The sequence below is a fragment of the Pseudomonadota bacterium genome (assembly GCA_026388255.1).
GTDB lineage: Bacteria > Desulfobacterota > Syntrophorhabdia > Syntrophorhabdales > Syntrophorhabdaceae > JAPLKB01.
Map to the genome: position 1 here is coordinate 1 of JAPLKC010000037.1, position 43,377 is coordinate 43,377.

The 43,377-nt window shown below is 43.2% G+C and carries 50 protein-coding genes, 1 tRNA gene and 1 pseudogene; 38 read left to right on the top strand and 14 right to left on the bottom strand.

Features of this window, described 5'->3' with window-relative positions:
* Window positions 1-126 precede the first annotated feature (126 nt).
* The 9 genes from NT178_04450 (at window position 127) to NT178_04490 (ending at window position 10,103) form a co-directional block, all read left to right on the top strand.
* Window positions 127-1,083, top strand: coding sequence for an NAD(P)-dependent oxidoreductase (locus NT178_04450; GenBank protein ID MCX5811779.1), 957 nt, complete (start codon window positions 127-129; stop codon window positions 1,081-1,083).
* A 305-nt stretch (window positions 1,084-1,388) separates the two neighbouring features.
* Window positions 1,389-1,955, top strand: coding sequence for a sugar transferase (locus NT178_04455; protein MCX5811780.1), 567 nt, complete (start codon window positions 1,389-1,391; stop codon window positions 1,953-1,955).
* Window position 1,956: 1 nt separating this feature from the next.
* Window positions 1,957-3,939: a nucleoside-diphosphate sugar epimerase/dehydratase gene (locus NT178_04460; protein ID MCX5811781.1), complete on the top strand. Its 1,983-nt coding sequence runs from the start codon at window positions 1,957-1,959 to the stop codon at window positions 3,937-3,939.
* 84 nt (window positions 3,940-4,023) lie between these two features.
* Complete coding sequence (locus NT178_04465; GenBank protein MCX5811782.1) at window positions 4,024-4,551, top strand: hypothetical protein; 528 nt, start codon at window positions 4,024-4,026, stop codon at window positions 4,549-4,551.
* A gap of 269 nt (window positions 4,552-4,820) precedes the next feature.
* Window positions 4,821-5,828 carry a serine hydrolase gene (locus NT178_04470; protein MCX5811783.1) on the top strand — a complete coding sequence of 336 codons (1,008 nt, stop codon included), beginning with the start codon at window positions 4,821-4,823 and terminating at the stop codon, window positions 5,826-5,828.
* The gene (locus NT178_04475; protein ID MCX5811784.1) at window positions 5,828-7,138 is read left to right on the top strand and encodes a M48 family metalloprotease; all 1,311 of its coding nucleotides are present in this window, start codon (window positions 5,828-5,830) and stop codon (window positions 7,136-7,138) included. The genes NT178_04470 and NT178_04475 overlap by 1 nt, the downstream gene beginning before the upstream one ends.
* A gap of 174 nt (window positions 7,139-7,312) precedes the next feature.
* Window positions 7,313-8,344 carry a DctP family TRAP transporter solute-binding subunit gene (locus NT178_04480; protein ID MCX5811785.1) on the top strand — a complete coding sequence of 344 codons (1,032 nt, stop codon included), beginning with the start codon at window positions 7,313-7,315 and terminating at the stop codon, window positions 8,342-8,344.
* Between the two features lie 3 nt (window positions 8,345-8,347).
* On the top strand, window positions 8,348-8,818 hold the full coding sequence (locus NT178_04485) for a TRAP transporter small permease (protein MCX5811786.1): 471 nt from the start codon (window positions 8,348-8,350) through the stop codon (window positions 8,816-8,818).
* A gap of 1 nt (window position 8,819) precedes the next feature.
* The gene (locus NT178_04490; GenBank protein ID MCX5811787.1) at window positions 8,820-10,103 is read left to right on the top strand and encodes a TRAP transporter large permease; all 1,284 of its coding nucleotides are present in this window, start codon (window positions 8,820-8,822) and stop codon (window positions 10,101-10,103) included.
* 37 nt (window positions 10,104-10,140) lie between these two features.
* On the opposite strand, the gene NT178_04495 is transcribed toward NT178_04490, so the two are convergent.
* Both NT178_04495 and NT178_04500 read right to left on the bottom strand, forming a co-directional pair.
* Window positions 10,141-11,409 carry a CBS domain-containing protein gene (locus NT178_04495; protein MCX5811788.1) on the bottom strand — a complete coding sequence of 423 codons (1,269 nt, stop codon included), beginning with the start codon at window positions 11,407-11,409 and terminating at the stop codon, window positions 10,141-10,143.
* Between the two features lie 107 nt (window positions 11,410-11,516).
* Entirely contained in the window at window positions 11,517-12,404 is an 888-nt protein-coding gene (locus NT178_04500; protein MCX5811789.1) for a hypothetical protein, read from the bottom strand.
* 232 nt (window positions 12,405-12,636) lie between these two features.
* On the opposite strand from NT178_04500, the gene NT178_04505 reads away from it, so the two are divergent.
* From NT178_04505 to NT178_04555, 11 genes are all read left to right on the top strand, one after another.
* Window positions 12,637-12,712, top strand: a tRNA-Pro gene (locus NT178_04505).
* 22 nt (window positions 12,713-12,734) lie between these two features.
* On the top strand, window positions 12,735-13,502 hold the full coding sequence (surE, locus tag NT178_04510) for a 5'/3'-nucleotidase SurE (protein ID MCX5811790.1): 768 nt from the start codon (window positions 12,735-12,737) through the stop codon (window positions 13,500-13,502).
* Between the two features lie 45 nt (window positions 13,503-13,547).
* Window positions 13,548-14,879, top strand: coding sequence for a tRNA (N6-isopentenyl adenosine(37)-C2)-methylthiotransferase MiaB (gene miaB, locus NT178_04515; protein ID MCX5811791.1), 1,332 nt, complete (start codon window positions 13,548-13,550; stop codon window positions 14,877-14,879).
* Between the two features lie 28 nt (window positions 14,880-14,907).
* On the top strand, window positions 14,908-15,405 hold the full coding sequence (locus NT178_04520; protein ID MCX5811792.1) for a bifunctional nuclease family protein: 498 nt from the start codon (window positions 14,908-14,910) through the stop codon (window positions 15,403-15,405).
* Between the two features lie 63 nt (window positions 15,406-15,468).
* Window positions 15,469-16,122: a histidinol phosphate phosphatase domain-containing protein gene (locus tag NT178_04525; protein MCX5811793.1), complete on the top strand. Its 654-nt coding sequence runs from the start codon at window positions 15,469-15,471 to the stop codon at window positions 16,120-16,122.
* Window positions 16,123-16,167: 45 nt separating this feature from the next.
* Window positions 16,168-17,232: a histidinol-phosphate transaminase gene (hisC, locus tag NT178_04530; protein ID MCX5811794.1), complete on the top strand. Its 1,065-nt coding sequence runs from the start codon at window positions 16,168-16,170 to the stop codon at window positions 17,230-17,232.
* Between the two features lie 136 nt (window positions 17,233-17,368).
* Window positions 17,369-18,049, top strand: a complete 681-nt coding sequence (gene cmk / locus NT178_04535; GenBank protein ID MCX5811795.1) for a (d)CMP kinase — start codon at window positions 17,369-17,371, stop codon at window positions 18,047-18,049.
* Window positions 18,049-18,870 carry a 4-hydroxy-3-methylbut-2-enyl diphosphate reductase gene (ispH, locus tag NT178_04540; GenBank protein ID MCX5811796.1) on the top strand — a complete coding sequence of 274 codons (822 nt, stop codon included), beginning with the start codon at window positions 18,049-18,051 and terminating at the stop codon, window positions 18,868-18,870. Before cmk ends, ispH begins: the two co-directional genes overlap by 1 nt.
* A gap of 8 nt (window positions 18,871-18,878) precedes the next feature.
* A complete protein-coding gene (locus NT178_04545) occupies window positions 18,879-20,591 on the top strand; it encodes a 30S ribosomal protein S1 (GenBank protein ID MCX5811797.1) in 1,713 nt (570 codons plus the stop codon).
* A 17-nt stretch (window positions 20,592-20,608) separates the two neighbouring features.
* The gene (locus tag NT178_04550) at window positions 20,609-20,782 is read left to right on the top strand and encodes a Trm112 family protein (GenBank protein ID MCX5811798.1); all 174 of its coding nucleotides are present in this window, start codon (window positions 20,609-20,611) and stop codon (window positions 20,780-20,782) included.
* Between the two features lie 10 nt (window positions 20,783-20,792).
* Window positions 20,793-21,677 carry a lysophospholipid acyltransferase family protein gene (locus tag NT178_04555; protein MCX5811799.1) on the top strand — a complete coding sequence of 295 codons (885 nt, stop codon included), beginning with the start codon at window positions 20,793-20,795 and terminating at the stop codon, window positions 21,675-21,677.
* Between the two features lie 12 nt (window positions 21,678-21,689).
* Here the strand turns inward: NT178_04555 and NT178_04560 are convergent, their stop codons facing one another.
* From NT178_04560 to NT178_04575, 4 genes are all read right to left on the bottom strand, one after another.
* A complete protein-coding gene (locus NT178_04560) occupies window positions 21,690-22,541 on the bottom strand; it encodes a hypothetical protein (GenBank protein ID MCX5811800.1) in 852 nt (283 codons plus the stop codon).
* Between the two features lie 70 nt (window positions 22,542-22,611).
* Window positions 22,612-23,517, bottom strand: coding sequence for a ParB/RepB/Spo0J family partition protein (locus NT178_04565; protein MCX5811801.1), 906 nt, complete (start codon window positions 23,515-23,517; stop codon window positions 22,612-22,614).
* A 221-nt stretch (window positions 23,518-23,738) separates the two neighbouring features.
* Window positions 23,739-24,002 carry a hypothetical protein gene (locus NT178_04570; protein MCX5811802.1) on the bottom strand — a complete coding sequence of 88 codons (264 nt, stop codon included), beginning with the start codon at window positions 24,000-24,002 and terminating at the stop codon, window positions 23,739-23,741.
* Complete coding sequence (locus NT178_04575) at window positions 23,999-24,211, bottom strand: ribbon-helix-helix domain-containing protein (GenBank protein ID MCX5811803.1); 213 nt, start codon at window positions 24,209-24,211, stop codon at window positions 23,999-24,001. The genes NT178_04570 and NT178_04575 overlap by 4 nt, the downstream gene beginning before the upstream one ends.
* A gap of 308 nt (window positions 24,212-24,519) precedes the next feature.
* Here NT178_04575 and NT178_04580 point away from each other — a divergent pair, with 308 nt between their 5' ends.
* From NT178_04580 to NT178_04655, 16 genes and pseudogenes are all read left to right on the top strand, one after another.
* The gene (locus tag NT178_04580; protein MCX5811804.1) at window positions 24,520-24,729 is read left to right on the top strand and encodes a type II toxin-antitoxin system HicB family antitoxin; all 210 of its coding nucleotides are present in this window, start codon (window positions 24,520-24,522) and stop codon (window positions 24,727-24,729) included.
* On the top strand, window positions 24,726-24,899 hold the full coding sequence (locus tag NT178_04585) for a type II toxin-antitoxin system HicA family toxin (protein ID MCX5811805.1): 174 nt from the start codon (window positions 24,726-24,728) through the stop codon (window positions 24,897-24,899). Before NT178_04580 ends, NT178_04585 begins: the two co-directional genes overlap by 4 nt.
* A 181-nt stretch (window positions 24,900-25,080) precedes the next feature.
* Window positions 25,081-25,365: a HigA family addiction module antitoxin gene (locus NT178_04590; GenBank protein ID MCX5811806.1), complete on the top strand. Its 285-nt coding sequence runs from the start codon at window positions 25,081-25,083 to the stop codon at window positions 25,363-25,365.
* A 108-nt stretch (window positions 25,366-25,473) separates the two neighbouring features.
* Entirely contained in the window at window positions 25,474-26,481 is a 1,008-nt protein-coding gene (locus NT178_04595) for an MBL fold metallo-hydrolase (GenBank protein ID MCX5811807.1), read from the top strand.
* Between the two features lie 117 nt (window positions 26,482-26,598).
* Window positions 26,599-26,952 (top strand): hypothetical protein, encoded by a 354-nt coding sequence (locus NT178_04600; GenBank protein ID MCX5811808.1) that lies wholly within the window; start codon window positions 26,599-26,601, stop codon window positions 26,950-26,952.
* A 558-nt stretch (window positions 26,953-27,510) separates the two neighbouring features.
* Entirely contained in the window at window positions 27,511-27,792 is a 282-nt protein-coding gene (locus tag NT178_04605; protein MCX5811809.1) for a type II toxin-antitoxin system Phd/YefM family antitoxin, read from the top strand.
* On the top strand, window positions 27,789-28,091 hold the full coding sequence (locus NT178_04610; protein MCX5811810.1) for a type II toxin-antitoxin system RelE/ParE family toxin: 303 nt from the start codon (window positions 27,789-27,791) through the stop codon (window positions 28,089-28,091). The genes NT178_04605 and NT178_04610 overlap by 4 nt, the downstream gene beginning before the upstream one ends.
* Before the next feature lie 160 nt (window positions 28,092-28,251).
* Entirely contained in the window at window positions 28,252-28,644 is a 393-nt protein-coding gene (locus tag NT178_04615) for a cupin domain-containing protein (GenBank protein ID MCX5811811.1), read from the top strand.
* A 30-nt stretch (window positions 28,645-28,674) separates the two neighbouring features.
* Window positions 28,675-29,547, top strand: a complete 873-nt coding sequence (locus NT178_04620; GenBank protein MCX5811812.1) for an AraC family transcriptional regulator — start codon at window positions 28,675-28,677, stop codon at window positions 29,545-29,547.
* Between the two features lie 118 nt (window positions 29,548-29,665).
* Window positions 29,666-29,920 (top strand): cytoplasmic protein, encoded by a 255-nt coding sequence (locus NT178_04625; GenBank protein MCX5811813.1) that lies wholly within the window; start codon window positions 29,666-29,668, stop codon window positions 29,918-29,920.
* Window positions 29,921-29,996: 76 nt separating this feature from the next.
* On the top strand, window positions 29,997-30,959 hold the full coding sequence (locus NT178_04630; GenBank protein ID MCX5811814.1) for a dienelactone hydrolase: 963 nt from the start codon (window positions 29,997-29,999) through the stop codon (window positions 30,957-30,959).
* Between the two features lie 42 nt (window positions 30,960-31,001).
* Complete coding sequence (locus NT178_04635) at window positions 31,002-31,802, top strand: methyltransferase domain-containing protein (GenBank protein ID MCX5811815.1); 801 nt, start codon at window positions 31,002-31,004, stop codon at window positions 31,800-31,802.
* A gap of 130 nt (window positions 31,803-31,932) precedes the next feature.
* The gene (locus NT178_04640) at window positions 31,933-32,628 is read left to right on the top strand and encodes an amino acid racemase (GenBank protein ID MCX5811816.1); all 696 of its coding nucleotides are present in this window, start codon (window positions 31,933-31,935) and stop codon (window positions 32,626-32,628) included.
* Between the two features lie 66 nt (window positions 32,629-32,694).
* Window positions 32,695-33,921: a Tm-1-like ATP-binding domain-containing protein gene (locus NT178_04645; GenBank protein ID MCX5811817.1), complete on the top strand. Its 1,227-nt coding sequence runs from the start codon at window positions 32,695-32,697 to the stop codon at window positions 33,919-33,921.
* Window positions 33,922-34,184: 263 nt separating this feature from the next.
* A pseudogene (locus tag NT178_04650) lies at window positions 34,185-34,367 on the top strand (Rdx family protein).
* A gap of 233 nt (window positions 34,368-34,600) precedes the next feature.
* On the top strand, window positions 34,601-35,563 hold the full coding sequence (locus tag NT178_04655) for an alcohol dehydrogenase catalytic domain-containing protein (protein MCX5811818.1): 963 nt from the start codon (window positions 34,601-34,603) through the stop codon (window positions 35,561-35,563).
* A gap of 9 nt (window positions 35,564-35,572) precedes the next feature.
* On the opposite strand, the gene NT178_04660 is transcribed toward NT178_04655, so the two are convergent.
* Entirely contained in the window at window positions 35,573-36,178 is a 606-nt protein-coding gene (locus NT178_04660) for a hypothetical protein (protein ID MCX5811819.1), read from the bottom strand.
* Between the two features lie 132 nt (window positions 36,179-36,310).
* Between NT178_04660 and NT178_04665 the strand changes: the two genes are divergently transcribed.
* Together NT178_04665 and ftcD are read left to right on the top strand one after the other, a co-directional pair.
* Window positions 36,311-37,009 (top strand): MBL fold metallo-hydrolase, encoded by a 699-nt coding sequence (locus NT178_04665; protein MCX5811820.1) that lies wholly within the window; start codon window positions 36,311-36,313, stop codon window positions 37,007-37,009.
* Window positions 37,010-37,060: 51 nt separating this feature from the next.
* Entirely contained in the window at window positions 37,061-37,957 is an 897-nt protein-coding gene (gene ftcD, locus NT178_04670; protein MCX5811821.1) for a glutamate formimidoyltransferase, read from the top strand.
* 78 nt (window positions 37,958-38,035) lie between these two features.
* On the opposite strand, the gene NT178_04675 is transcribed toward ftcD, so the two are convergent.
* From NT178_04675 to NT178_04705, 7 genes are all read right to left on the bottom strand, one after another.
* Window positions 38,036-38,539 carry a DUF6125 family protein gene (locus tag NT178_04675; GenBank protein ID MCX5811822.1) on the bottom strand — a complete coding sequence of 168 codons (504 nt, stop codon included), beginning with the start codon at window positions 38,537-38,539 and terminating at the stop codon, window positions 38,036-38,038.
* 16 nt (window positions 38,540-38,555) lie between these two features.
* Window positions 38,556-39,230 carry a flavodoxin family protein gene (locus NT178_04680; protein ID MCX5811823.1) on the bottom strand — a complete coding sequence of 225 codons (675 nt, stop codon included), beginning with the start codon at window positions 39,228-39,230 and terminating at the stop codon, window positions 38,556-38,558.
* A gap of 228 nt (window positions 39,231-39,458) precedes the next feature.
* The gene (locus NT178_04685; GenBank protein MCX5811824.1) at window positions 39,459-40,196 is read right to left on the bottom strand and encodes an ABC transporter ATP-binding protein; all 738 of its coding nucleotides are present in this window, start codon (window positions 40,194-40,196) and stop codon (window positions 39,459-39,461) included.
* On the bottom strand, window positions 40,193-41,386 hold the full coding sequence (locus NT178_04690) for an ABC transporter permease (protein ID MCX5811825.1): 1,194 nt from the start codon (window positions 41,384-41,386) through the stop codon (window positions 40,193-40,195). Before NT178_04690 ends, NT178_04685 begins: the two co-directional genes overlap by 4 nt.
* On the bottom strand, window positions 41,387-42,058 hold the full coding sequence (locus NT178_04695; protein MCX5811826.1) for a hypothetical protein: 672 nt from the start codon (window positions 42,056-42,058) through the stop codon (window positions 41,387-41,389). It lies immediately after the preceding gene.
* The gene (locus NT178_04700; GenBank protein MCX5811827.1) at window positions 42,055-43,086 is read right to left on the bottom strand and encodes a hypothetical protein; all 1,032 of its coding nucleotides are present in this window, start codon (window positions 43,084-43,086) and stop codon (window positions 42,055-42,057) included. Before NT178_04700 ends, NT178_04695 begins: the two co-directional genes overlap by 4 nt.
* Window positions 43,043-43,377: hypothetical protein (locus NT178_04705; GenBank protein MCX5811828.1), on the bottom strand; the 335-nt coding region annotated here is incomplete at its 5' end. The genes NT178_04705 and NT178_04700, both read right to left, overlap by 44 nt.

A 43,377-nucleotide genomic window follows, 5' to 3' on the forward strand; every position in this document is an offset into this window, starting at 1 on the left:
TTCTCTCGTTACGTATTGCGTGTTGCCCGATGATGCATTGATGTAGGTCATGTTTCTCTCCTTTTTTTCTTACAGAAAAAACAAAGAGATAATGACCCTCTGATGGTCTAAGAATCAAGTATCATTTTGTTACGTATAGCAGGTGTTAATGGATACATTGGAGCGAAAATTGCCTTAGATTTTTTACAAAAAGGCAACAAGATAATCGGACTTGATTCGCGTTACGAGAATGTCTCCTCCTTAGCTAATAATCCCCATTTCCAATTTTTTAAAACCGATATTACTAACGCCACAACATTGCCCGATGAAGTCAGAGAGGCTGATATTCTGGTTCACTGTGCCGCACTTGTGCATAAGCAATCATCTGATTTATCGAGGGAAAATTATTTCAGGGTTAATTGTGAAGGAACAAAGAATATACTGAACTTTCTCGATAAAGGCAGGCTTAAACAGATTATTTTTCTCAGCACGGTGTCGGTATATGGAGATATATCAAACAATGTGGCTCCGGATGAAAATACGCCGACTAATCCGGAAGACTTCTATGGTGAAAGTAAATTGGCGGCGGAAAATGCAATCAGGGGGTTTTCTGAGAAATACCATATACCTTATACAATCTTCAGGTTGGTTCCCGTTTATGGGGACCTTTTTTTACTGAATATCAATAAAAGGATATATTTGCCGGGGAAGATAGCTTTTTATAAAATAGGGGCTGGGCGGCAATGTCTGTCGCTTGTTTCTGTTAATAATGTTGTTGATATTGTTGCTGCGTGCATAAATAATCCATTGTTTTTTAATGAAACTTTTATTGTGAAAGATGTGGAGGATTATTCGATTAACGGGATAATAGCAACTTTCAAAGATATGTATTCGCAAAGAGGCAAACCTGTTGTGCGGATACCATTGTGCATTCCTGAGACAGCTTTTAAGTTACTGGGTCTTGTTATGCCCGAAAAGGCTAAGTTTTATGAATATCAATTGAAGAAGATCGCCAAAGATGCTGTGTATTCAGGGGGGAAGCTTCGTTCGAGAGTTCAATTGAAATGGAACATAAAAAACACGCTGAAACAGTTGAGTAGGTGAGTAGAAAGATAAAAAAGGCAAGGCTTTTTTCACCACAGATGTAAATCTGATGAACACAGATGGATACGATATAATGATTGAGTTTGTGGACTGTATTGTGATAAACCGTCAATACAATCCACACTTCCTGCCTTTGCAGGGCAGAATAACTGACCTCTGTATACAGTAAGCCGTTCAACAATAGCACCGAAGGCGCTGATTGTTTTACCTGATTTGCCGCTCTATCCCAAATCAGGTAAAGAAAATATTCATCTGTGTTAATTTGCGAACATCTGTGGCTAAAAAAAAGAAAGGCAATGTAAGGAGTGAATAATAAGCGTATTTTCGATATTGTTGCGGCCACAATTTTATCAAGTATTCTTTGCATACCGATGCTGGTAGTGACGGTTATGGTGAAGCTAAGCTCCAGGGGGCTGGTGTTGCACTGGTCGGATAGGATAGGGATAGACAATAAAATATTTAAAATGCCAAAATTTAGAACAATGCGCATAGATACTCCTGATGTTGCTACGCACCTTTTAGAAAATCCTGATACTTACTTAACCCCTATAGGTCCTTTCCTGCGAAAGTTCAGTCTGGATGAATTTCCACAATTATGGAGTGTTTTAAAAGGCGATATGAGTTTTGTGGGGCCTCGCCCTGCTCTATATAATCAGGATGACCTTATTAAACAGAGAACAAAAAAAGGAATACATAAGATTATTCCCGGCATAACAGGATGGGCGCAGGTGAATGGCAGGGACAAACTGCCTATCCCAGTGAAAGTAGAATATGACGAATACTATTTGAAAAACAGATCGTTTTTATTTGATCTCAAGATATTATGGCTAACTTTCTATAAAGTTGTCAAAACAGAAGGGGTTAAACACTAAAATGAATTTAATGTCCCCCTCCCATGCCAAACGATTTTTATTTTTTATTTTTTTTGATATTGTATTAATTGCGTTTTCCCTCCTTTTTTCCTTCTTTTTTCATTTTGATTTTGATCTGAATGTTCCCTATCTAACCCTTATGCCGGGGGTGTTGCCTTATTTTATAGTGATTAAGCTGCTTTCCTTCGGAATATTCAGGGTATACCGGATGACTTGGAGATATGTAGGTATATTTGACCTTGTAAATATTGTCATTGCTCTTGTTGTTTCGGCAATGGTATTAATAATCCTGAGTCTGCCTATATCATCATTCTTGCACCTTAACTTATCTATTACAGGTTTCCCTAAAAGGATTATCCTTGAGGATAGTATCATTTCTGTATTTCTTATCTCAATTTTAAGAATATCGAAAAGGCTATACCTGGAAGTAATAAGGAAGAAAAGACCAACCAAAATGAGCAAAAGAACAATTATTATCGGGGCTGGAAATACTGGCGAGATGCTTATCAGGGATATGGCACGTAACAATTTTAACGAGTTTTATCCTATTGGATTTCTTGATAATGATAAGACTAAGGTAGGAACATATATACATGGAGTAAAGGTGCTCGATACAACAGATAGATTAAAAGATATTATTTCAATACATAGCGCCAATGCTTTAATAATAGCCATACCTTCTCTGAACCATACAATTCTTAAGGATATATACGATTCAGCTAAAAAATTAAACGTAGGTACCGTAAAGATTGTCCCCCGCATTTACAATTTTGATAAACCGGATATGAACCTTAAAGGGCTTGAAGATATAAGTATTGAAGACCTTATTGGGCGTCAGTCTGTTAAAATTGATTACAAAGAAATTAGGAACTTTTTAAATTACAAATCGGTCCTCATTACAGGCGCAGGGGGTTCGATAGGTGCTGAAATTGTTAGCCAGGTGTGTGCCTTTAATCCTGCCATGGTAATTCTTTTCGATATTGATGAGACAGAATTGCATAACCTCGGTCTTAAACTCAATAGACTATTTCCTCACATGTCCGGACAGGTACATTACATAACCGGCGATGTAAGGGATGAAATGAGGTTGAAAGAAGTTTTTGAGGGCTACCGGCCGCAGATTGTATTCCATGCCGCTGCATACAAACATGTGCCTATGATGGAATATAACCCGAAGGAGGCTGTGAAAGTAAATATTTTTGGCACATATAATCTTGCAAAGACGGCAGTGGAGTGTGGTGTTGAAAGATTTATCATGATTTCTACCGATAAAGCGGTGAGACCGACAAGTATCATGGGCGCGACAAAAAGAATGGCAGAGCATGTTTGTAAAGCGATGAATAATTTCGAATTTCGAATTTCTAATTTCAAATTGAAGAGCGAAACAAGAATTGAAACAAATACCGATTCACTCAACCCCTCAACCCCTCAACCCCTCAACCCCTCAACTAAATTCATATCCGTCCGGTTCGGTAATGTGCTGGGGAGCAGAGGTAGTGTGTTGCCGCTTTTTCTTGACCAGTTGAAACATGGCGGACCTCTTACGGTAACACATAAAGATATGAAAAGATATTTTATGACCATTCCAGAAGCAGTGTCTCTTGTGTTGCAGGCGTCTGGAATGGGCGAAGGAGGTGAGGTCTTTGTTCTTGATATGGGTGAACCGGTAAATATCATCGATGTAGCAGAAGAACTGATAAGGATACACGGTCTGGAACCATACAAGGATATTGATATAGAATTCACAGGCTTACGACCTGGGGAAAAGCTTTTTGAAGAGATCCTTACTGCCGAAGAAGGCACTGTTGCAAGCAAGCACGAGAAGGTTTTTATCGCAAAAAACAGTGAAAAATATTCCCTGGAGAACATCGAAGAAATCCTGAAGGAGTTCAGGGAGCTTATAGCGGAACCTTCGATCGGCAACAACGGTAAAGTAAAAGAAATACTTAAAAAATATGTGAAACATTATGAAGAACCGGAATAGTGTCCTTAAAATTCTTGGTTGGAGATATATCATAAAAAAATATCAGCCAAGACTATTTTCATATTCAATAAGGGAGGAGAAAGTATGAAAAAGAGATCAATAGTTGTTTTAATAAGCATTTTTTTCACGTTAACACTGTTTTTATCTGCTTATGCTATTGATACCGAGATTACCCGAAAGACAATGAACGGTCTCCAGGGTGTATGCGTAACGGTGGAAAATATTCAGCCGAATATCCAGAAATATGCTCAAAAAGCAGGCGTTACAAGGGAACAGATGCAGAAGGATATTGAAACAAAATTAAAATCAGCAGGCATTAAAGCACTTAACAGGGAAGAATGGCTTACCGCTCCGGGAAAGCCTATGCTTTATGTAAATGTGAATACTCACGAATATGAAAAATACTGGTATGCCTATGATATTAAGGTGGAATTACAACAGGTTGTTTCTCTTGAAATGAATCCGTCCATTAAAACTATGGCAGATACTTGGTCAACAAACATGACAGGTATAGCGAACATCGGCACCCTCAATTTAATAAGAAATAATGTGGGAGTATTATCTGAAAGGTTCATAAATGCATATAAGTCAGTAAATGGGAAAAAACAGTAAAAAACAACTTACAGTCTGGTTTCAAACTCGCAGCTTAATGAAATGGCTTTTTGAAAATGTAATGTGCAAAATGTATCAAACTTAATATAAAATCAATATAATAGCTCATAGTTTTTAATAATGTTAATATAACAGTTGTAAACACGAACAATGGGCTAATCAATACCCCCCCCGTTTTTAATCAACCACCCCAGTTTTTTCCGGCAGTAGAATCCCCTATAGTTTAATAAATCAGTTGTCAAATGCGATTACATGTTATATAAATTAACATGATCTATCTATTGCTTGCTGTTTTTTTGCTTCTCCCGCAATCTCTGACAGCAAACAATGAAATCACCGCTGCTTCTTATCTGCTTGTTGAAAAAGACACTTTTCAGGTCATATCCGGCATGGATTATCATGCAAAAATGGCGCCTGCAAGCACGACAAAAGTAATGACGGCTATCATGGCTATTGAGAAGCTTTCAGGGGAAGAGATGGTAGTGCCTGACAGTAACATGCACACAATTCCTGCGTCAAAGCTGAATCTTGTCCCGGATAGAAAATACAGAGCAATGGATCTGGTAAAAGGCGCATTGGTTAAATCTGCAAACGATGCTGCCTATGCGCTTGCCGTGCATATAGGCGGTACAGAGAGCAACTTCGCCCGCATGATGACCGAAAAAGCAGAGGAAATCGGCGCACACAACACACAGTTTAGAAATGCCTCGGGTCTTTTTGCTGATGGCCAGTATACAACCTGCTACGACCTTGCATTGATTTTCCGTTATGCTTTGTCAAATGAAACGTTCAAGGAAACATCTGCAACAAAATATTTTTTTTTCAACAAGGGCAGCCAAAATATAAAATACAAGAATCACAACAGACTTTTATTTTGTTTTGAGCCTACTATTGCCGGAAAGACAGGTTTTACAAAACTCTCAAGGCATTGTTATGTCGGTGCATTTGAGAAGGACGGGAAAGTGTATATTCTGTCCATGCTTGGCAGCAATAACCTCTGGGGTGATGTGATCCTGATATTGAAAAACCTTTTCAATGAATTGCCTTCCGATAAAGAAATAAAACTGGCAAAGGCAAGTCCGATTCTCCTTGCCTCTTATAGAGAAAACGGGGGAAACAAACAAATAAAACTAACAGCAAAGAAAAAAACGGCAGCAAAAAGTCCTGTTACCCTTACCTCTTACAAATCACAGAAAGATACGAAACCAACAGCAAAAAGAAAATTAAAAAACCACAAAAACCAGAAAAAACATAAGAATACAGCCAAAAAAGTTTAATGAAATTTAAGTATCCTGTAATAATATTCCTCATATTATTCCTTCCAATACAAATATATGCTCTGACCCTTGAGGAAGAAAGGAAATACGGACAGGAAATATATCGTGAAATAGCCAATTCCGTAACTATTAATAACGATCCCTATATCTCCATATATTTAGGCAACATAAAAGACAGTCTTGAAAACGCAACAAATTTACCGTTTCCCATAGTGCTTACCATTATAGAGTCGAATACGGTTGATGCCTTTGCCACAATCGGCGGTTATGTGTACTTGACAACCGGGCTTATCGGGATGTGCGATAAGGAAGCAGAGGTGGCCGGAGTGCTTGCACACGAGATTGCCCATATTGCAAAAAGGCATGTCGCCAAGCGTTTGGAGAAGGAAAAATATATCAATATCGGTATGTTGGCTACTCTTTTGGCAGGGATATTGATTCCTGACCCGAAAGCAAAGGAGACCATACTTGCTACCGGTAGCGCCTCTGCCATGACAATGTCACTTAAGTATTCCCGGGAAGACGAAGAAGAAGCCGACAGAGTTGGCGCTTACATTGCAGATAAAGCAGGATATGGCGCCCTTGGCACGGCTGATTTTTTAAGAAAATTGAGGTCAGGAGGGAGCGATAAAACCTTACCGCAATATCTTCTGACTCACCCCTATCATGAAGATCGGATCGTCAAAATTGAAAGCGCTTGGGCAGGAAGCAAAGTGCGGATAGACGGTGCCTTTTTCCCTTATCTGCTGGTAAGAATCAAGGTGCTTCACGGTCCTCTTACGGAAGGAATGAGGGATACATGGGTAAAGAAATACGCAAAAGATATTAACAACCCTTTAGCAATATATGGAATATCTCTTATGTACTCGCATATAGGTAATACAAATGACTCTGTCCATATTGCAAAAAGTATAAATTCGTCTTATAGAAGTCTGCTTCTCGGGGAAATCCTGGTGAATGCTCGTCAATACGAGGATGCCATTGGCGTGTTAAGGGACGAAACTTCCCCGATATCCCGTTTTTTTCTCGCAAAGGCTTATGAAGGCTATGGCGACAGGGGGATGGCGCTGAGCCTTTTTGGCGAATTATTGCAGTACGGGAGAATCTATCCGGAAATATATCACCGGTACGGTATGCTGCTGGGAAGAAGCGGCAGCCAGGCAAAGGGGTACGAATATCTTGGCCGGTATTATCTGGAGATAGGCAAACAGCAACTTGCAAGAAGCAACCTTGAAAAAGCCATAACAAAGTATGGAATTAATTCGCAAGAAGCGAAGGATATATTAAAACTCCTTGGCACGATAAAATAATAACCCTGTAAACTTAATATATTACAGGATTGTCAGCATCATTTAATCAATTGATTCCTCGCAGCCCTGCTGCGGGGAGGTTCATTTTAATTTATTGACACTTTTTAAAATTCTTTCTTATAATGACAAATCGTTTCTATGATATGATGAACATTGTTTTGCAGGAAGGATAATATGGCGAAGAAGCATTTCGGATTAATGGCGGTTTTTGTGTTTGTTTTAGGTTTTTACTGTTTAGGATTTACTGCAAACTACAAACCGGAGTATAAGATGAGCATAATTGTTGGCCCGACAGGTCCCTGGGGGGAATCTGCCGCACGGTTTGCAGATGGAGTAAAAAAAGCTACGGACGGAAGGATTAACATAAAGCCTTACTATAATGGACAACTTTTTGCCGGAAAACAGACCAATGAATTTCTTTTGATGAAACAAGGAGTTATAGACTTCGCCCTTGGCTCTACCATAAACTGGTCCCCAACTGTAAAAGAGTTGAACATCTTTTCACTCCCCTTCTTTTTCCCTGGTTACAAGGCCCTTGATACCGTTGAAAACGGAGAGGTTGGCAAACAACTTTTTAAGCTCATCGAAGAAAAAGGTGTAATTGGGCTTGGATGGTGTGAAAATGGTTTCAGAGATCTTACGAACAACAAAAGAAACATAAAAAAACCTGAGGACATTAAAGGTCTTAAGGTAAGGGTGGTAAGCTCGCCCATATTTATTGACACATTCAAAGCAATAGGGGCAAACCCTGTATCTATGAACTGGGGGGAGGCACTGAGCGCATTTCAGCAGGGAACAGTTGACGGACAGGAAAATCCTGTGGTTTCAGTTACTATTCCGAATAAGTTGTGGCAGGTTCATAAATATATAACTGTATGGAATTATGCTATCGATCCTATTATCCTTGGTGCAAGCAAACAGGCCTGGGATAGCTTTGATCAAAAGGACAGGGATGCGATTAAAACAGTTGCGGCAGAGGTGGCAAGATGGCAGAAAAAAGGTGCAAGAGAGGGGCTGGAACATAATGCAGTTTCACTTGATATTTTAAGAAAAAACGGAATGGAAGTAACGATACTCACACCCGCACAGATAAAAACTTTTAAAGATATGACTAAGCCGGTATATGAAAAATGGGAAAGGGAGATAGGCATAGAACTGGTAAAAGCTGCCGAAAAGGACATTCAGAAGGCAGCAAGGATTAGATAAAAAATGTTCAGGAAGATATATGAAAACCTGGAAGAGGCAGCAGGTGTCTTACTCCTCGGTATTATGGCAGTATTTGCCTTTTTAAATGTAATCACCCGCTATTTTATCCATTACTCTTTTGCTTCAACAGAAGAGATTGAAGTTGCCTGTCTTGTCTGGCTAACCTTACTGGGAACTGCTGCCGGATTCAGGAGGGGGATTCATCTGGGGTTCAATTTGCTCGAACTCCGTTTTCCGAGTCTGGGAAAGAAGATTCTCTTCCCTCTTGCCTCTATAATGACGATTATTACCGTTTGCATCCTGATATGGGTCAGCCTGCTTCAGATCAGAGATGAAATAGCGCTTGGAATAAGCACGGAAGCACTTGGCATCCCACAGTGGTGGTATACGCTTGCCATGCCGGTAGGCGGGATTTTAATGCTGTTTCGCATATCAGAAGCGCTGTGTAGGAACTTTAAAAAAGAGCGCCTCTGATATGGAACAGGTGGTCATATTTTTTCTAATATTTTTAATTCTTCTTGTTCTTGGCATACCTATCGCGATCTCCCTCGGCTTTACTTCTGTCCTTCTCATATGGAAATATAATCTGGGGATAGAGATCATTGCCCCTGCTTTTTATGCCAGTGCGGCAAAATTTCAACTTCTGGCACTTCCCTTCTTCATTCTTGCCGGTCTTATTTTGGAACGGTGCGGGATTTCAAAGAGGCTTATCCGCTTAGTAAGTTTGCTTGTCGGCCCGATACCCGGTGGGCTTGCAATTGTAACCATCATTGTCGGAGTAATCTTTGCAGGAATTTCCGGATCAGGTCCTGCGGATACGGCAGCCCTTGGGGTTGTATTATTCCCTGCCATGGTTGCAATGGGTTATGATAAGGGCTACGCGTCAGCGCTTATCGCAAGCACAGGTTCTCTTGCCATTGTTATACCGCCAAGTATTGCCTTTATTATCTATGGAGTCATAACAGCTACCTCTGTCCCTGCCCTCTTTGCGGCAGGGGTGATTCCAGGTGTTATTACTGCACTTTTTCTTATCGTACCATCGTATTTTATCGCCCGGAAACATGGATGGAAAGGCGAAAGGTGGGGCACATTGAAAGAAATACGGCAGGCTTTTAAGGAGGCTATATGGGGGCTATTCGCCCCTGTTTTTATCTTAAGCGGAATATACGGCGGTATTTTTACTGCAACCGAAGCAGCGGTAATGGCAATTTTTTACGGGCTCTTTGTGGGATTTGTCATATACCGGAGCCTTAACGTTAAAATTCTTTACGGTATATTCAGGGATGCCTTGCTTTCTTCGGCAGTTGTTATGTTTATTGTGGCTTTTGCAGGACTCTTTTCGTGGACCGGCTCTACACTGGGCGTGATGGACAAAACCGCTATGTCTCTCCTTTCACTTTCTTCCGACCCTTTTATCATACTCCTTCTTGTAAATATCATGCTTTTCATTGCCGGAATGCTCATGGACGCAGTCTCTATTTATTACATATTCCTGCCAATTCTCATACCGATAATGTATCATTTCAACTGGGACCCTATCTGGTTCGGGGTTGTTATGACCCTGAATCTTGCCATCGGTCAGATAACACCTCCGGTGGCCGTAAACCTGTATGTTATTGCTAATATAGCAGATCTCAGCCTTGATAAGGTTTCCAGGTCGGTTGTTCCCTTTGTTGCTACCATGCTTGTGGCACTGCTTGTAACGATATTTTTTCCATCTTTGTCAACGTACCTGCCGACTTTATTAGGACTGAAATAAGAGTGTGGGAGTAATTGAACCGTCTTCTGACAGTTCTTTACCGGAATGCTCTCCTCTTCTTTTTTCTTATGGGGTTCGGGACAAGGAGGTCAATAATATCATCCACCGTGATGACCCCTTTTATCTTCTCATCTTCGCCAATAACGGGGATTGCAATGAAGTCATATTTTGATATGATTTCTGCTATATCTTGCCGTTCAGCCTCGCTATGCACGAATTTTACATTCTGCGTCATGATATCTTCCAATTTTGCATACAGCGGGCTTGTAAGAAGTTTTTTTAACGTCAGAACGCCAAGCAGGTGGTCGTTATCGTCTACTACATAGATATAATATATAAATTCAACATCAGGTGCAAGCAGTCTGATGTTGGCCAATACCTCATCGATTGTCATATCCGGAGGAAAATCAAGAAATTCGCTTGTCATCAGGCCGCCCGCCGTATCTTCCTCGTAGCTCAACAGGTCTTTCACCTCTGTTGCTTCTTCACTTTCCATTAGCGAGAGAAGTTCTTCGGATGCCTCTTCGGGCATATCCCCCAATATATCCGCAGCTTCATCCGGGGGCATCTCTTCAAGGATGTCAGAGATCATCTCCTTATCCATCTCTTTGAAAATCTTTTCTCTTACTTCTGTTGAGACTTCGTGGAGCGCTTCTCCTGCCAGTTCTTCATCAACAGATGACAGCAATAATGTTCCTTCTTCCGGCAGAATCTCGCTCAGGATCTGTGCCAGATCTGACGGATGCATTTCACCGAGCTGTTTTCTTGCAACATTTAAGGTTAAATTCCTTAAATGAGGGTCAATAGTCTGGAGAAAATTCCAGTCGATAATATGTTCTTTAATAGGTTTTTTAAAAAGCACAAGGGCCTTCTGAATCGTCTGTCCACCGTCTATTCTCCGAAGAATCCCGTTGAGCCCCACATCAATGCCCACTATACAGACAATGCCGTCACTCTCGCCAAGTTTTAAATCGTTCACTCTTACAACCTTTGCACCGTTTACATCGAGTATTTGTTTATCGAGGATATGCCTCTTTATCAGTATATCGCCTTCCTGATACCTGTAATTTGCCAGAGGCTTTTCTGACAGGTTAAGTGTAATGACAAATCTGTTAAAGAGATGGACGTCTGTAACGGAAACCTCGAATAGCTGTTTCCTGTTCTTCAGTACCAGTTTAATCACTCCAGGAAATCTGGCTCCGGGAACAATCACAAGGTCCCAGAGCGCCCCTACCCTTTTCCCGTGCTGGTCAATAACAACCTTTTTCAGCACCTCGCTCAGATAAACATCTGTTATATAAGTCATGTTTCATTTTATCACCAAGCATTGTATATGACAACGATTTATTGAGTGATAAAGTCTGCCTCTCAAATATAAATTTCTGCAAGAACCATAAAATTTGACAGGGCAGGCTATAAATCCTGAGCCAACAGTTCAATGATCTTTGTTTCAATTACGGATATATCTATCATATCCATATCCTGTCTGAACGTCAGGAAGCGCCCCCTTGGATGCCATATAAGCGGGTTGAAATCAATAAAAATCGTAATAGAAAAAAGACCGCACATGCCTGCAAGATGAGCCATGCCGGAATCATTAGAAACGAATATACCGCCATCCTGAAAGAATTCCTTGATATCAGAGAGTTCCTGAAAAGATATTTTGTCCTTAATATCTATGTTTATGCCCAGTGATTCAAGAATACACACGTTAATATCTTTTGACTTCAATGAGTTGTAAAGCCCTATAAAGTTATCAAGAGGCCATTTTTTCTTTTGAAAGCCTCTTTCAGGGTAGAGGATCGTCCGGTATAAGGGTTTTGACTTTATTTCTTTTTTAATTGCCTCAATCCCATATTGTGCAAGTTGCGCCAGTTGGTAATCTTCAACATGAACATTGTTGGCAACATGGTTATTATTGGTTTCACCTGTGAGCTGTGAATTGTGAACAATTAACCGGTCTTCCGGATACATCTCTATAAATATAAGAGGCTCCCTCGAAAAACCCTGCCATCTTTGCCTTAAGTTTCCTTCCCTGTCTTTTCCTATAAATATGATCTGTTTATAAATGATGTCCGGACAATGACTTGAAAAAAGGTGAAGCCATTTTATCGATTCAATCCTGTGAATTTTTGCAAAATATTCGTCAAATAGTTTTAGAAATCTTGTGTATCCCAATGCTTCGATATTTCCTTCAAAATGTTTTGATAAAGAAAGGAATGTTGACTCGGAAAGGCACATATCCCCAAGTCCGCCGAGATGAATGAGGAAGGTTTTGTCGCTGTTCCCGTTTGCATCCATGTTTAAATAGTATTTTATAAACCGATATATTGTCAATACTTCCCTGGTATTGTCCGGACCAAGCTCCTTCCAACTGTTTAAGTAACGACTGCTAACTAAATTATTCAGAACGTAAAGGCTTAAAATATCGGGAGGTTTACCACAAGTAACGGGTTTTGAATTCCCCATGGATGACTGCCCGGTGTTCTTTTAAGTGGACTTTTTAAGTAATATCTCGTAATATTTAACACATCGGGGCGTAGCGCAGCATGGTTTAGCGCACCTGCTTGGGGTGCAGGAGGCCGCAGGTTCAAATCCCGTCGCCCCGATTCTATTTCTTTAAGGTGTCCCTTGCAAATTCTTTTAACAAACGATGACGGTATTCACTCGGAGGGGCTTGCATTGCTGAGGGAATGTCTGTTGAAGCAACACGATGTGTATGTTATGGCGCCTGAGAAGGAAAGAACATGCGTCGGACATGCGATCACTCTCCATAAGCCTTTACGTGTGAAGGATTTAGGGGACAGGGTGTTTGCTTCAAATGGAACGCCTGTTGATTGCGTCCTGCTTGGACTAAAGACGCTGTTCTCTCAACCACCTGATTTTATTATATCCGGAATCAACAAGGGCCCCAATATGGGTCAGGATATTAATTATTCCGGAACTGTTGCAGCAGCGAGAGAAGGAGCTTTTCTGGGCATACCTTCTATGGCTGTTTCAATTAATGCAAGAAAAGATTATCGCTTTGCCGATGCAGCTAAAATTACCGAAGATATTATCGGCATGATGAAGGGTAGTACCTGCCTTGCCCGGACATTTTTAAATATTAATATCCCCAATATATCCTATGAAAATATAAAAGATTTTATGGTGACAAGGCTCGGGAAAAGGGTTTATAATGATGCTATAGTTGAAAGAATTGACCCGAGGGGCGGGAGATATTACTGGATAGGCGGGAATAGCCACAGCTTTGATTTGATTGAAGGCACCGATTTTTATGCAGTAGAAAACGGTTATGCATCGATTACACCAATAGATGTGGATACAATAAGTGACGGCTCAATAAATATATTAAAACAATATTTAGACAGTAAAAGCTTGGAGCGATGTTCAAAGTAAGAACTAAGAGTTATTGCAAAATTCACGAATGAACTGAGTTTGGCTATGAAATTTTATATTGAAACATTAGGTTGTCAGATGAATGAGCATGATTCGGAGAAAATGGCACATCTTCTCCGAATTGCCGGTTACGAGCATATTGATAACGCTCAAGAGGCGGATATTGTTATCGTTAATACATGTTGTGTCCGGGAAAAAGCCGAGCAGAAGTTCTATAGTCTTATGGGCAGGCTGAAGAGGATTAAAGCTATGAAGGGGACAATTCTGGGGGTGACCGGCTGCATTGCTCAGATGGAAAAAGAATCTATCTCCGACAGACTCCCTTTTATAGATTTTTCTCTGGGCACTTCCAGCATTCATAAAGTTCAGGAAGCCATTGAACATGCCTCAAAAAAAACCAGATTCCTTGAATTTTCCGAAAACGGGTGCGGCAATACCATGTTTGCAGGGCCGGAAAATGTAAATGGAGGGATTAAAAAATTTATTACTATTATGAAAGGATGCAACAACTTTTGCAGCTACTGTATCGTACCATATGTAAGGGGCAGGGAGGCAAGCAGGGACAGTACGGGTATCCTGAAAGAAATCTATGAGCTGGCAAAAAAAGGTATTAGGGATGTGACACTTCTCGGCCAGAACGTTAACTCTTACAACATTGGAACGGATGGAATCTCCTTTCCTGAACTGCTGCAAGCTATAAACAGGATAGAGGGAATTGAGAGGATCAGGTTTGTTACTTCTCACCCGAAAGATTTGTCTGACAAACTTATTGACTGCTTCGGAAGTATCGAGAAATTATGTGAGCAGATTCACCTGCCCTTTCAGTCAGGCTCCGACAAGGTCTTAAAGCTGATGAACAGAGGTTACACGGTCGATGAATACAAAGAAAAGATACGTCGGCTGAGAAACAGGTATCATGATATCGCCATTACAGGGGATTGCATCGTTGGCTTCCCAGGGGAGGGTGAGAAGGCCTTCGAGGAGACCATGCAAATGATAAAAGATATTGAATTTGACAGTATATTCTCTTTTGCTTATTCTCCGAGAAAATATACTTCCGCCTCAACCCTGCCGGATGAGGTGCCCAGAGATATAGCACAAAAAAGACTGAAGCACTTGCAGGAAGCCCAGAAGGCAATAACATTAAAAAAGAACAGGACAATCGAGGGCAGCATTTTAGAGGTTTTGGTCGAAGGCTTGAGCAAGAATTCAAATGAAGACCTTATGGGAAGGACAAGAACAAACAAGATTGTCAATTTTGCAGGCAATGAAGATATGATTGGGAAGTTGGTGCATGTGAAAATAGTAAAAGGTTATGCAAATTCTCTGAAAGGGGAACTTGAAAAAGCAGGTGACAGGAAATATAGTGCCATATAACCCTGGCGACTGTATTGCGGAGGTATGAATGTTAAAAGAAATGAAGGTTGCAGGCATTACTGTAGACCCCTTTACCAACACTCCGATTGTGCTTCTTAAAGACGTGGATGAAAAGGATGTTCTTCCTATCTGGATCGGCCTGCTTGAGGCTTCGAGCATTGCTACGGCGCTGGAAAACATAAATACGCCAAGGCCTATGACTCATGACCTTTTAAAGAATATACTCGACCATCTGGGTGTTAGGGTTATCAGGATCGAGGTGAATGACCTTAAGGATAACACGTATTATGCATTATTGTATCTCGATGTAGATAATAAAAGACTTGTTGTTGATTCAAGACCGAGTGATGCCATAGCAATCGCCTTAAGAACCGGGGCGCCGATATTTGTTGAAGAGACTGTTATAAAAAAATCGGCTAAAATTGACCTCTCCGGAAAGGGCGACAAGGTGGTTACCGATGTAAACGAGTGGGAAGAGATACTCGAAAACCTCTCACCCGATGATTTTGGTAAATACAAGATGTAATTATGGTTATCCGGTTTCTTTTGCCTGCCCTGCAAAAGAAAAAAAGGAATGGAGAGAAGATAAATGATAGATTTACATACTCACTCATTATTAAGCGATGGTGAACTGCTCCCCGCAGAACTTGCGAGAAGGGCAAAAGTCATAGGTTACAAAACCATAGGAATATCCGATCATGTTGATCATACCAATATAGAGACTGTTATCCGCTCCATACTGAAGCTGAGCGAGAAAATTACCTATCATGAAGGCATAACAATTCTTCCCGGAGTAGAGATTACCCATGTTCCCAAAGGACTTATTAAGGAATTGATTGGGTTTGCCCGGAAACTGGGTATATTCTATGTGGTTGTTCACGGAGAAACCATCGCAGAGCCGGTAGAAGAAGGGACAAACAGGGCGGCAATCGAAGGCGGGGCCGATATAATAGCGCACCCGGGTCTTATTAAAGAGGCAGATGCTGCATTTGCACAGGAAAAAGGAGTTCTCCTTGAAATCACCAGCAGAAAAGGACATTCCCTTGCAAACGGTCATGTGGCATTAATGGCAAAGAAAGCAGGCGCAAAGCTGGTATTTAATACGGATTCCCACAGCCCCTCTGATCTGGCAACCGAATATGGGGCTAAAAGGATAATCATGGGCGCAGGGCTTTTTGAGGAAGATTTTTATATAATGCAAAAGAATGCTGAAGAACTTGTAAGAAAGGTCCTTAAGCAATAAAGAATTAATGAAAGCAGAAAATGGAAAAATGAACTGTGAGCAAAAATGAAACTCTCAATTGATAAAAATATACAGGAAATACCTTTTTATCCGAAGGCCATGAAATACGGTCTTGACGATGAATGGATAAAATTGGCATCCAACGAAAACCCCTTTCCGCCATCACAAAAGGCGCTTTCTGTTATGATCGAAGCAATGACATCCGTAAACAGATATCCCGGCAGTGAATTTGAATTAAAAACAGCAATTTCGGACAAATACAATGTAAAGCCGGAGCAGGTTGTGCTTGGAGACGGTTCTGACGAGCTTATAGAGCTGGTATTAAAGGCAATGAAGTATGAAGTGAAAAACAAGGTCATTATTTCAGAGCCCTCATTTGCATTTTATGCCATTGCGTCAAAGATATATGGATACGAAACATGCAAGGTTCCCGTTACAAATATGACAGTCAACCTCGACCATATAAAAGAAGCCATCGATGACAGAACACGGGTAATATTCTTAAACAACCCCCTGAACCCAACCGGTACGATTTTCGAGGATGATGCGTTTAAAGCCTTTTTACAGGAACTGCCGCCGGATGTACTTATCGTTGTTGATGAAGCCTATGCAGAGTTTTCGGAAAGCAGGACTTTTCCTGATACTTTTCAATATATTAACGATTATCCGGTTTTGATTTTAAGGACATTCTCAAAGGCGTATGCCCTTGCAGGTCTAAGGGTCGGTTATGGAATCGGTGAAGCATCCCTGGTATCCTTTCTTGAAAGAACACGGCAGCCCTTCAGCGTTAATACAATAGCTCTTGCAGGTGCGAAAGCGGCCATAGAGGATGTAGCTTATCTGGAGAAGGTGCTGGAGAACAACAGGGAAGGAAAGGAGTTTTTCTATAATGCCTTTAAAGAGTTATCTATAGAGTATGTCCTGACAGAGTCGAATTTTATCCTCTTCAAGTGTAGGAAGGATGCTGAAGCATTAATAAAAAGGCTCTTTGAAGAAAAAATCCTGGCAAGATGGATGGGGGCCTATGGGCTGCCTGATTATATCAGGGTATCAATCGGAAAAATGGAGGAAAATATAAGGTTTATAGAAACACTTGAAAGGATGTTGTAGCACATAGCAAATGCAGCTTATGACTCGTAGTTCATGGCAAATGTTTTTCTATGAACTATTCACCGGGTTGAACAAGGGCTTGCAAAAAATCATATTCGTAAAACACTTTTACAGGAAGAAGGGAATATCTTAGCAAATGAAGAAAAACCTGATTATTACAATTGACGGCCCCAGCGGCGCCGGCAAAAGTACGGTTGCCAGAATGGTCGCACATGCACTCGGGTATAGGTACATTGATACCGGGGCTATGTACCGGGGAGTGGCCTATGCCTTTAAAGCACTGCGTGCTATGCACAATGTGCAGGGTGATTATACCGGCATGGAACAGTTCCTCAAAAACCTTGATATAAGATTTGAGTTCGGAGATAAAGCAACTGTTTTTCTGGACGGGGAAGATATTTCCGAAAAAATCCGTGATCCTGAAATATCTCTTCTCGCATCAAAGCTTTCTCAAAACAGAAGTGTAAGGGAATATCTTACTGTCAGACAGAGGGAAACAGGTAAAAACGGCGGGGTTGTACTTGAAGGTAGAGATACGGGCAGCGTTGTGTTTCCTGATGCCCATTTAAAGTTCTACCTTGATGCCAACCAGGACGAAAGGGCAAAGAGAAGGCACCTTGAATTATCTTTAAAGGGTATATTGTCCGGGCGATCTGTCGTTAAAGAGGAGATGCAAAAGAGGGACAGGGACGATTCTGAAAGGGATATTGCCCCGCTTATTATACCGGAACATGCCGTATATATTGATACAAGCGAACTGGATGTGCAAGGGGTTGTTGACGGCATGCTGAATGTTATCTTTGAGTCGGAGGTCTGATGGAGGTCTTGAAGACAGAGCACCCGGGTTTCTGTTTCGGGGTACGCCGGGCAATAAATATTGTTTTACAGGAAAGGGAAAAAACTAAAGGCAGGATATTTACGATAGGCCCGATCATTCATAACCCGCAGATGGTCGAAGCACTGAGGCATAGAGGAATTATCCCTGTGGACAACGCCTCCGAGATAGAGGACGGAACTGTTATATTCCGTACGCACGGGATCAAAGAAGAAGAAGAAGAAGATATCAAGCTGAAAGGACTGAAATGCATAGACGCAACCTGTCCTTTTGTAAAGAGGGTAAGAAAAAAGGCTATTTTCCTCCAAAAAAACGGTTATAAAGTAGTAATTGCAGGAGATGAAAACCACCCTGAAGTTAAAAGTGTATTGAGTTATTTACATAATGATGGTATTGTATTGCAAAAACCAGCCCTTATAATGTCAAAAAAGGTTGGTGTGGTAAGTCAGACAACGCTGGATAAAGACACCTTTTTTAATATAGTTTGCGGGCTTATTGATGGAGTTGAAGAATTGAGGGTCTATAACACAATTTGCGAGAGCACCGGTATCAGACAGAGGGAGGTTGCTATGCTTTCATCAATGGTAGATGCCATGCTGATTGTGGGTGGAAAGAATAGTTCAAATACAACAAAACTTTACAACATCGCAAAAAATATACAGCCCAATACATATCACATAGAAACAGAAACGGATATTAAACCTGAATGGCTTTCAGGTCTGAACAAAATCGGGGTAACAGGGGGTGCATCTACCCCCGATAACATATTAGATAGTGTGGAGAGGTATGTAAAAAAACTTTAGGGGGCATCATGGTAGATACAGGTGATACCGCAGCACAAAAAGAAAAGACACCAGAAGAAATGAGGGAACTTTATGAAAACTCAATGAAAAGCCTGCAGGATGGTAATATCCTTAAAGGCAGGGTCATTAACATAAACGGTGATTCGGTGATTGTTGACGTTGGCTTGAAATCCGAAGGAAAACTCTCTATTGATGAATTTATTGACAGATCGGGAGCGCATAATGTCAATATTGAAGACGAGGTTGAGGTAATGATAGTAGGCAGGGAAATGGGATTTGGCCTGCTTCTGCTTTCAAAACAAAGAGCAGATATTATCAGAACATGGGAAAGGGTAAACAGGGCAGCTGAAGATGGTACTCCCATGGAAGGAGACATTGCATCAGAAGTTAAGGGTGGTTTTTTAGTGGATATCGGGGTGAATGCCTTTCTCCCGATATCTCAAGTGGATATTAAGCCTGTAAAGAACCCTGCTTCCTTTGTGGGGAGGCATTTAAAATTCAAGGTCATCAAGTTAAACCAGCGTAAAGGAAATGTAATAGTTTCAAGAAGAATGTTTATGGAAGAAGAGAGGGACAGGAAAAAGAAAGAGTTCTGGAAAAATGTAAAAATAGAGCAGGTTATTTATGGTATTGTCAGGAATATAACCGATTACGGTGCTTTTATAGATTTGGGCGGTGTTGACGGCCTCCTTTATCTGAACGAGATAACATGGGGGAGGATAACCCATCCCAAGGAGTACTTAAGGGTTGGAGACGAGATTAAGGTAAAAGTGATAGATATAGATACTGAGAAAGAGAGGGTTTCTGTCAGCATAAAACAACTTAAGCAGGATCCGTGGCTAAATATTGATGAAAAGTATGGCGTAGGAATAAAGGTAAGAGGCAAGGTCGCCGGGATCGTTGATTACGGCGTTTTTGTTGAGCTCGAGCAGGGTATTGAAGGACTCCTTCATATCAGCGAGATGAGTTGGGACAAGCGACTTAAAAACCCGAACAAGATTGTAAAGAAAGGCGACTGGCTCGACCTTGTAGTACTTGATGTGGACAAAGAAAAAAACAGGGTTTCTCTTGGCTTAAAGCAGTTGTTGCCGGATCCCTGGGAGGAACTTCTTGCCCAGTATCCCCCGGGTGCTGTAGTAAAGGGGAGGATCAAGAATATCACAGATTTTGGCATGTTTGTGGGCATAGGCAACGGGATTGACGGATTGGTCCACATGTCTGAGGTATCATGGTCAAGAAGAAAAAAAATTGTTTCGGAGATATTTAAAAAGGGGGCAATGGTCGAAGCCCTTGTAATTAATGTCGATAAAGCACAGAAAAAGTTTTCCCTGAGTCTGAAACAAATGAAAGAAAATCCATGGAAAGGGCTCGTATCACGATATCAAGTTGGAGAAATAGTCGAGGGCTATGTGACAAGCATAACAGACTTCGGCGTTTTTGTGGAAATCGAGGAAGGTATTGAGGGACTCATACATTTGTCTGAGATGGATGAAGCGAAGGGGAAACATCCATCCGAAATCTTTAATATTGATGATAAAGTAAAGGCAATGATTTTGAATATTGACGGAAAGGATAAAAGAATCGGGCTGAGTATCAAGGCAATCAAGAAAATTGAAGAAATCAAGCCAACAGAAACTCTCAAAAAGGACGATAACTTTTTTTCAACTCTTGGCGATATACTTGAGCCTGTGATAAATAAGGAAAATAGCGAAATTTCCTAAAACTGACCGGAGGTATAATGCCTGTTAATAAAGATCTCCTTGAAATACTCTGCTGCCCGAAGTGCAAGGGGGATATAAGATTAAACGAGCCGGAAGACGGTCTCATATGCGATGCATGCAAGCTTATGTATCCTATTAAGGACGACATCCCGATAATGCTCATCGACGAAGCCATAAATATCAGCCCTTAAGCAGAGTCATGTGTTTATAGATTTCTTTCTTATATCTATTGTTAAAACCCTCCAACAGATTATCCGTATCCTCCCGGAGCATTTACAGCGCGCGACAGGTGTGTTTTTCGGGAAATTGGCATTTTTCATCTTAAAAGGCAGAAGGAATATCGCCATATCAAATATAAGAAGGGCTTTCGGCAGTCTGAACCATGAAGAAATCAAAGGTATTGCAAAGAGGTGTTTTGAAAAACTGGGGGTTAATTTTGTAGAGATGCTTACAATACCGTATATTCCAAGGAGTGAATATGGCAGCAGGTTTACAACGGAAAACCGGCATCATATTGACGATGCCTTAAAGCAGAATAAAGGGGTAATAGTCCTTATTTTTCATTTTACAAACTGGGAAATTATGGGCGTTGCGTCAGCCTCACTTTCAAGCGATATCGTTGTCCTTGCACGTCCCTTAAAAAAGCATATTTATATCAATAAGTTCCTGAATAGCCTGAGAAGTTCAACAGGCTTAAAAGTTATTTCAAATGCGGATACAGCAAAAGATGTGATGAGGTATCTCAAGTCGAATAGTATTGTTGCTATTCTCGCTGACCAGAGAGAAAAGAGATCCCGAGGGGTCTTTGTTGAACTTTTTGGTGTAAAGGTTCCCACATCAAAGGGCATTGCAGCCATAGGAATGAAAACGGGCGCGCCTGTCATCCCTATGTATTTCGTGAGGGAAGGTTTCTTGAGATACAGGGTTGTCTGGAACGAGCCCATTGAAATGGAAAGAAAAGGCGATATAGATGAGTTGATTTACCTGAACACAAGAAAAATAAATGCATTTTTGGAGACAATAATCCTGAAGCATCCTGACGAATGGTTCTGGGTGCATAGGAGATGGGGCGGAAAGCGCAAATAAAAACGGAGGTTTTTATTTGCGCAATTTCGAATTTAGAATTTCGAATTTAGAATTTATTGACTCCTGATTCCCATACAAAAGTGATTCAAAAAACCAGCCTATCCGCGAAAAAATCCTTTTTAAACCAATCTTTTTCACCATTGCCTCGGCCATATCAAATCTTGAGCATTTCCGGTATGTTCTGAGGAATAGCATCTTTTCCTTTATATCAACCTTAAGCTTACCTTGCCTCTCCATCTTTTCCACATATCTGTTGAGCCTCCAGAACATCCATTCCATATCTGTCTTGGCGATAGATTTTCTCTGTGCCCTGTCAAAATCGAGGAATGTCAATGCGCCTTCGGCAGTCACGAGCACATTGTTCAGGTGCAAATCGGGATGGTATACGCCAAGCGTCTCCATACGCCACATAAGTTGCGCAAGCATTTTTATAATTCTGAACCTTTTTTTCCGGGTTGAAGCATTCAAGACCTCCAGAAGATCGGCTGCATTTTCCTCAAATACAGTAAGAATGCACAGTGATTTTGTGACAAAGTTCTTTCTGACGATAAGACCGTATGGCTGCACTACCGGAAATCCTCTTTCCTTCAGGTATAGCAGAATCTCCAGTTCCTCGTTTACCCTCTTTGCGCTGAAAAAGATATCTCCTGTTATAGCCCGTAGCAATCCGCCGTGAATATACTTCCGGCAGGCTATATGTCTGCCATTTATATCGAACAATTTAATGCCGCCCCTGCCTTTTTTTGCTAAAGGAGAGGCGCCGCGGAACCGGGCAATTAGAGTGGAAGGGTCAGCGATTGATAATGCCGCGTCTTCAATGGTATAGATTTTGTACCGGTTATATGTCGTTTTCTTCAAATTCATAGGTTTTCCCGCTTCATTGTCTTTCCCACTTCACAAGTCCGCTTATCTTTTTCGCTATTCACTGCCTTTCTCACACCTGTGGCGGCCTTTTCTTGCCGTATGGGATTTTAGGCACCTGTTGTTGTACATAATCACAGAAAACCTGAAGTTCATAGAGATATTTTTCAACATCTTCCCGTATATAGGTTCCAAGCCCTTTATCAAAATCTGTCTTTATGGATATCAGGCCTTTAACCTGTTTCTTAACGGATTTGGGTTTCGTATCAACAGTGTCAGGTTTGACCTTCTTGTACGCGGTTAGTCTGCTCTCTAACGATTTATAGGTCACCGGTGTTTCTAAAATTTCGGTAAATATCTTCATAAGATCAGGGCAATCAAGGTTTGCGGCAAAGAGATACCCCTGGGAAACGGGGAGATTTCCTGCCCGTATTGCGGCCTGAAACTCATCGGAAAGTTTTAAAAGTGAAAGCCCGTTAAACAGCGTCCTTATTGTCTTTCCTGAGATTTCTACTGTTTCTGAAAATGTTTCAGAAACTTCCTTCGACAGATAGTCGGGGGCTCGCTCGAAATTTACCAAATCACTCATTACCCCATCCACATCATACCCTTTATTGGGATGTCTTGCTTGAATAAATGACAAAATCCCTTTGGCCTGGTCTATGGGGTTGAGATCTTCCCTCTGAAGGTTTTCTGTCAGTTGATAGGCCAGTATCTCATCTTTCTGGGTGATTGTATTGACGATAAGCGCCGGGATGGATGCCAGTTCCAGCTCCTGTGCAGCCTGATAACGCCTTTCCCCGCAGAGAAGGAGATATTTGCCGTCTTTAGAAGTTACAAGGACAGGCTCAAGGACCCCCCGGTCATTGATAGATTCCATGAGCGCCTTAAGGGACTCGCTTTCCGTATCTATCCCTGAGCGAATCTGTTCTTCCACGATAATACTTTCCAGAGGCAGGTACATAAATTCATTCCTCATCCCCCTTTATTTGAATTTCGTGAAGCGTTCATCGTGAAGCGTGAAGCGTTAAAGGTCGCATTCTGTAATCAATAAAATTGCCTTGTGCGAAATCCGTCCCCATCCGTGTGGCTTGTGGCTTGTGGCCTTATGTCTTCTCGCAATGTCCTGTCTTCGGCAGGATTAAGGCTTACGAAATTAGTTTTACCCCTGTCCCTTGTCAGTGCCTGACTACTATGGTTTTACACGAGAATAATAGCTTCAGCTTCACCCATATCAAGCAATCCCGAAAGAAAAATTGATTCTGCCTGTCTTGCCTCATCGGGCAACAATGGCTCGACTTTTATCCACCCCGGTTTATCTGTTTTCCACAATAAAGGTTGTGATGCCATTTCAATGTCTACCCTCTGCGGGATATAAACCTTGCCTGCCTTTTTGATTAGTTCCAGCAAACCGGCTTCATGTAAATGAAGAATTGGGCCGGTATCACAGACAATAAGTCTCACTTTTTATCTCCAAGACCATCTTTTACTTTTATAGCCCATTCAATATCTTCCTTCATAAACTGTTCGGCCAATTTGAGACGGTTGTGCATGATAAATTCCTGCAGGGCAGTCCGTAAAACCTCTGCTTCGTTTGTAAACCAACCATTTTGAATATAGTTATTAACTTCTGCCCTCATCCTCTCCGGTAGGGTAACGCTAATTGCCTTCATCTAAATACCTCCTGTATTTATTGCCATATTATATCATAAAACAGAAAAAAACCTTTTATTGTTGTTTAAACTTATAAAAGCATCGTGCCCCGCTGTCTCTTTGTCTGTTAAATTTGCAATTTAGACTTCTCAATGTCCTGCCTTCGGCAGGATTAAGACTTACGAAATTAGCTTTGCTCCTGTATCTTGTCAGTGCCTGACCTCCCTGGTTTCCCTGAAAACAGCCCTCTGGCTGACGCTGGTTTTCGCTTTGAATAGAAGATGAAAGATTTTTTTCTATGTTATTATAAGGAATGAAGGATATTAAAATGCATAGAGAATTTAGTGTAGTTATTGAAAAGGATGAAGATGGATATTTTGTAGCCTCGGTGCCCACGTTGCGAGGGTGTCACACACAGGCAAAATCACTTGATATACTAATGAAAAGAATCAAAGAAGCAATTGAACTTTGTCTGGAAGTAGAAGACCCTGCAAATACTGAGTTTATTGGTGTACAGCGTGTGGCGGTCACTGCGTGAGCTATTTTCCTGCCATAACCGGTAAACATCTTATTAAAGCCCTAAAGAAGATAGGTTTTGAGGTAGTTCGAAGCAAGGACAGCCACAACTTCCTCCAACACTCTGATGGCAGGTGCACGGTGGTGCCTGTACATCCAGGTGAAACAATCGGACGCGGACTTTTAGCTTAAATTATACGTGACTGTGAAATAACCTCAGAAGACTTGAAGAACATATTATGAGCGAACAAGCCGCTGAAGCCAATCGGCAGGAAAAGGCGCCTGCCTCTGGCTCGGCTTGTCTTTATGCGAGAGATAAAGATAACTAGTAACGCTTTACATTATTATCGTATAGCGCTACTATTATTTTATTATGTTAAAGGCCTTTCGTTGTAAACACACCGAGAAGGTATTTCTAAGGGAACAGGTTTCCAAATTCTCACAAGACATTTGTGTCCCCGCTCGTCGTATTAATGAAATAGTACATGGAAAACGTGCAATTACTGCTAATACAGCGCTCCGCCTTTCCCGCTATTTCAGGTTATCGGAACGTTTCTGGCTCAATCTCCAAACTCGATATGATCTCGAAACAGAGAAAAACAGGCTCAAGGGGCATCTTGAAGAAGAGGTAAAGGTGCTTGAAAGGAAAACCGCATAACCCGCAGGTGCATCGGACGTGGCAGAATAGCGTGCCACACCGGTAACCACTATGTTATCCATGGACGACAAAGATGCAGACATTATTCATTCAAACAGGAGGAATTAAATGATAACGTTCAGAAACTTCTTTAAAGGAACTTCCGGAAGAATTAGATCTTTGACGATAATAGGCCTGTTATGTCTCTCCCTTTCCCTTTCCGCTCCAGCACTGTCAGCGGATGATTTTTCAGTCACCCTGCTTGGCACCGGGATGCCGGTACCCTCTCCCGACCGCTTCGGGAACAGTACCTTAGTTGAAGCAGGGGGGCAGCGGCTCGTCTTTGATATGGGGCGAGGCGTTACTATCCGTCTGTGGCAGAAGCAGATTCCTCTTGGCAGCATCGATGCACATTTCCTTACACATCTGCACTCAGATCACATTAATGGCCTTTCTGACCTCTGGCTAAGTGGATGGATACAAACCCCCTTCGGTGGTCGGAAAAAACCTTTTTTGATCTATGGTCCTCCAGGAACAGAGAAAATGATGGCTAATCTATGGGAAGCATTCTCTGAAGACCGCCGCATTCGTCTCGAGGATGAGAAGAACCCTTTGGTAGGTATACAAGTGGATGCGCACGATTTTAAGCCGGGTGTTGTATATGAAAAGAATGGTGTTGTTGTGACCACCTTTGAGGTAGATCATGGCGACCTCGTTAAACCTTGCTACGGTTTCAAAATCACCTACAAAAACCACTCAGTGGTAATTTCGGGCGATACCCGATATAGCGTAAACCTTGAGAAAGCGGCTCGTGGCACTGACCTGCTCATCTGCGAAGTTGCTATGATTCCCGAAAAGCTCTTTGCCAAGTTCCCTGCCTATAAGGCAATATATGAACACCACATTTCACCGGAATTAGCAGGAAAGTTGTTCACTGCTAGTCGGCCAAAACTGGCTGTTTACACACATTTAGTATTGTCAGGCCTTCCTAAGGAAGGTATTCCATTCCCTACACCTGAAGAACTGTTGGCTGCGACACGTAAGACATACGATGGGCCAGTTGTGGTTGGTGCGGACCTTATAGGCTTCAAGATAGACGACAGCGGCGTCTCGATTATTGAGTCTCCTCGAAAGTAGGGGAAAAACACTGTGAACAACATTATGACTCAAACTTTTGCTGAAATCCTACTTCTTGTCCCTACGGCCCTCTGTGCCGGTTTTGTTATATTTGTTGCGGGGGTAATACAGGGGGTTATGAATGATTTGGACGAAGCCATGTTCAAACGTTTTTTGACCATGTTGAAGACACGTGCGTTGAGGTCACCTTATGCTATCGGTATATCCAGCATTACGTTTGTCGGCATGGTGCCTTATTTTATCTACTACGGTTTCAGCAATAGGTGGTTCACGGCTGGACTTGTCCTGTGGGTGATAACCTCGATTGTCTCAAAGGCCACCACTCTTCCGATTTATGCGAGAGTTGATGCCATAGAAAGCAGCGATGTGTCTCGACTAAGGGAGGAACGCCGGAAACTGCAAATCGCAAATATTTTGCGCGCAACGCTAAGCGTTGCATCCGTCGTTCTGATGGTGATTGGTTTTGTTTAGAAGTTTCAGCTCGATACCAGATGCACTGAAAAGGGGACGTGGGAACATCCTTCAATATTTCAATTAAACGGATGGCTGGAAGTAAAAGTAACAGTCATAAATCTTCAATAATGAGACTTTTCAGACACTGTGTCTGTAGCATTTGCTCTAACATTTAGAGCAAAGAGAGAAAACTCTGTAAAGGCAATACAGGCTTTGGTTTGGGCAATTAAGTATATTTTACATTCAATTTGAATGTAAGTATGGAAACTTTTTGAAAAATGTCTTTTTTGGAGTACATGAAAGCAGAATAAGAAGGTTCTTGAAAATGGTGGGTTTTCATCTTATTGAAAGTTGAGAAAAGAATAACGACAAAAAAAGAAATAGAAGATATAATAAAAAAAACATGGAAAAACCGATAAAAGCAAAAAAATAGTTCCAACGAATCGCTGGAGCCAATCGGCAGGAAAAGGCATCTGCCTCTGGCTGACGTTGGTGTTACCCGTAAATTATGAAACAGATTCTTGACGAAAACATCTTTTAGTAGTACTATTAATACTATTATAGGAGGTACTACTAATGACAAACGCTCCCAAAATTATACCAATTTCCGATCTTAGACAAAACGCAAGTAATGTTGTCAAAAGCATCTCATCTTCGAGAGAACCTGTTTTTATTACCCAACGCGGGAGAGCGGCGGCAGTCATGGTCAGTATGGAAGTCTATGAGAACTCACAACACGAAATGGATGTTTTGCACTTATTGGCCAGAGGCGAGAAAGAAATAGAGGCAGGCATCGGCTACGAACTTGAAGATGTCCTGAAAGAGGCCGACCGCTTTCTTGAGAGTTCAAAGCCTTGAAAGTTCTTTTCACTCCTACAGGTCGCCGCCAGTTTCTTGAAGCAATTGCTTATATTTACCGGGATAACCCTTCGGCGGCAGTAGATTTTCGCAAAAAGGCTGAGGAGGCTCTCTCTCGCTTGAAGAAGTTCTCAGAATCAGGGAGACTCATTCCCGAGTTTTCAGATCTCCCTTTTCGTGAATTGATTGTGAGGCCTTATCGTTTTTTCTATAGGATCAAAGATAGCACCACCGTGTGGATCATTGCTGTATGGCATAGCGCTCAGCTGCCTGATGGACCCGAAAATGACATCGGGTAACAAGTGCATGCAGCGAACCGGCCTGAAAGCAGGCTTCTCGCTGACTGCTATATAAGCCGAAAAATGGCAACATTATACAATACAGGTATTATTTCATGGGTTATGCTTCTTTCATAAAGGCACGGCGGTCTAAATACATTTAACGATGAAGGGAGATTATATGGAAACAAGAGAGATTGTGGCATGTATGGCGAATGGGTCCGCAACATATATGGACAGGGAAGAAATGATGGGAGAAATTCCATGGAATCAGCATCCTGTATTCAAAGGCGTCTTTTTAAAACATATCGTCAAAGGCACTGATACTGAAGGTATGCTAAGTTGCCATATGGTAAGGATCGATCCCAACGCTATTTTGGAAGAACATGCTCACGAGAACCAGTGGGAGCTTCATGAAGTCATAGAGGGTAATGGCAAGTTCGTTTTGGAGTCAAAAGAGACACCGTACCATCCAGGACGAATGGGGATAATTCCAAAGGGTACGAAACATAAAGTAATGGCGGGGGAAAACGGCCTGATTCTGCTTGCAAAGTTCTTCCCTGCATTAGTGTAAAGACTATAAACAAAGAGAGGTAGGCAGCAAATGAGGAGAAGAAACCAACAAATCATTCGTTTCTTCAATCCACGAGGTTTGCAGTACGTACAAGCTGTTCATGGCGTTAACGTGGCCAATGAATTCCGTCGTCATGTGCACAACAGATTCTGTATTGGCATTATACAGAAAGGGGCACGGGTCATATGCCAGAGAGGTACGTCGATCGTTGTTCCGGAAAACAGTCTGTTTGTTATCAATCCGGGGATATCCCACGCGTGTAAATCCCAGTATGAAGAACACAGTTACTTCGTTATCTGCGTTGAAGCGGAAAGCATGAAGGCTATTGCCTCACAAATATCCGGGAAGACGCACGATGTCCCGTATTTCAAAAGTATTCTCATACACAATAGAGAGCTGGGTTCAAAATTTCGCCTCTTCTTTTCACTTGTTGAGAATACAAGTTCAGCTCTGGAGAAGGAATCGGTCTTGGTTTCATTACTTTCAGCACTTATTATGCAATACGGGAATAAACCACCCATTCCTTTTCAAGCGGGTTCACATGGTGATGCAATTAATAGGGCCTGCGAATTCATCAGGATGCATTACGCACAAGATTTGTCGTTGAAACAAATATCAAGAGTGGCCTGCTTAAGCCCGTTTTATTTTCAACGCTTGTTTCTTGAAAAGACAGGCGTTTCCCCTCACGACTATCTTGTTCAGACAAGAATCAGGAAGGCACTTGAGCTTCTTTCGGAAGGGCATAATATAGCCGATGTCTCTCTTGACACGGGGTTTGTCGATCAAAGTCATTTTACCCGTTTTTTCAAGCGAGTAACAGGAATCACTCCTGGAGGTTATCTCCACAATGTGAGAAAAGATTGCAGGCAAACATCGGTCGGGGGTCATAGCTTACAGGGGTGACAGAATCGGAATAATCTCTATGAGACAATCCCGCAAAAAGGAGATTGATATATGAAAGCTGAGGAATTCGATAAGAAGTTTTATGAATTTAAAAATGAATAGAGAATAGGAGATCGTTATGACAAAGCACTCCCATAGTTTTGTAGAAACTTTTGAAGGTTTTGCGGGATATGGTCTGGACAGGCAATCCGACGAGAACACTGTTCAACTGTACCTGCAGAAATTTTCGGATGACGATTTGATGAAAACAATTCTGAAACGGATGACCGATGACGATTTAACTGATGTATTTGAGATTACAGGTAAAATGCTGAAAAAATATCTGACTGAGCCTGAATACCATCAATTGTTTCTCAAAGATGAGGAAAGATGAATATCAATCCCACATCGCGGGTGAGAGGGGACGGACGGGCACCCGCTTGCGGGTGTCACGGTAATTAAGAGGAGGAATGATGAACCGATTGATTGTGCAAATGGCCTGGGGACTATTAGCCCTGAGCCTTATTGCGGGGAGTTGTTACACAGCACAGGGCGGCGAATCGGTGCCCACTAAGAAAGAAAATATACAAACAACAGGGTCAATGGTCCCGGGAGTTGATTTTGATGGGGAATTCTACCCTCCTCAGGGGTGTCCGAAGAAGCTGGCGGTTCTCGTCCTGGGCGGATCCGATGGTGGCATTCCAGGCCGTCGCGCCAAATATATTGCAGAGAAAGGTTTCCCGGCGCTGGCTCTGGCATACTTCAAAACCAGGCGCACACCGGAATACCTGGACATGATCCCCCTTGAATACTTCGACCAGCCAATTGAGTGGCTGAAAAAAAGCGAATATACTCAAGGAAGTAGAATTGTCGTCATCGGGGAGTCCAAGGGCGCCGAGCTTGCCTTGCTGCTTGCTTCAAGAAAATCGGAGATCTCAGGCCTTGTCGCCTTTGTTCCCAGCGCAGTCGTATTCCAGGGGATTCCAAAGGACTACTGGCCTCCCGGATCAAGCTGGAAGTACATGGGTGAGCAGATTCCTTTTGTCCCGTATGATCTCAGCAATCTCTCTGATCCAAAGAATGTTCTTAGTATTTATCGTAATTCTCTGAAACAACAGGAAGCCGTTAGAAGAGCTTTGATTCCGGTGACCAGGATCAAAGGGCCGATCCTGCTTTTCTCCGCGAGGGATGACCACATGTGGCCTTCCGTTGAAATGAGCGATATGATTATACGCACCTTGAGAGATCAAAGGTTCAGCTACATGTACGAACATATAACATACGATAATGCAGGGCATACGATGACGGAATATTACATGATGGGCGGCACCGAGGAAGGCAACCGAAAAGCAAGGATTGATTCTAATGAAAAAATGTTGTCTTTTCTGAATAGACTATCTGCCGAAGAACCGGGTGCAGCCAATTGCCGGTAAATCCGGCTTCCGGTGAACTGTTATATTAGGGGAAAGAGATCGATGGGGCTGGTGAAGCACAACTGGAATGCCGATGATTATGCAAATAACTCCTCTGTTCAGCTACAATGGGCTGATGAGCTTATTGCAAAACTCGACTTGAAGGGTTCCGAATATCTGCTCGATATCGGGTGCGGGGACGGGAAGATCAGCGCCCAACTTGCACATGTTGTCAAAAATGGACATGTTCTTGGCATAGATTCATCGGAAAGCATGATTAATCGTGCCTCAGAGCGGTTTCCACCAACAACAAACCCCAACCTGTCCTTCCTCCAAATGGACGCAACAGAGATTCACCTTTCCCAAAGATTCGATGTCGCATTTTCAAACGCTGCTCTTCATTGGGTGGAAAACCATATCGCTGTTCTTCGTGGCGTGCATTCATGTCTCAAACCCGGCGGTAAAATCCTGTTTCAAATGGGCGGTCGCGGCAACGCAGCCGAAGTCTTCAGTGCCATTCGAGAGATCATACAGCGCCCCCAATGGAAGCTATATTTTGAGGTCTTCGCGGCGCCCTACCACTTCTACGGACCTGAAGATTATGAAGATTGGCTCTTGGAGAGCGGTTTTAGTTCCGCACGTGTTGAACTGATATTGAAAGATATGCAACACAACGGAGCAAAGGGCCTTATGGGTTGGCTGCGCACAACCTGGTTCCCCTATACAGACTGCTTACCTGTCGAACTGCGCGATGCTTTTCTTGGGGAACTGATTGAGGCTTATGCTGCAACACATCCGGCTGATGCTCACGGCAATACACATGTTAAAATGGTCCGTCTGGAGGTCGAGGCATATGCCCTCTAATTAACGGCTTGCAGCAAATCACATATTGTCCCAAAATAATGGATACTCTCGACTAATGAAATAAGAAAGTGTAAAATGGCTACAGGGAAATAATATAAAAACTGAACACTACTCGAAGAGGATGTAAAACATGAAGACAGTCGGAATTATCGGGGGGATTGGACCGGAGTCAACCGTTGAGTACTATCGATTGATAATCCAATTGTATCGCCAACAAGAACTCGATGGCACCTACCCCCAAATCGTTATCAACAGTATTGACATGAAAAAGATGCTGGATCTGATAGAGGTGAACAATTTGGCGGACGTCACTACCTATCTCCTGGCAGAAATCAGGAATTTGGCCTTTGCTGGAGCCGATTTTGGCCTCCTGGCCTCCAACACGCCACATGTTGTATTTGATGCGCTTCTTCCACAATCGCCGATACCCTTGATCAGTATTGTCGAAGTAACCTGCCGGGCCGCTAAGAAGCAGGGGCTAAAGCGTGTAGGACTTTTCGGCACCCGTTTCACGATGCAGGGGCGATTCTATTCTGATGTACTTGACAGAGCAGGGATAACCTTGGTCCTGCCGGGTACTGAAGAGCAAGCTTACATTCATGACAAATATATGAGTGAATTGGTGAACGGGATTCTGCTGTCTGAGACGCGAGAGGGCTTATTATCGATAGCCCGTCGATTGAGGGTCGAGGAAAAGATAGATGGCTTGATACTGGGTGGTACGGAATTACCACTGATCATGCGAGGTACTGAAGACCAGGGCATCCCTTTTCTGGACACGACAAAGCTTCATGTTGAATCTGTGGTTTCAAGGCTATTGCAATAGTGACCGACATGGCCTCAAGGTGCATCACAGAAGAGAGTGCCTTTGAGAAAGAAGAAAGGAGAGAAAATGAAAACGATATGTTTGATCGGGGCCTTTGACACCAAAGGTGCGGAGTATGCCTTCGTTCGCAAGCAAATACTTGCCAGAGGACATAAGGTACTCACAGTCAACACAGGCACAATGGGTTCAACCGACCTTTTCCCTGTGGACGTACAGGCCTATGATGTCGCACAGGCCGGCGGCGGCAGTCTTGAACAACTTAGAGAGCGGAAAGACCGTGGCGAGGCAATGAAGGTTATGTGTGCGGGTGCACCAGCAATAGTTAAATCGCTTTATGATAAGCAGATGTTTGACGGTATCATCGGTATGGGTGGCACCGGAGGAACAGCAGTTGTGACTTCAGCCATGCGTGTCCTTCCGGTTGGCGTACCCAAGGTCTGTGTCTCTACAACTGCATCAGGCGATGTCGGAGTTTACGTGGGAACAAAGGATATCACGATGATCCCCTCCATCGTCGACGTGGCCGGTATTAATCGCATCTCCCGCATCGTTTTCTCACGCGCCGCCGGTGCGATTTGCGGCATGGTGGAAACCGATATCCCCGAAAGCTCAGAAGACAAGCCGGTCATCGCCGCATCTATGTTCGGCAACACGACTCCCTGTGTAAACGCCTGCATGGCAAATCTTTCGAACGAGGGATACGAGGTCCTTGTCTTCCACGCAACCGGAACCGGCGGGAAGACGATGGAAAGCCTCGTGAGGGAAGGTTTGGTTGACGCTGTTCTGGATATCACAACAACGGAATGGGCAGACACTGTTTGCGGCGGGGTATTCGATGCCGGCTCCGAACGACTCGATGCTGCCGGACAAATGGGAATACCGCACCTCATCGTACCGGGATGCGTGGACATGGCCAATTTCGGTGGAATGGACACAGTGCCCGAAAAATACAAGAAGGGAAACCGCACATTCTACGAATGGACTCCATCAGTTACCCTGATGCGTACCGACAAAGAAGAGAATGAGAAAATGGGAAAAGTATTCGCGGAAAAGGCGAACGTTGCCAAGGGGCCGGTTGCATTTCTCATCCCTCTCAACGGGGTATCCATGCTCGATAGCGACAATCAGCCGTTCTGCGACCGCGATGCCGATAAGGCAATGTTCGACGCCATCAAGGCAAACCTCAGGGAAGGTATTGAAGTAGTCGAGATGGACAACAATATCAACGATCCGGAGTTCGCAACCAGGGCGGTTGAAATGATGCTGGCCCTTATTAAACAAGCCAGTGCCTGACCCGGAGGACTCTTTCTCCCTCGTAGCAGTCCAGAAGGACGTAGTTGGCTAACGTGACAAAGCCGGCTCCATAGGGGGGGGGGTGACAGGTGACTAAGGTAAGGAATGATTGCGCAGAAGACAGATGACTGAACATGGAGATAGGTATCAAATTATTCCGTGTTGATGGATAACACTTTTTGTATGATTCATAGACAAAAGGAGGCGTTATGAACATTTTTATTGAATATTGTGCTGCTTGAAACTTTCTTCCTCAAGCTTCCAGGGTGGAAGCGGAATTGAAGTCAAAATATCCTGATTCAATTATTAAATTGATCGAAGGCGGCGGCGGCATCTTCGATGTAAAGTTTAACGGCAAGTTGATCTACTCTAAACAAAATATTAAGGGACAGCGATTCCCTGACAAGGGAGAAATCTCCAGGTTGATCGACCAGGAGATAGGCTGACTTTTAACAGGAAGCCGTAAGTAAAGTCGAGGTGTAGAAGGAAAGAAGGGCAAATAATAGTGTATAAAAAGCCCTCTTTATTTCTGTGAAACGATGTGGTATATGAGAAGTCTCTCTTAACTCGCACAGCATACGAGAAGGGGAGGTCGGGGTATTCGCTTGCGGGTCCCTTTATGCTCGTGAAGAACTCAACCTGTTTATTGACGGGCCGGTTAAGTCACTTTGATAAAAAGATGAAAACAATAATTTATGACGGAAAGCTGAAGTATGTTAAGAACTACCCCGCCCCCATACCAGAGGAGGGAGAGGCCCTGATACGGGTAACATTGGCAGGTATCTGCAATACCGACCTTGAAATCATGCAGGGCTATCTGGGATTTCAGGGTGTTATGGGGCACGAATTTGTTGGGGTTGTTGAAAATGTGAATAGCAAAAGCTGCCATTTAGTCGGAAAAAGGGTGGTCGGAGAAATTAATTGCGACTGCGGTGTCTGCGATTACTGCATGAAGGGTCTTCAAAAGCACTGCCCTGACCGGAAGACAATGGGGATTTCAGGTAAAAACGGGGCCTTTGCCGAGTACATAACGCTGCCGGCAGACAATCTGTTGGAAGTGCCGGACAACCTTTCCGATGAAGAAGCTGTATTTGCCGAGCCTTTGGCGGCTGCCTTTGAGATATTGGAACAGCTTCATATAAAACCAACAGATAGGATTATTATCCTCGGAGATGGAAAACTGGGAATACTCGTCTCCCTTGCCCTCAATCTTACCCAGGCCGATGTAACACTTGCCGGAAGGCATGAAAAAAAATTGCAGGTCGCACGGGAACAGCACGTAAAGACTATTCATCTCAAGGACTTAAACATCAGAAAGGAATACGATGTTGTTGTGGAGGCAACAGGCTCTGCAGACGGTTTTGATTTTGCCCTTAAACTGGTGAAACCAAGGGGGACAATCGTTCTGAAAACCACCGTTGCATATGGAAAAGAGATGAACCTTGCACCTGTTGTGATTGATGAAATACAGGTTATCGGCTCACGTTGCGGACCCTTTGAACCGGCGCTCCGGGCAATGGCAAAAAAGCTTATAAACGTAAAGCCTCTTATAAGTGCGACTTACAAACCGGACATGGTATTGGCAGCCTTTAAAAAGGCAAGATCAAGAGAAGCGCTTAAAGTACTTCTGGACTTCAGTTAAGCAATCAGGCTATTTTTTTATAATTACCCATAATCCCCCTTCGGTAACAAGTTCAGCATGTCCGGGTATCTTGCCGGTGCCTATGTCTTCAAGCAATCTGTCTGCCGTTATCTCAGTTTTACCGATCATTAAATTGAGTTCGCGTGACCTTTCCCCAATTACATTAATCACTTCTTTGGGGGTATATTTTCCGAAACCGCCGCCTACCATTGCAATCCCGTTTTTTCTTAAAACCCTGTATATTGCTGAAAAATCAACCTTGAAGAGAGACGGAAAGAATAATGCGCCCCGAAATATTACCAGATCAATCGAATGCCCTGCGATCCCCATTAGCGAGGCATTGCTCTCAACAACCCGTATCTCATTGTCAATTTTATGCTTTTCCGCCTTTTTACGGAAGAAGTCCCCCATGTCCGGCGGAAATGCTGCAATCGAAAAGGAGTCGCCGATCCCGTGAGTATGCATAGAAAATACAACCCCGCAGAAAGGACCCATTTCAAGGATATCCCCGGGCCTGCGGCCATAGATTTCTTCTATATGCCTCATTAAATAAGGATAAACAGGATTCCACAGGTCATAAAGTTCTTTAATAGGGTCAAGGTCGACTGTGTTCATAGGTTTTTCACAGACTTTATAATAACAGATACGTTGGGGATCATAAACAGAATTTCTTGTTGAACGCCCGATGCGGAAATATGAGTTGTTCAACAGCAGGTTTTATGATAAGTACAAAAAGGGATTTTTCTATTGGAACCGAAAAAAATAACAAAAGAGATATACCGGATAGGCGGGGCTGATCTTACATCTGCGAAAGATTGTGCCGTATATCTTCTGGACCTTGGTGAACTTGTTTTGATAGATATCGGTTCAGGTGAGGGTTTTGACAAATTGATTGACAATATTGAAAAGGCAGGTTTCAGGCCTCAAGATATCTCCACCATGATAATGACTCATTGTCATGTTGACCATATCGGAGGCGCCGGCGCCTTTCGTGAACACTTCGGTACACGTCTTATCATGCACGCCCTGGATTCAGAGATCGTTGAAAGAGCAGATATGAGACTAACGGCAGCTCTTTGCTTTAATATTAATTTTCAGCCTCTCGCTGTTGACACAAAGCTCATGGGCGAAAAAGGCATAATTACAATCGGCAGGCACCAAATATCCTGGCTCCGCACACCGGGTCATACACCGGGCTCTATATCTGTTTATGTGAATATTGACGGTAAGAGGATTCTTTTTCCGCAGGATATTGCAGCACCGCTTCTCAAGGAATTCGACTGTGATCCTGCTGCATGGATGGAGTCTATCAATAAATTACTTGCCCTTGATGCAGACATCCTTTGTGACGGACACTCGGGCGCCTACGGACCGAAAAATGTTGTAAAGGATTACCTGGAATATTGTATAGATTCCCAGCGTCAGATGGGGTATATAACCCTATAATAATCATGATAATTAACCGATTTTTCTGTATAATTACAGGAGAGATAAAGGATGAATAAAATTATCGAATGCGTACCGAATTTCAGTGAAGGCAGAGACACAGATAAAATAAAAAAGATCACAGGTGCATTTCAAGGAATTGACGGTGTAAAATTTCTCGATTATCATAAAGACGCAGACCATAACCGGCTTGTTGTCACTGTAGTCGGCGAACCGCAGCCCCTTATGCTTGCAGTCGTTGCCGCTGTCGGCGTTGCTGTAGAAATTATAGATATGCGGACACACCGGGGTCAACATCCAAGGATGGGCGCTGTCGATGTAATTCCCTTTATCCCTATAAAGCATGTCACCATGGAAGAGGCTGTCCTGCTTTCAAAAGAGGCGGCAAAGGCAGTCTGGGAAGCTTACCGGCTTCCTGTCTTTTTGTACGAAGCCTCTGCTGCAAACCAGGAAAGAAAAAATCTGGCCGACATACGCAAAGGACAGTTTGAGGGGATGGCGGAAAAGATAAAGATGCCCGAATGGAAACCTGACTACGGAGATGCCCGGATACACCCTACAGCAGGGGTGGTTGCCATCGGCGCCCGTAAGCCCCTTATTGCCTTCAATGTAAACCTCGATACGGATAACATTGAGATAGCAAATGCTATAGCAAGGTCAGTTAGGCATATAAGCGGGGGACTCAAGCATTGCAAGGCCATCGGTATTGCGCTGAAGGAAAGGGGTATTACCCAGGTTTCCATGAATATGACGGATTTTACAAAAACACCGCTTTACCGGGTGGTTGAACTTATCAGGATCGAGGCAAAACGATATGGCGTCAATGTCGCAGGAAGCGAGATTGTAGGCCTTGCCCCGATGGAAGCATTGGTTGACGCTGCTTCTTATTACATGGGGCTGGAGAATTTCACGATAGAACAGGTGCTCGAAGCAAGGATCACGGAGTAAGAGGGCACAGGATCATCCTCGCCGTCGCCGTCATAGTTTATTTTTATACAAACACAGGCTGTGCAGACGGCCCCATCCCTATATGCTGAATCTCCATTTACAGAAGCAGTCAGCAGGGTGATCAGGCGGCGCAAAAATACACTCTACTTTGATGCCCTTATCAACTGCATGGGCAAAGGATTCAAATTCTCTCTGATGCATATCGCGGCAGTAGAATTCAGGCAAACCGCGTTTTACCCGCGCAACCTGTGTAACGCATCGGGGCGCGGAAACAATAACCTCGTCCTCTTTTTCTTCAACAAGATAACCTACAATCATTGTCCAGGGACAAAACTGCATTGCCTTCGCAAACCCTTTCAGCCCTTTTTCCTTGATGTGAAACCGGCTTACGATATCCTTTGCCGACATACCGGCAATTTTTCCCCAGACTGCCTCATCAAGATATTCCGCTGCTGCCCGGTCATATTTTTCTTCCACACAGAGAAACCAGAAGCCATCGACTACCCTATAGTGCCAAAGCAGAAATTTAAGATAGCCTTTAAGCTCCTCCTTCTCCAGATTTTCAAGTATTCCCAAGTCCATAAAATATACCCCTTGTTTACATATAGTTCTTTTTTTTCCAGCATTCTATAACATAATCATATTGTTCGGGATTTTTATTAAATATAAATTTACGCATGACCATCCTGTCCACTGCAAAAAATATCCGTTCAAAAATGCCCCTCGAACAACGGTTTTTAATACGATAAATCAGTTTTTCCGTCGCCTTTTCCAATCTCGATTCAATATCAGGAGCCCTGACCTTGTTCGGAATCCCGACCTTGCAAAAAATAAAGTCGGATAATCTTGTGTGGCAAACATCCTGAAGAGCGACCAGTTTTTTATTTACCGTCTTTCCGCCCATAAACCCCACGCTGGAGATGGCGAGGGTATGTTTATCTTCAAGTGCAAGGGTAAAGCCGAGCAAATAGGTTATACGTTCATAAAAACGCTTGTAGCAAGCCGTGGTAAGCCCGTTACGTACAGGCGACCCGATTACAAAACCGTCCGCTTCCAGCATTGCCTGCCTGATTTTATCCATATCATCAGTCAGCGCACACTTGCCGGTTTTCAAACATTGAAAACATCCTATACACTCTTTGATATCAGCGTCTGCCAGACGGAGATTTTGAACCTCGACATCTTTTGCTTTAAGGTAAGATGAAACAATTGCGAGTGCTTCGGCTGTAAAACCTCCCTGTTTTGCGTTTCCATTGATGACAAGTATTTTCATTTGTTTTGCCCCCTGAGAGATTATTTAGCTTTTCGGGCAATACTATCTTCAGGTCATCTCCTTGTATATACAAATTTCTAAAAATTATCAAGATTAATGCTTTACCGGGGTTTTCATAGACAATGCTGAAGCGCTATTTTATTTAACGCGGCATATAAGTGATTGCAATAAAATAAGGCGCCATATTTGAGTAGCAGGCAACTCCAAAAATTAAAATACTTTCCGCAGTTAGGCTATCACGGTTTTTGGTTCTTCCAGGGTACTATTCTGAGCCGTAACTGCAATCTCACTAATCTGTCCATCTCTCATTTCGAGCATACGGTCTGCATAGCGGGCCAATTCCTGATTATGAGTCACCATGATGACTGTCAGACCTTCACTCCTGCTGAGTCCTTGAAGAACCTTTACAATTTCTTCGGAACGTTTTGTATCAAGGTTTCCAGTCGGCTCATCGGCCAGGAGTATTTTCGGCTTATTTACCATGGCCCTTGCTATTGCCACCCTCTGCATCTCGCCGCCTGATATCTGACCCGGGAGATGATCCTTCCGGTGGTCTATGCCCATAAGGGCAAGCAGTTTTTCCGTTTCCTTCTCCGTGCCCGGCTTACGATAAAATGTAAGGGGCAGCATCACGTTTTCTGACACATTCAGGGTCGGGATGAGATAGAAATTCTGGAAGATATAGCCGAATGTCTCTCTCCTTATTTTTGTCAATTCACGTTCAGAAAGGCGTTTTTTCTTACCGAAGATTGATCGGCCATCGAGAAAAAGCTCCCCTGACGTGGGATTATCAAGACAACCGAGAAGGTTGATCAGTGTGGTTTTGCCCGACCCCGAAGGCCCTATAATGGAAACGAAGTCCCCCGCGTTGATCCGGAAAGAGACGCTATTTACGGAAATTACCTCTTCGACTCCACGGGAATAGATTCTGGTAAGGTTTATTGCTTCTATCACATTCTGGCTCATCTGCCTGCCTCCCCCCTGATTGCCTCCAGGGGCCTTATCCTGCCTGCTCTCCATGCGGGATAAATGCCGCTTAAGAGTCCGATGCAAAGGATTCCAATCAGCGTGATTACAATAAGTTTCAGATCAATGAGTACGAGACCGCCGCCAGGGGCGTAAGGCAGAATACGGCGCATTACTATATCCGTTATCCTTGAAAGTGTAAGCGCAAAGATAATGCCGAGAACGCCGCCTATTGCGCAAAGCATGAGGGTTTCCATCCAGATCAGTTTAAATACGTCCCAGGGCATGGCGCCGATGGTTTTTAGAATACCGATCTCCTGAAATCTTTCCCAGACTGACGTGAGGATTGTGTTTACTACTCCGACCATGGCTATCATAATAGCAATGATCGCTATGGAGAGCACCATCACCTTTGCAGTGGAAATAAGCTTCATAATGGTGTCTTTCACCTGGGCCAGACTTACTATCTGGACATCAGGCAGCTTATACAGTTTTTCCTCAAGGTGCCCGCTGTCAACACCCTTTTTTAATTTGATGCCTATGGTAGTGATTTCGTTGGGTCTATTGAATATCTTCTGTAGTGTATTGAGGGGTACAAAGACTGTTCCGTCGTCCTGCGTGCCTGTTCTGTCTAAAATACCCACCACCTTGAACTGGACGTTCTTTTCCGGCATAAGGATCATATCGCCCACTTCGCGCTGTTCAAGCTCAGCCGCCTCAAAACCCATGACAGCCTCATGACTGTTTGTATCAGTAAACCACTTGCCCTGTCTGAATTTGAGAAAGGGTTTCATTTCGGCGAAACTTTTGGGTTCCACCCCGAAGTATCCGGCTATACCCCCGTTTGCCCCTTTATTCGGATCAAAAACGGCTGACATAAGGATCGGCGTGATCTTTTCCACTTCAGATTCTTTCATAATATCCTTCATGATGGACTCGTCCATATAGCGCAGTCCTGTCCCTCCCTTGAGCATCAGGGTAGCAGCTTCATAGGGACAGCCTTTGGCCATGATCATCAGTTGGAAGCCCATGTTGTCAATATCCCTGTTAAGAGAGGTCTCGTAGCCGCGGTTGAACCCCAGTAAACTCACAAGGACCCACGCTGAAAGGGCGATGCCGACCATGGTCAAAAGGCTTCGCACCTTTTTTCTGAAGAGATTTTTATAAGCTACCTGAAATATGGTGATCATTTATTTCGTGCCTCCTTCGGAAGATTGGACCGGTTGTGCGGAAAGAACAAACTCATCCATAAGGATAAGGTTTTTTTTCGTGGCCCTGAGTGCTGCCCTGAAATCAGCCTCGGCCTCCGGCGCAGGATTCTTTATTGCATCTACCTTTCCGGATGACTTGCCTAAAACCGCATCATAATTGGCGAAATCCTTGATTGTCAGGCCTATGAACTGCTTCCCGAACTTCTGATCCCGCAGCTTTCCGGCATACTGGCTCGTCATTTTCTGTATATAGAAGCCCCTGATGGTTCCTTCGAGGTTCAGCACCAGGAATACCTGGATGCCCCCGAACTGGCCCTTCTGGTTTACCCCGTGGATATAGCCGATCTTCTTTTTATTTGTAAAGATCTCGTAGATCGTGTACGGGACGTCGATGGTTTCATAAATGCCCTGGAATTTAACTCCAAGTCGCGTTTCCACTGTTGTAAGGAGTGTTTCGCCCCCCTTTTTCAGAATTGAGGTGTAGATCGTCTTATACCCTGTTGATTCCGGGAAAAGTCTTGCCACATCGCGGTCAGGATCGTTCAGATCACAACCCACCGCTCCGAAGACTGCTGTGTAAAATGCAAAGACAAGGAATAAAGCTAAAACTATGTGTTTTATCATTGGAAAGTCCTTTATTTTTCTATTCATATCACCGGCATATAGAAATAAAATTGCAAAACAACACTGTTGTCACTTCTGTTGTGGTCGTACTGATACATCATGCGGACTGTCAGATTTGAGGTGACCAGACTTGAAATGCAAAATGCCGCCTGCCATTTTTTTTCATCGCCGAACTTCCAGTACGTCGGCTGAGCTTCAATTTTAAGCCTTCCCTCAGGGTCCACATTGAAGCCCAACCGGTACATGAGCGCGTAAGTATCCTGATTGAGCCACGTTCCTGTGAGCACATCAAAACGGTGCTCAAAGCTGTTCCTTAAAATTGTCAGGTCAGCGCCTGCAAGTCTCATCTCCTGGGGTTTCTGGTCCAACAGGTTGTAACCCATGGTGTCGAGTGTGTTCCCGTAACCGAGGGAAAAACCCAGGTTGAAATTGTCCTGACTCAATACTCCATATGAAATTCTTGCTGCAGCCATAGAATTGCCCTTCGTATATACGGGCATACCTGAACCCGTGGTAAGGCTGGCTGCAATATCTCCCCATGAGAAGTCCTTGGAAAGCCCTCCGCCCCAGTCACGGTCATATCCGAAGCCCTGTACAGCAAGGGTGCGGAGCAATAGGCCGTGGCTGTCGAAGTAGGACCCGAGACCGAAGGCAGGACGGTTATGCCCGACCCATACATAAGGCCCGGGAGTTTTTACTTTAAAATATGCGTTATATACCTGGGGTTCCCACTTTATGCCGTTTGCCCCGTCCAACCCGTTGATAGTCAAAGCAGCACGAGCCTGGAGGGCGAAGGTGCCCCAATCTCCGGACTCGCCGGAAAATCGTTTTAAATAATCGAAGCCCACACTTGGTTTCTGCATCTCCGCATCCGGGTTCATTGAATAGTAAACCGGCTTTCTCAGTTCGGAAGAATAGCCGGCAATACCCTGGGCTTCGAAATAGAGAAGCTGATCCGCGGCTTGGACTGTATTAGTAACAAATAAAAGAACTGCGCATATAATGAGGGTTCTAAACGTTAAAATTGTATCTGCCCCTTGCGACGACTTTTCCATCTCTCATGACGGTAAGTTTAATTTCCCAATCCCCGGGCATGACAATGTTTATAGGCAGGAGATAGTCCCCTTTCTTTGAAAGCACAAACGGCCGGTCTCCCGTTGCATGGGCGCCTCTCATGGAAGGCATATCAGTATCAGCTTTCACTTCGAAAGAGGTATCTTTCTTACCTTCCCTGGTAAATATCTCCACCTTCATGATCGCTGTGCCGAGCTTTGGTTTCTTATCAAAACCATATATCAGATAATAGCCATTCCCAATCTGCACCTTTTTGCCTGGCTCGGACATGA

What these genes read in the sequence shown, in the direction of transcription:
- NT178_04460 (MCX5811781.1), top strand. Translation starts at nt 1,957, where the DNA reads ATGAATTTAATGTCCCCCTCCCATGCCAAACGATTTTTATTTTTTATT.
- NT178_04465 (MCX5811782.1), top strand. Translation starts at nt 4,024, where the DNA reads ATGAAAAAGAGATCAATAGTTGTTTTAATAAGCATTTTTTTCACGTTA.
- NT178_04470 (MCX5811783.1), top strand. Translation starts at nt 4,821, where the DNA reads ATGATCTATCTATTGCTTGCTGTTTTTTTGCTTCTCCCGCAATCTCTG.
- NT178_04475 (MCX5811784.1), top strand. Translation starts at nt 5,828, where the DNA reads ATGAAATTTAAGTATCCTGTAATAATATTCCTCATATTATTCCTTCCA.
- NT178_04480 (MCX5811785.1), top strand. Translation starts at nt 7,313, where the DNA reads ATGGCGAAGAAGCATTTCGGATTAATGGCGGTTTTTGTGTTTGTTTTA.
- NT178_04485 (MCX5811786.1), top strand. Translation starts at nt 8,348, where the DNA reads ATGTTCAGGAAGATATATGAAAACCTGGAAGAGGCAGCAGGTGTCTTA.
- NT178_04490 (MCX5811787.1), top strand. Translation starts at nt 8,820, where the DNA reads ATGGAACAGGTGGTCATATTTTTTCTAATATTTTTAATTCTTCTTGTT.
- NT178_04495 (MCX5811788.1), bottom strand. Translation starts at nt 11,409, where the DNA reads ATGACTTATATAACAGATGTTTATCTGAGCGAGGTGCTGAAAAAGGTT.
- NT178_04500 (MCX5811789.1), bottom strand. Translation starts at nt 12,404, where the DNA reads ATGGATGCAAACGGGAACAGCGACAAAACCTTCCTCATTCATCTCGGC.
- miaB (MCX5811791.1), top strand. Translation starts at nt 13,548, where the DNA reads ATGAAATTTTATATTGAAACATTAGGTTGTCAGATGAATGAGCATGAT.
- NT178_04520 (MCX5811792.1), top strand. Translation starts at nt 14,908, where the DNA reads ATGTTAAAAGAAATGAAGGTTGCAGGCATTACTGTAGACCCCTTTACC.
- NT178_04525 (MCX5811793.1), top strand. Translation starts at nt 15,469, where the DNA reads ATGATAGATTTACATACTCACTCATTATTAAGCGATGGTGAACTGCTC.
- hisC (MCX5811794.1), top strand. Translation starts at nt 16,168, where the DNA reads ATGAAACTCTCAATTGATAAAAATATACAGGAAATACCTTTTTATCCG.
- cmk (MCX5811795.1), top strand. Translation starts at nt 17,369, where the DNA reads ATGAAGAAAAACCTGATTATTACAATTGACGGCCCCAGCGGCGCCGGC.
- ispH (MCX5811796.1), top strand. Translation starts at nt 18,049, where the DNA reads ATGGAGGTCTTGAAGACAGAGCACCCGGGTTTCTGTTTCGGGGTACGC.
- NT178_04545 (MCX5811797.1), top strand. Translation starts at nt 18,879, where the DNA reads ATGGTAGATACAGGTGATACCGCAGCACAAAAAGAAAAGACACCAGAA.
- NT178_04550 (MCX5811798.1), top strand. Translation starts at nt 20,609, where the DNA reads ATGCCTGTTAATAAAGATCTCCTTGAAATACTCTGCTGCCCGAAGTGC.
- NT178_04560 (MCX5811800.1), bottom strand. Translation starts at nt 22,541, where the DNA reads ATGAATTTGAAGAAAACGACATATAACCGGTACAAAATCTATACCATT.
- NT178_04565 (MCX5811801.1), bottom strand. Translation starts at nt 23,517, where the DNA reads ATGAGGAATGAATTTATGTACCTGCCTCTGGAAAGTATTATCGTGGAA.
- NT178_04575 (MCX5811803.1), bottom strand. Translation starts at nt 24,211, where the DNA reads ATGAAGGCAATTAGCGTTACCCTACCGGAGAGGATGAGGGCAGAAGTT.
- NT178_04580 (MCX5811804.1), top strand. Translation starts at nt 24,520, where the DNA reads ATGCATAGAGAATTTAGTGTAGTTATTGAAAAGGATGAAGATGGATAT.
- NT178_04590 (MCX5811806.1), top strand. Translation starts at nt 25,081, where the DNA reads ATGTTAAAGGCCTTTCGTTGTAAACACACCGAGAAGGTATTTCTAAGG.
- NT178_04595 (MCX5811807.1), top strand. Translation starts at nt 25,474, where the DNA reads ATGATAACGTTCAGAAACTTCTTTAAAGGAACTTCCGGAAGAATTAGA.
- NT178_04600 (MCX5811808.1), top strand. Translation starts at nt 26,599, where the DNA reads ATGAATGATTTGGACGAAGCCATGTTCAAACGTTTTTTGACCATGTTG.
- NT178_04605 (MCX5811809.1), top strand. Translation starts at nt 27,511, where the DNA reads ATGACAAACGCTCCCAAAATTATACCAATTTCCGATCTTAGACAAAAC.
- NT178_04615 (MCX5811811.1), top strand. Translation starts at nt 28,252, where the DNA reads ATGGAAACAAGAGAGATTGTGGCATGTATGGCGAATGGGTCCGCAACA.
- NT178_04620 (MCX5811812.1), top strand. Translation starts at nt 28,675, where the DNA reads ATGAGGAGAAGAAACCAACAAATCATTCGTTTCTTCAATCCACGAGGT.
- NT178_04625 (MCX5811813.1), top strand. Translation starts at nt 29,666, where the DNA reads ATGACAAAGCACTCCCATAGTTTTGTAGAAACTTTTGAAGGTTTTGCG.
- NT178_04630 (MCX5811814.1), top strand. Translation starts at nt 29,997, where the DNA reads ATGATGAACCGATTGATTGTGCAAATGGCCTGGGGACTATTAGCCCTG.
- NT178_04635 (MCX5811815.1), top strand. Translation starts at nt 31,002, where the DNA reads ATGGGGCTGGTGAAGCACAACTGGAATGCCGATGATTATGCAAATAAC.
- NT178_04640 (MCX5811816.1), top strand. Translation starts at nt 31,933, where the DNA reads ATGAAGACAGTCGGAATTATCGGGGGGATTGGACCGGAGTCAACCGTT.
- NT178_04645 (MCX5811817.1), top strand. Translation starts at nt 32,695, where the DNA reads ATGAAAACGATATGTTTGATCGGGGCCTTTGACACCAAAGGTGCGGAG.
- NT178_04655 (MCX5811818.1), top strand. Translation starts at nt 34,601, where the DNA reads ATGAAAACAATAATTTATGACGGAAAGCTGAAGTATGTTAAGAACTAC.
- NT178_04660 (MCX5811819.1), bottom strand. Translation starts at nt 36,178, where the DNA reads ATGAACACAGTCGACCTTGACCCTATTAAAGAACTTTATGACCTGTGG.
- ftcD (MCX5811821.1), top strand. Translation starts at nt 37,061, where the DNA reads ATGAATAAAATTATCGAATGCGTACCGAATTTCAGTGAAGGCAGAGAC.
- NT178_04675 (MCX5811822.1), bottom strand. Translation starts at nt 38,539, where the DNA reads ATGGACTTGGGAATACTTGAAAATCTGGAGAAGGAGGAGCTTAAAGGC.
- NT178_04680 (MCX5811823.1), bottom strand. Translation starts at nt 39,230, where the DNA reads ATGAAAATACTTGTCATCAATGGAAACGCAAAACAGGGAGGTTTTACA.
- NT178_04685 (MCX5811824.1), bottom strand. Translation starts at nt 40,196, where the DNA reads ATGAGCCAGAATGTGATAGAAGCAATAAACCTTACCAGAATCTATTCC.
- NT178_04690 (MCX5811825.1), bottom strand. Translation starts at nt 41,386, where the DNA reads ATGATCACCATATTTCAGGTAGCTTATAAAAATCTCTTCAGAAAAAAG.
- NT178_04695 (MCX5811826.1), bottom strand. Translation starts at nt 42,058, where the DNA reads ATGAATAGAAAAATAAAGGACTTTCCAATGATAAAACACATAGTTTTA.
- NT178_04700 (MCX5811827.1), bottom strand. Translation starts at nt 43,086, where the DNA reads ATGGAAAAGTCGTCGCAAGGGGCAGATACAATTTTAACGTTTAGAACC.